Genomic DNA, 55,428 nt, shown 5'->3' with positions numbered 1-55,428 from the left:
GCGCTTCAGCTCGATGTAGGAGTTGATGAAGTCGTCGGAGAACACGCCACCGATGGTCAGGAACTCACGGTCAGCGTCCAGAGCGTTCAGGGCCTCGGTCAGGCTGGCTGCTACGGTCGGGATCTCAGCCGCTTCTTCTGCCGGCAGGTCGTACAGGTCCTTGTCCATGGCATCGCCAGGGTGGATCTTGTTCTGGATGCCGTCCAGGCCCGCCATCAGCATGGCAGCGAAGGCCAGGTAGGGGTTGGCGGTCGGATCCGGGAAGCGCACCTCGATACGACGACCTTTCGGGCTCGGTACTACCGGGATACGGATGGAAGCAGAGCGGTTACGGGCGGAGTAGGCCAGCATCACCGGGGCTTCGAAGCCAGGGACCAGACGCTTGTAGGAGTTGGTAGAGGCGTTGGCGAAGGCGTTGATGGCACGGGCGTGCTTGATGATACCGCCGATGTAGTACAGCGCGGTCTCGGACAGGCCGCCGTACTTGTCGCCAGCAAACAGGTTCACACCGTCTTTGCTCAGGGACTGGTGGCAGTGCATGCCGGAACCGTTGTCACCCACAACCGGCTTGGGCATGAAGGTGGCGGACTTGTCGTAGGCGTGGGCCACATTGTGGATTACGTACTTCAGTACCTGCAGCTCATCGGCCTTTTCAACGATGCTGTTAAAGCGGGTGGCGATCTCGTTCTGACCGGAGGTGGCTACCTCGTGGTGGTGGGCTTCAACAACCTGACCCATCTCTTCCAGCACCAGACACATGGCGCTACGGATGTCCTGAGCGGAATCTACCGGGGATACCGGGAAGTAGCCGCCTTTCACACCAGGACGGTGGCCTTTGTTACCGCCTTCGTACTCTTTGTCAGAGTTCCAGGCAGACTCTTCGGAATCGATGGCGTACATGGAGCCGGACATGTCGGTCTTGTAGCGTACGTCGTCGAACAGGAAGAACTCCGGCTCAGGACCGAAGTAGGCGTCGTCGGCGATGCCGGTGGACTGCATGTAGGCCTTGGCGCGCTTGGCGATGGAGCGCGGGTCACGATCGTAGCCTTCCATGGTGGCCGGCTCGATGATGTCACAGCGAACGTTCAGGGTTTCAACGTCGGTGAAGGGGCACAGTACCGCGGTGGACGGGTCCGGCATCAGGATCATGTCGGACTCGTTGATGCCCTTCCAGCCTTGGATGGAGGAGCCATCGAACATCTTGCCCTCTTCGAAGAAGTCGGCGTCGATTTGGCTAACCGGGATGGAAACGTGCTGCTCTTTACCCTTGGTATCGGTAAAGCGCAGGTCGACGAATTTCACTTCGTTCTCTTCGATGGTTTTCAATACGTTTTCGATGGACATCCTAATGGCCTCCAATGGCATAAATAGAGTATGCGAACCAAGATGGCACCACCTAAGCGAAGGCTGTGCCACTTTTTCAAGTTGCTGAAAATAAAGGATTTGAAAATCTTGGGGGGAAGATGAGGTCGTGCGTCGCACTGTGTTGGTGCGCCCCGAAATGGCGCCTGCACCAATTTGGTGCGCTGGGCGTGGGCGCGACCCTGGCTTCCCTGAACTTGCCCGACGGCGCTCCCTTTTTTCGCCGTCACGCCACTGTAGCACCGCACATGGAGAATTAATAACCCATGGGCCATGCTTTGTTGTCGCGGTTTTAGACAGTTTCCAGTACACTTGCCGCCCAGAATTGACCCCGCGAAGGGGTGGGCCGGCCGAACTCGCCGGGACTGGCCTTGAGCCCGAACCGTATGACGGTCGGGTTTTTTTCTATTTCCCCTTTGCCTGGAGAGAAATACTTTGAGTATCGAGAACTTGCGTAACGTGGCGATCATCGCCCACGTTGACCACGGAAAGACCACCCTGGTGGATAAACTGCTGGGTCAATCCGGCACCTTTGACGATCGTGTGGATCTGGACGAGCGCGTCATGGATTCCAACGACATCGAAAAAGAGCGTGGTATCACCATCCTGGCGAAGAACACCGCCATCAAGTGGAACGACTACCGCATCAACATCGTGGACACCCCTGGGCACGCCGACTTCGGTGGTGAGGTAGAGCGTGTGATGTCCATGGTGGACTCCGTGCTGCTGCTGGTTGATGCGCAAGAAGGCCCGATGCCGCAGACCCGCTTCGTAACCCAAAAGGCGTTTGCCATGGGTCTGAAGCCGATCGTGGTGATCAACAAGATCGACAAGCCCGGTGCCCGTCCTGACTGGGTGATGGATCAGGTGTTTGACCTGTTCGACAACCTGGGTGCGACCGACGAGCAGCTGGACTTCAAGGTGGTGTACGCCTCTGCGCTGAACGGCTGGGCCTCCAACGAGGAAGGCGTCCAGAAGGACGACATGACCGATCTGTTCCAGACCATTGTTGATGAGGTTGCAGCGCCTGCAGCGGATCCAGAAGGCCCGTTCCAGATGCAGATCTCCCAGTTGGACTACAACTCCTACGTGGGCGTGATCGGTGTTGGCCGTATCTCCCGCGGTAAGGTGAAAGTGAACCAGCAGGTGACCATCGAGTGTTCCAACGGCAACGTTCGCAACGCCAAGGTGGGTAAAGTGATGGGCTACATGGGCCTGGAGCGTCACGAGGTGGAAGAGGCGCAAGCCGGTGACATCATCGCTATCTCCGGTCTGGGTGAGCTGAAGATCTCCGACACCGTGTGCTGCCCGCACGAGGTTGAAGCCCTGCCGGCCCTGTCCGTAGACGAGCCCACCGTAACCATGACCTTCCAGGTGAACACCTCGCCTTTCTGTGGTCAGGAAGGTAAGTACGTGACTTCACGTAACATCCTGGAGCGTCTGGAAAAGGAACTGGTTCACAACGTGGCTCTGCGCGTTGAGCAGACCGACAACCCGGATCAGTTCAAGGTCTCTGGTCGTGGTGAACTGCACCTGGGCATCCTGATCGAAAACATGCGTCGTGAAGGCTTCGAGCTGGCGGTATCCCGCCCTGAGGTGATCATGCGCACCGTCGACGGTGAGCTGCAAGAGCCCTACGAGACCGTGACCATCGATGTGGAAGAGGAGCATCAGGGCTCCATCATGGAGAAGATGGGTCTGCGCAAAGCGGAACTGACCGACATGGCGCCGGACGGCAAAGGCCGTATTCGTATGGACTTCATCATGCCCTCCCGTGGCCTGATCGGCTTCCAGACCGAGTTCATGACCCTGACCTCCGGCTCTGGCCTGATCTACCACACCTTCTACGAGTACGGTCCGCACAAAGGCGGCGAGATCGGCCAGCGTATCAACGGTGTACTGATCGCCAACGCCACCGGTAAGGCCCTGACCAACGCCCTGTTCAACCTGCAGGAGCGTGGTCGTCTGTTGGTTGGCCACGGCACCGAGGTGTACGAAGGCATGATCGTGGGTATCCACAGCCGCGACAACGACCTGACCGTGAACGCCCTGAAAGGCAAGCAGCTGACCAACGTCCGTGCCTCCGGTACCGATGACGCCCAGGTGCTGACCCCGCCGATCAAGATGACCCTGGAGCAAGCCCTGGAGTTCATCGATGACGACGAGCTGGTGGAAGTGACTCCGGAGAACATCCGTATCCGTAAGAAGTTCCTGACCGAGTCTGACCGTAAGCGTGCTTCTCGCGAGAAGAAAGGCTAAGCGCCGCGCTTAACCGACAAAAGCCCCCGGCACACCAGTGCCGGGGGCTTTTTTATTGCCTTAACGCGGCAGCGGCTGGTTGGCCCGGTGATGCAGCCAGGCGATCAACACCACGCTCAGATGCAAGCCCCAACTGGCGAGCCAACTGATGGTGGTGCCTTGGCGCAGCAGTGTGTGTTGCTCCGGCTCAAGAGCGGCAACTGGGGTGCACTGTTGGTGGCTCTCTGGAAGACATTCCAGCGTGGCGGGAAGCAGGAGCAGAGCGATGCCAACAGCCAGGCCGGCAACGGCAGCAAGGATGGCCCAGGGCAGCAGTATCTTGAGGGTGACAGGCCAATAGTTGGAGCACCAGTAGAGCAGGTAGTAGCCAAGCAGGCTGATGAAGGTGAATATTCCGTAGCTGCTGACAAAGCCATGGGTTATCGCCAGGACGCCGGACTGCAGCCAGAACCACAGCAGAGCATAGATAGGCAGCCAAGTGCCGAGAAACTCGTACCTGGATAGCTTAATGCGGCCAATGCTGGCGGGGATCGCCATCTTATAGCGGTTGAAGTTCATCAATGATCCTCTGTTGCAGCGCTCTCAGCGTATCGATAAAGCGCGAGCTTTCAAAGGGGCATGGTCAGGTTGGCAGCGCAGAGGGGGGAGCTTGGGGAATGGAGTGGGGGAGCCGTGTGGTGCCGGCTCGGTCGCATCGTCATGCTGATGCGACCGAGCAAACCGAGGCGGGGGCAATTAGCCTTTGCGCTTCAGCGTCAGGGTGTTGCCGCCGGTTTTCTTCTTCGCCGGCTTATCCTGGCCCTTGTTCTTAGAGCTGGGCGCATTGGGGTTCACATACACCGCCTTGGTCGGCTTGTCCGCCGGACGCTTGGCCTTGCCGCTGTTGCCTTGGGGCTTCTGGCCTTGCGGGTTTTTGCCCTGGGGACGATCCAGTACACCACGACCCTCACCCATGCCACCGGGGCGGCGCGGATTGCCGGAGCGGGGCTTGGCCTGGCCATCACGTTGCTCACTGCCCGGCTTAATCCGCTTGGCAGGACGCACATGGCCCTCCGCGGCGGTCTTGGAGGAACCGGCCACCGCGGCATTGAGCTCGGCCATCTCGGCGGCGGTGAGATCGCGCCACTGGCCCGGACGCAGGCCATCCACCGAGACGTTCATGATGCGGGTACGCTTGAGCGCAGTAACCTCATAGCCCAGGAACTCGCACATCCGACGGATCTGGCGATTCAGGCCCTGGGTCAGGATGATCTTAAACACGAACTTGCTCACCACCTTGACGGTGCAGGGCTTGGTGACCGTCCCCAGGATCGGCACGCCCCGGCTCATCCGCTCGATAAAGCGCTCGGACACCGGCTTGTCGACGGTGACCACGTACTCCTTATCGTGGGCGTTTTCTGCCCGCAGGATCTTGTTGACGATGTCGCCGTCGCTGGTAAGGAAGATCAGCCCCTCGGAGGGCTTATCGAGACGACCAATGGGGAAGATCCGTTTCTTGTGGCCGATGGCATCGATGATGTTGCCTTCCACATCACGCTCGGTGGTGCAGGTGATGCCGATGGGCTTGTTGTAAGCAATGTAGATGCGGTCGGTCTTGTCCGCTGCACTGGCCCGGATCCGCTTGCCATCCACCTCGACACTGTCACCGGGCTGTACCTTGGTGCCCAGCTCCGGGCGTTGACCATTGATGGTGACCCGGTTCTGCTCAATCAGCTTGTCCGCTTCGCGGCGCGAGCAGAAGCCGGATTCACTGATGAATTTGTTGAGGCGTTTTTCGGTCATGGCGTTCCCATCTTTCCCGTCGGATTGGCAAGTGCGGCGGCACTGTAAAGCATAAGGGGTGGGAAAGGAATTGCTCGCCGGTGATTTTGTCGCCCGGGCCGTTGCCGGCCCGGGCGAATGGGTTATTGCAGGGTTTGGATAAACTGGTCCGATTCGGCGATGGCCCGGTTCATCTCATCGATAACCGACTGGATCTCGACCTCCAACTGGCCAAACTCGTTGCCGACGGCGCCGATGGCCCGGGCATTGAGGTTGTGCTTGAGGTAGAGCTCGTTGTCCTTGAGTCGACGCAGTACCGGCTCCATCTTGCTCTCCGCCTGGCGCATCGCCCGCAGCATGCCATCGTAGCGTTGGCGGGTCTCCCGCAGCTGGGTCTGGCTCTCCCGGCGCAGGCTGGCGGACTGGTACTCCTCCAGCTCCCCCTGCCACTCCTCGAACATGGCATCGGCCACGTCAGCCACGCCATTGATGCGGCTGGAGACCTGCTCTGCCGCCGAGGCCGAGGCGTCGTACTGGCTCTTCACCTTGTCATAGGCGTCTTCCAGGTCGCCGCCATCAAAGTCCACCAAGGTCTTCATCTCCTCCAACGCGGAGCTGAACTGCTTCTGCGCGTCCTCCTGGCTTTCCTGGGCGTCTTCGACCCGGTCAACCAGGATCTCCCGCTTGTGGTAGCCCACCTGCTCCATGGCGGAGTAGTAAGCGGACTGACAGCCGGCGAGCAGGAGCAGGGCACTGAGCAAGATAGTTCGCATAAAACCTCCGGTTAGCCGCGATAGCGGGCGGCGTCGATTATGCACCAGATGTGCAGCGGCACGGCGATGATAAAGGGCAGGATCAGGGTACTGGCGAGGGCGTAGAAGCCGCTGGTGAACAGGAAGAACAGCAAGGCAGCCAGGATCCGTCCCTGCACCAATTGCCCCAAACCGGGAAGGAAGAAACTGCATATCGCCGCGATGACGTTTCCGGTGGATCCCTGTCCGCTCATAGATACTCCCTGATATTCCCAAAGCTTTTGTATTTTAGCTTCCTTTCTGAGAATGTTGCCCTAATGTAAGTGGGGATGCCAGTAAGTCGAAAACGGGGAGCAGGATGACCGCGAAGCAGTGGCTGGAACAGATCAGAGATTGGGATTGGCACCACGGCGTGGGATACCTGCCGTTTCTCTGGCGTCGGACCCAGGAGATTGGCCTGCAGATCACCGCAGGGCACCTGGCCTACGTGACCCTGCTGTCGCTGGTACCGATGATGGCGGTGGTGCTGTCGGTGTTCTCCGCCTTCCCGGGCTTTGCCGATACCCGCACCAAGCTGGAAAGTTTCGTCTACGAGAACTTCGTCCCGGCCGCCGGCGACACGGTGCAGCAGTACCTGACCCAGTTTGTCGGCAACGCCTCCAAGATGACTGCCGTCGGTGTCCTGGCCCTGGCCGTGGTAGCCCTGCTGCTGATCTCCAACATCGATAAAGCGCTCAACCGGATCTTCGCCATCCAGACCCACCGCCGTTGGGTCTACTCCTTCTCGCTCTACTGGATGATCCTGACCCTGGGGCCAATCCTGATGGGGGCCAGTATTGCGGTCACCTCCTACGTGGTGTCGTTGAAGCTGTTCTCCGAGGCGGGATTCTCCGGCCTTTACGCCTTTTTCATAGCTCGACTGCCGATGCTGCTGTCGATCTGCGCCTTCACCCTGCTTTACACCCTGGTGCCCAACACCCGGGTGCGTCTGAGCCATGCCCTGATCGGCGCTTTCGCCGCCTCGGTACTGTTTGAGGCCAGCAAGAAGGGGTTTGCCTGGTACGTCACCAATTTCCCCTCCTACGAGGCGATCTACGGGGCCCTGGCTACCATTCCTATCCTGTTTGTCTGGGTCTACCTGTCCTGGCTTATCGTGCTGGTAGGGGCGGCGATCACCGCCACCCTGCCGGACTACTTCCACCTGGAAAAGGAGTCATCATGAAGCTGTTGAAACTGGGGGCGCTGGTGCTATTGGCCAGCTTGACGGGATGTGCCTCGCTGTCCGGAGGCGGTGACCAATTGGATCTGGCGGGCAAGAGCGCGGCGGAAGCCACCGACATGATTGCAGAGGCACTCACTGCCAAGCAGTACAAGGTGCAGCGTGCCAGCGATGAAGCCCTGCTGGTGCACTACGATGGCAGCGACTTCATGCTCCACCCCAAACTGTCAAACAAGCTGGATCGCCTGGTGGTCTCAAAGTACTTCGTGCTTCATCCTGAACTGGCCCAGTCCCCGGAACTGCTGCTGATCGTCGGCCAGCTCAACCAGGGCATGGACTTCGCCAAGTTCGTGCTGCGTGAAGAGGGGCGGGCGTTGGAGATCCGTGGCGCCGCAACCTTCGTGGACACCCTCAGTATCGAAGAGCTGACCGCCTACATGGATTGGACCAATGAAGGGATCCGCGCTTTGCGGGCCCAGTTCCCCCAGGTGCAGCCAATGGCCGTTGAGGTGCCACTGACCCAGTAGCGCTGAGTCATGATGGCAACCCGGGGTTGCCTATCCCGACCGGGCCGGTGAAAATCGGCCCGGTCTTTTTGTTTGTTTATTTTTTTCGGGTTAGCTCCCATCAGGGAGAATTTCAGCACAGTGCTTTGTAGCTCTGTCGCGTTGGCTTGGTGCCATGCAGGATGCATCAATGCCGCGACTGCATGGATGCAGAGGAGCGGCCAACCAAAGGGGCTGCTCGCCCCCTTGGAACCCCCGATCGCCTCCTATCGGTGCTGAATCCTCGTCCCAACGATGTCGGCAGGCGGCACAGACCAGAGTCGACTTCCTTGTCTCCGCTGGTCTCTCGGGCCATCCTGGCCCTCGACCTTGCCGACATCGCTTTTACTCGGGCACCTCAAAGTCGGTATAAGCACCGGTGGGTCCCCACATTGGGGAGTGCTCATTGGGCTCTTTCGTTAGGTTTTGGTGTCGTGTGGATTCTCTTGATAGCGCTTTTAGCCGAAGAGCTGCGATGAACTTTTTTTGTGGGAGCAAGTGATGATTGCATTGATTCAGCGGGTCAGCGAGGCGGCCGTGGTGGTTGAGGGCGAGACCGTGGGTGAGATCCAGCGGGGCCTGCTGGTGCTGCTCGGGGTAGAGCGGGAGGATGACCAGGACAAGCTCCAGCGCCTGGCGGACAAGGTGATGAAGTATCGCGTCTTTGCCGATGAAGACGACAAGATGAACCTGAACGTGTCCCAGGCCGGTGGCAGCCTGCTGGTGGTCAGCCAGTTCACCCTGGCGGCGGATACCCGCAAGGGGCTGCGCCCCAGCTTCTCCAGTGCTGCCCAGCCCAGCGAGGCGGAGCGTCAATACGAGGCCTTTGTGGCGTACTGCCGCAGCCAGGGAATGACGGTAGAGACCGGCCGATTCGGTGCCGACATGAAGGTCTCCCTGGTTAACGATGGGCCGGTGACCTTCTCACTTCAGGTCTGAGGAATCCCCGATGCGTGAAACCCTGCAGCGCCTGACCCGGCTGTGGCATGACACCATTCCCCTGTCCCGATTCATGGGCATCGAGGCGGTGTCCTTTGTTGATGGAGTGTTCACCACCCGTGCTGACCAGGCCGCCAACAAGAACCTGCACAACACCATGTTCGCCGGCAGCATCTACAGTCATGCGGCCCTGACTGGTTGGGGTCGGGTCTGGCTGGCGCTGGAGGCGGCGGGGCTGGAGGGGGATATCGTCCTGGCCGAGGGCAACATCCGCTATCGCAGGCCGGTGCACGACCTGCCGGAGTGCCACGCTTTGCCGCTCAACCCGGATCTGACGCCCCTGGCTGAGGGGCGCAACGCCCGAGTCACGGTGACGGTGTCGCTGGCGGGACGGGCCGAGTTCGTCGGCCAGTTTGTGGTGATGGCAAAGCGCTCGGCACGCTGAGGAGAGATCAAAAAAGGCCAGCCCGGTGGGCTGGCCTTTTTGTTGTGTAGCGTTACTCGTTCAAGGCGGCCTTGAAGCGGCGCAGCAGGGATTTCACCTTGCGGGCGTTGTCCGGCCCCATGCGGATCATCATCTTCTGCGCATCAGAGCGATTCTCCACATCGGGATCGGCAAACTGGTAGTTCACCGAGTGGCTCTCCAGCGCCAGCGGCTGTTCGTACTCCGGCGCACGCAGCAGCACTTCGATGGCGTCCAGCAGGGTGCCGCGGAAGCGACCCGGGCCGTAGCCCAGCTCCTGGTAGGCCTCGTCCAGCAGCGGCTCGGTGCGCAGGTAGGCATCCCGCAGCACCTCTTCTTCCAGCCGGTAGAGGAATTCGGCGTACTGGTCGTAGCGGCGGTAGCCTTCCGGGTCCAGGTAGAGGCTGTTGTTCACCTCCAGTGCCTTGAAGTCCTCCGTCATGCTGGTGAAGGGGCCTTGCTGACGCAGTACTTCACCGCCGGCCAGGTTATCCACGAACACCGTGATTCGGCGCAGCAGGCTGTCTTCGTTGATGGCGTTGCCAATCTGCATGCCGTCGGCAACGGTGGTGACCTGCTCCATGGCAAAGACGTCGCTGTTGTCCAGGGCGGGCAGCGGATCCGGCTGAGGGATCGGCTCCGGCTCAGGCTCGGCGGGCAGTTCCGGCACCGGTTCGGGTTCCGGCTCGGGCTCCGGTACCGGTTCGGTGGGCAGCGGTTTCTCCGGCAGGGTGGGTTCCTGCACCACCACCGGTGGCAGCGGTTCGGGTTCGGCGGTGGGGGCCTGGCGGACAAAGAAGTACCAGCCCGCAACACAGGCGAGCATCACCAGCACCACCAGGATCAGGGCGAACTGGTTTATATTGGAGCGGCTTTGTTGTTCATCGTCTTGATACATCTTTGGCTACCATCTTCCTGATATAAATAAACAAAAGGCCTATACACCTTGGGGCTCAGTGTAGCAGCCAGGGCCACAAAGGACAGGGCTTTAGGCTTGGCTGTAGATCTCCCGCCCCTGCAGCCAGCGATCGATGATCGGCTGCACCCTATCCGGGTGCTGGGCCATCAGATGGCTGGCCAGGCGCTGGACCTGGGGCACCAGCGCCGCGTCCCGCACCAGATCGGCGATCTTCAGATCCGCCAGGCCGGTCTGCTTGGTCCCCAGCACCTCGCCGGGCCCCCGGATCTCCAGGTCACGCTGGGCGATAAGGAAGCCATCGTTGCTCTCCCGCAACACCCCCAATCGGGCCTGGGCGGTCTTGGACAGTGGCGGGTGATAGAGCAGCACACAGTGGCTGGCGACCGCCCCCCGGCCAACGCGGCCGCGCAGCTGGTGCAGCTGGGCCAGGCCCAGTCGCTCCGGGTTCTCGATGATCATCAAGCTGGCGTTGGGCACATCCACCCCTACTTCAATGACCGTGGTGGCCACCAGTAAGTTCAATTGACCCGACTTGAAGGCCTCCATGACCTGCTGTTTTTCATCCGCTTTCATCCGGCCGTGCACCAGACCGACCTTGAGCTCGGCCAGCTGTTGGGCCAGCTCGGTGGCGGTGTCCTCGGCGGCCTGGCACTGCAGTACCTCGGACTCTTCGATCAGGGTGCAGACCCAGTAGGCCTGGCGACCAGCACCGCAGGCCTGGCGTACCCGCTCGATTACCTCATCGCGGCGGGTATCACCGATGGCCACCGTGGTGACCGGGGTCCGACCCGGCGGCAGCTCGTCGATGATGGAGACATCCAGATCGGCGTAGGCGGTCATCGCCAGGGTGCGGGGAATGGGGGTGGCGGTCATGATCAGCTGGTGGGGATAGCGACCATCCTTGTGGCCCTTCTCCCGCAGCTCCAGCCTTTGGTGCACACCGAAGCGGTGCTGTTCATCGACGATGGCCAGGGCCAGGTGGTCAAACTCCACCGCGGACTGGAAGATGGCGTGGGTGCCCACCACCATCTTGGCCTGGCCACTGCCGATCGCCTCCAGGGCGGCTTCCCGCGCCTTGCCCTTGAGCTTGCCACCCAGCCAGGCCACCGAGATCCCCAGCGGCTCAAACCAGTTGGCAAAGGCCAGGGCGTGCTGTTCGGCCAGCAACTCGGTGGGGGCCATCAGTGCCACCTGGTAGCCCTGACCGATGGCGGTGAGGGCCGCCAGGGCCGCCACCAGGGTCTTGCCCGAGCCGACGTCGCCCTGTACCAGGCGCATCATCGGTTCTTCCCGGGCCATATCGGCACGCAGCTCCGCCACCACCCGTTGCTGGGCGTTGGTAGGGGAAAAGGGCAGGTTGGCCAGGAAGGGGGCCAGCAACGGGTTGTCCGGCGGCAGCGGCAGCGCCAGGTGGCCGCCCAGACTGGCACGCATCTGCAACATCGACAGGTTCTGGGCCAGCAACTCCTCCATCACCAGCCGTTGTTGGGCCGGATGCTCGCCCGCCTCCAGTTGCGCCAGGCTGGCGTCCGGGGTGGGGCGGTGAACAAAGTGGATGGCGTCGGACAGGGCGGTCTGCTCCGGGTAGAGCCCCTCTGGCAGCAGCTCGGGCAGTGGCCGCCGACGCAGCAGGGTGAGTGCCTCTTCACTGAGCTTGCGCAGCCCGGCCTGCTTCAGACCTTCGGTGGCCGGATAGATGGGGGTGAGGCTGTCTTCCAGCAGCGGATGGCTGTTCTCCCCCAGCACATGGTACTCGGGATGGATGATCTCGAAGCCCTTCATGCCGGCGCGGATCTCGCCAAAGGCGCGGACCTGGGCACCGGTGCGGAAGCTCTCCTTCTGCGCCATGGCGAAGTTGAAGAAGCGCAGGGTGATCGGGCCGCTGTCATCCACCAGCTTGACCGTCAGCATCCGTTTGCGGCCGTAGCTGACGTGGGCGCTGAGCACCTCGCCCTCGACGGTGGCATGGACCCCGGGGGTAAGACCGGCAATAGGCCAGATGCGGGTACGGTCTTCGTAGCGCAGCGGCAGATGGAACAGCATGTCCTGCACCGTGCAGATACCAAGACGCGCCAGCTTCTCTGCCAGTTTGTCACCAACCCCCTTGAGGGTGGTGATGGGCAGTTCGGCCAGCGCGTCGAGGGCGGTGGGTGCAGTAGCAGTCACGGGCGGCATCCAGATTACTGTATGTTTGTCCAGATAATAGCAGCCCGCGGCTTTAGGATCAGCTCTTTATGCGCTGGCCTCCCAGAGGATGGCGTTGTCTCGCATGGTGCTGATCTTGTCGCTGTAGCGCTGCTCCAGCACGTGGCGCTTGATCTTCAGGGTCGGGGTGAGCACGTCGTTCTCCACCGTCCAGGGATCGTCCACGATCAGGGCACCGCCGAGCACATGGTGGCTCTCCAGACCGGCGTTCACCTGCTTGATGGTACCCAGCAGGGAGGACTTCACCTCCTCCTGGGGCATCAAAGAGGCACCTTCAGACAGCTGCACCAGTGCCACCGGGTAGGGGGCACCGGAGCCGATCACGCAGACCAGCTCGATGTGGCTGTCCTGGGCCAGTTTGCGCTCGATCGGCACCGGGGCAACGTACTTGCCCTTGGCGGACTTAAAGTTGTCCTTCACCCGGCCAATGATGGTGGCGTAGCCGTCGGCGTCTATCTCCGCCTGGTCACCGGTACGGAAGAAGCCGTCCTCGGTGAAGGCCTCGGCGGTGGCGTCGTCGTTCTGGTAGTAACCGCTGAACAGGCCCGGGCTCTTAAACAGCAGCTCCTGGTTGTCGCCGATCTTGATCTCGCAGTCGGTGCCAGCGGCGCCCACGGTGCCGATCTTGTCGGCACGGAACGGCAGGTTGAGCAGGGCATAGGCCCCGTTCTCGGTCATGCCCCAGGCTTCGGTAATGTTCATGCCGATGCCCTGGTACCACTCCAGCAGGCTGGGGGAGACCGGGGCGGAGCCACAGCCCAGCACCTTGGCGCTGTTGAGGCCCAGCTGGGTACGGATCTTCTTGGCAATCAGCTTATTGATGATCGGCAGCTTGAGCAGCAGCTCCAATTTGCTGCGGCCCACCTTGTCGATGATGTTCTTCTGGAACAGGGTCCAGAGGCGGGGGACCGACAGGAAGAAGGTCGGCTGGGCCACCTTCACATCCTCAACGAAGGTGTCGAGGGACTCGGCAAAGTAGACGGTCATGCCGGTGTAGAAGCTGGAGCCCATTATGTAGACCCGCTCGGTGATGTGGGCCAGGGGCAGGTAGCTGATCACCCGGTCTTCCGGCTTGGCACCCAGGTGGGCGGCAACCGCACCGCCGGCCCAGCTGTAGGCGCGGTAGGTCTCGATGGCACCCTTGGGGTTACCGGTGCTGCCGGAGGTGTAGATGATGGTCATCACCTCGTCGATGCCGGCACGTTCGTCGTCCAGCGGCGGCGCCATCTCCAGCAGCTGATGCCAGGCGTACTGGGTCGGCAGGCTGGGGTAGGACATGTCGAAGCGCAGCAGCTCGTTGCTGATGCCGTCGGCCTGGGAAGCGGGATCGTCCAGCTTACCGATGAAGATCGCCTTGGCGCCGGAGTGGTTCAGCACGTAGCGGATGGTGTCGGCGTTGGCGGTGGGGTAGATCGGGATGCTGATAAAGCCACCGGCCTGCAGTGCCAGATCGGTGATGAACCATTCGGCGCAGTTCTTCGACAGGATGGCGATCTTGTCACCGCGCTGCAGGCCCAGTTGGCGCAGGGCGCCGGCCAGGCGGTACACCAGCTCTCGGGTTTGCGACCAGCTGTAGTCGTGCAGCTGGCGCTCCTTGGGCTGGCGCAGGTAGGTCTGGTCGGGTTGATGCTGGCACCAGTGGTCCAGCATCTCGAGCGGGGTCTTCAGCTCGGCAGTCATGATTCTCTCCAGTCTTGTTATCGCTTGGGGCATTCCCACCCCTGTCGGCGGCCCTCTTTATGGGGCGCTCTGTGACGCCTAGTATGGCGTCGATGGCGACGGCCGGTTAGTAAAAACCGGTCATACCAGTCACTAAAGTAACTGCTATTTAACAAAAACTGTAGAAATTTGCGGCGAACGTGCAGACAGGCTGTGAAAATCCCGCGTCGGATAACAACTGCGGTTCAGTCGTCGAGGTGTTCCCAGGCGTGTTTGCTCATCTGCACCCGCTGCCACCAATCGTCCGGCGCCTGGATCTGGCCCTGTTCGTCGATACGCGGGTAGGGCAGACCTTTCTGACGGCAGATCCGGGCAAAAATGGGGTGCCCACCCTCAAACAGATGGCGCTGGCAGATCGCCTCATCCAGGGTGCGCACGCCGTATAGGCCAGCGGCCTGACGCTGTCGCTGGGCTTCATACAGGATCAGCGCAGCGGCGACAGAGACATTGAGAGACTGCACCATACCCACCATGGGGACGATGATGTCCTGGTCCGCCAGAGCCAGGGCCTGATCGCTGATGCCGTCTTTTTCGTTGCCCATCATCAAGGCGGTGGGGCGGGTGTAATCGATCTCGCGGTAGTCCACTGCGGTGTCGGACAGGTTGGTGACCAGCACCTGCATCCCCTGGCCGCGGAAATGGTTGATGGCGTCGGCGGTGCTGTCGTGGCTGCGCACATCCACCCACTGCCCCGAGCCGGAGGCCTTGTGGTTAGAGACCCGAGTACTCTCGGCCAGCCAGATGGCGTGCACCTCGGGCACCCCTACCGCGTCGGCGGTGCGGATCACCGCGGACAGGTTGTGGGGCTTGTGGATGTGCTCCAGGCAGATGGTCAGATCCGACTGGCGGTTATCCAGCATGGCGTTGATTCGGGCTAGGCGTTCCGGGCTCATAGGGTTTCACTCTAAAACAACAAGGGGCCCCGAAGGGCCCCAAACAAAATACGATACAGGGCGCGCTTACAGCACCATGACGCCGTCCATCTCCACCAGTACCCCTTTGGGCAGCTCCTTGACGCCGATGGCGGCACGGGCCGGATAGGGCTGTTGGAAGTACTGGCCCATCACCTCGTTGACCTTGGCGAAGTTGGCCAGGTCGAGCATGAAGATGTTGAGCTTAACGATGTCCTGCAGGCTGCCACCGGCGGCTTCGCACACGGCCTTGAGGTTCTCAAAGACCTGCACCACCTGGCTGTCGAAATCTTCGCCTGCCTTCTCCATAGTAGCGGGATCCAGCGGGATCTGGCCGGACAGGTAGACGGTGTTGTCCACCTTGACTGCTTGAGAGTAGGTACCGATGGCGGCCGGGGCCTTGTCGGTGGCGATGATGGTTTTCTCAGCCATGGGGTCTCCTTGCTTGCGTTAGTTGCGCGCGCGCGACGCTTTCATCACTTCTGGCAGCACCCGGATCTTGCGGATCACATTGGCCAGGTGCACCCGGTTCTTCACGGTCAGGGTCATGTTGATGCTGTAGACCCGACCATCCTTGTCATCGGTATGCAGGTTCTGGATGTTGGCGTCGGCCCCGGCGATCAGCGAGGTCAGCTTGGCCAGGGCACCCTGGTGGTTGACGATCTCCACCCGCAAGCCGGTGAGGTATTCGGAATCGACGTCGTCGGTCCACTCGACGTGCATGAATTTTTCCGGCTCGGTTTCCATCGCCCGGCTGATGTTGCGGCAGCTGTCGATGTGCACCACCAGGCCCTTGCCGGGGCTGATGTGGGCCACCACGTCGTCACCCTGGATCGGGCGGCAGCACTTGGCGAAGGAGACCAGCATCCCCTCGGCGCCCTTGATCGGCAGCTTCTTCTTGCCTTCCTCGGCCAGCTCATCGTCGGTGTCGCCGCGCATCCGCTGGGCCACCACCAGGCTCATCACGTCACCCAGGCCAATGGCGGCCAGCAGGCCGTCGAGGTTGTCGTAATTGGATTCTTCCACCACGCTGGCGACGACTGACGGGTCGATGTCGTCCAGCCGCAGCTCGCCCAAGGCGTGGTTGAGCAGGCGACGCCCCAGGCTGATGGACTCGGCCTGTTCGACGTTCTTCAGCACCTGGCGGATCTTGGCCCGGGCCTTGCCGGTCACCACGAAGTTGAGCCAGGCGGCATTGGGGCGAGCGCCGGGGGCGGTGATGATCTCCACCGTCTGACCGGATTTGAGCGGCATGCTCAGCGGGTAGGCCTGACGGTTGACCCGGGCACCGACGCACTGGTTACCCACGTCGGTGTGGACTGCATAGGCGAAGTCCACCGCGGTGGCGTCCACCGGCAGTTCGATGATGCGGCCCTTGGGCGAGAACACGTAGATCTCGTCGGGGAACATGTCGTTCTTGACCGACTCAATGAACTCAAACGAGTTACCGGCGCTTTGCTGCAGCTCCAGCAGCGACTGCATCCACTTGCGGGCCCGGATCTGGGTGGTGGTGGCGTTGTCGTCGTCGCTCTTGTAGAGCCAGTGCGCCGCCACCCCTTTGTCCGCCATCTGATCCATGTCGTGGGTCCGGATCTGGATCTCCACCGGCAGGGCATGGGGGCCCAGCAGCGAGGTGTGCAGACTCTGGTAACCGTTGGCCTTGGGGATGGCGATGTAGTCTTTGAATCGGCCGGGACGGGGCTTGTACAGGGTGTGCATGGCGCCCAGCACCCGGTAGCAGGTATCGATGGTATCGACGGTGATGCGGAAGGCGTAGATGTCCATGACATCTTCAAACTGGAGCTCTTTGTTCACCATCTTGTTGTAGATGGAGTAGAGGTTCTTCTCCCGGCTCAGCAGTTGAGCCTGGATCCCCAGTTCATCGAGTCGGCCGACAATCGCCTTCTCGATGTTGTTCATCATGTCCTTGCGGTTGCCACGGGCGGCGGAAACCACCTCTTTGAGCACCCGGTAACGCATCGGGTAGAACGCCTGGAAGCCCAGCTCTTCCAGTTCATTCTTGATGTTGTGGATGCCCAGCCGGTTGGCCAGCGGGGCATAGATCTCGAGGGTTTCCCGGGCGATGCGGCGGCGCTTGTCCGGTCGCAGCGAACCCAGGGTGCGCATGTTGTGGGTGCGGTCGGCCAGCTTGATGAGGATCACGCGAATGTCCTGCACCATGGCCATCACCATCTTGCGGAAGTTCTCCGCCTGCGCTTCCTCGCGATCGCGGAATTTCAGCTTGTCGAGCTTAGACACCCCCTCCACCAGCTCTGCCACTGCATGACCAAACTGCTGAGCCAGATCCTCAAAGGTCAGCTCAGTGTCTTCAATCACATCGTGCAGCAGGGCTGCCATCAGCGTCTCGTGATCGAGGCGCATCTCGCCCAGGATACGGGCGACGGCAATGGGATGGGTGATATAGGGGTCGCCGCTGGAGCGCATCTGCCCTTCATGGGCATCCCGGGCAGTAATGTACGCCTGGGTGAGTAGCTCTACCTGCTCGGGTTCGAGATAACTGGATGCCAGTTCCTTCAGGCTTTCAAACAGGTACAACGGCGACCTCCGAGGGGAATACCTAGTGCATTAGAGATTGCGATTAAACAAGGTTCCAATGCAACGGGTATTACAGGGTGCGACCTTCGGCGATGGCCGCAACGGCAGCCAGTTCGGCCGCTTCCTTTTCGCGCTCTGCCTGGCGCTCCTGCTCATCCAGGGTGTTGGAGTTGATCAGGCCTTGCTCGATCTCGCGCAGGGCGATCACGGTGGACTTATCGTTCTCCTCTTCCACCAGAGCTTCTTTGCCCTGTACGGACAGCTGGCGTGCGCGGCGAGCTGCAACCAGGATCAGATCGAAACGGTTGCCGATTTTATCTACGGCGTCTTCTACAGTAACTCGTGCCATTTACGAGAAACTCCTGTGTCGTGAACGATTGGAAAAAATGACGCAAAAGTGTACATGAAGTCAGCTATTGTGCCAACAGATCTTCTAGCATATCACTGTAAGCTTCTGCCTGCCTAGCCAGTGTGTTGCGCTGGCTCTTCACAATCCCTTCCAGATCCGCCAGGGCGGCGTCGAAATCCTCGTTAACGATGACGTAGTCAAACTCGTTGTAATGAGACATCTCGCTGATCGCTTCCGCCATGCGGCCGGCGATCACTTCGTCGCTGTCCTGACCGCGGCCACGCAGGCGGCGTTCCAGCTCTGCCTTGGAGGGCGGCAGGATGTAAACCCCAACGGCGTCGGGGATCAGCGCCTTGACCTGACGGGCGCCCTGCCAGTCGATGTCGAGGAACACGTCGATGCCCTTATCCAGGGTCTGTTCGATGGTGATGCGGGAGGTGCCGTAGTAGTTGCCGAACACCTCGGCGTACTCGAAGAAGGCATCTTCGGCGATCAGGGCTTCGAACTGGGCTTTATCTACGAAGTGGTAGTGCACGCCGTTTTCCTCACCGGGGCGCATTGCCCGGGTGGTGTGGGAGACCGAGACCTGCATGTTGGCGGGTTGGTCTTTCAGCAGTGCGCTGATCAGCGATGACTTACCGGCGCCGCTGGGGGCCGCAAGGATAAACAGATTGCCACGACGAGCCATGGATGGGATCCCTGAAAACAGTTAGTTGCCAGCACAGTGTAGGCGGCGAGAGTTAAGGGTCGGCGCCAATGCAGTAGGCAGGCGCAAATTCGAGGCGCGATATGTTAGCACCTCTGCCGGATGGGACAAAATAAACGGCCTAGGGGCAAGTGACGGCCAGGGTGAGATACTATGGGGTTGGTAAGGGGGGAGCTAGCGGAAGCAGCTGGCGCAGGGTCTGCGCCAGCTTACTCCCAGTGTTAGGAATTTAGGTCGACCCAGAAGTGTTGGCCGTTACCGATCCTCCTCGCTCAACCGCCGGGCAGGGCCAGCTGCACCTGTTCACCCTGGCAACGCACGGGATAGACGGTCAATTGCACCGCGTCGTCCTGCAGGCATTGGCCGGTGGTGAGGCAGAAGTGGTGCTTGTACAGCGGCGAGGCCACAGTGAGCTGCTCACCGATCTGGGCCAGCAACCCACGGCTGAGCACATTGGCACCGCCGATGGGGTCACGGTTGTCGATGGCGAACAGCTGGTCATCCAGGGTTCGGAACAGGGCGACCTGACGCTGGGCTAGCAGGGCGCAGACGCCGCTGTTGGGCGGGATATCGGTCAGCGGGCAGACATCTTGCCATTGGGCATTCATGAGTTCACCTCCATCACCGGGATCGCCAGCTCATCCGGTCGGGCAGGGCGGATCTGGCCCCGCTCCGGCACGAATCGGACGCCATCATCGGCCTGTTCGCTGTTGATGAAATGGCTAAAGCGCTTGAGCTTCTCCGGATCTTCCAGGGTTGCCTTCCATTCGCATTGGTAGCTGTCCACCAGATGGGCCATCTGTGCCTCCAGTTCATCGCATATTCCCAGTTTGTCCTCGATCACCACCGCCTTGAGGTAATCCAGCCCCCCCTCCAGACTCTCCATCCACACCGAGGTGCGCTGCAGCCGGTCGGCGGTACGGACGTAGAACATCATGATCCGGTCGATGTACTGCAGCAGGGTGCGGTCGTCCAGATCGGTGGCAAAGAGATCGGCGTGGCGGGGGCGCATGCCGCCGTTGCCGCAGACATAAAGGTTCCAGCCGTTCTCGGTGGCGATCACGCCAAAGTCCTTGCTCTGGGCCTCGGCACACTCCCGGGTGCAGCCGGACACCGCCATCTTGATCTTGTGGGGTGAGCGGATCCCGCGGTAGCGCTCCTCCACGGTGATCGCCATGGTCATGCTGTCCTGCACGCCGTAGCGACACCAGGTGCTGCCGACGCAGGATTTCACCGTACGCAGGGCCTTGCCGTAGGCGTGGCCGGTCTCAAAGCCGGCGTCCACCAACTGGCGCCAGATCAGCGGCAGCTGGTGCAGCTGGGCACCAAACAGGTCGATACGCTGACCGCCGGTGATCTTGGTGTAGAGGTTGTACTGCTTGGCGATCTGGCCCAGCACGATCAGCTTGTCCGGGGTGATCTCGCCACCGGGCACCCGCGGCACCACCGAGTAGGTGCCGTCCTTCTGCATGTTGGCCAGGAAGGTGTCGTTGGTGTCCTGCAGGCCGACATGGGGCGTGGCCAGCACGTGCTCGTTCCACAGCGACGCCAGCATCGAGCCGATGGCCGGCTTGCAGATATCACAGCCATGCTGGCCCTGGCCGCAATCTGCCAGTACCTGGTCAAACTGCTTGAGCTGTTTGATGCGGACGATGTCGAACAGCTCCGCCCGGGAGTAGGCGAAGTGTTCACACAGGTGGTTGTTGACCTCCATCCCCAGGCTTTCCAGGGTGCTGTTAAACACCTGGCCCACCAGCTGGCTGCAGCCGCCGCAGCCGGTGCCAGCCTTGGTGCAGGCCTTGAGCTCGCCCAGGTCGTGACATCCGTCCTGGATGGCACTGCACAGATCGCCCTTGCTAACGTCATGGCAGGAGCAGATCTGAGCGCTGTCCGGCAGCAGATCACTGCCTAGTGCTGCCGGGGCGGCACCCTCGGCCAGTGGGATCAGCAGCTGCTCCGGGGCGCAGGGCAGCGGCAGATTGTTCAGGCACAGCTGCAGCCAGCTGCCGTAATCGCTGCTGTCGCCCACCAGCACCGCGCCAAGCAGGCGATCGCCGGCCTCGTTGACCACCAGCTTCTTGTACACGCCGGTGGCCTCGTCATTGAAGCTGTAGCTGAGGCTGCCCTCGCTCTGGCCGTGGGCATCGCCGATGCTGGCTACCTCCACCCCCAATAGCTTGAGCTTGGTGCTCATGTCAGCACCGACAAACGACGCTGGCTCACCCTGCAGATGCTGCGCCGCTACCTTGGCCATCTGGTAGCCGGGGGCCACCAGGCCGAAGATCCGGCCCTGCCAAAGGGCACACTCACCGATGGCGTAGATATCCGGGTCTGAGGTCTGGCAGTGGTCATTGATGACGATGCCGCCGCGCTCGCCGATGGTCAGGCCGGCATCCCGGGCCAGGGCATCCTGCGGGCGGATCCCGGCGGAGAACACCAGCATGTCGGATTCAAGCGTCGTGCCATCGGCAAACTGCAGGCAGTAGCGCTGCTGCTCGCCGCGGGCAATGGTCTGGGTGTTCTTGCCGGTATGGACCGACACCCCCAGCGCCTCGATCTTGTGGCGCAGCAGGGCGCCGCCGCCGTCATCCAACTGTACTGCCATCAGCCGGGGCGCGAACTCCACCACATGGGTATCCAGCCCCAGGGTCTTGAGGGCATTGGCCGCTTCCAGCCCCAGCAGACCGCCGCCGATCACCACCCCGCTGCGGCTGCTGCGAGCGGAGGCCTGGATCGCTTCCAGGTCTTCAATGGTGCGGTAGGGGTGGATATGGGGCTGCTCCCGGCCGGGGATGGGCGGGATAAAGGGGTAGGAGCCGGTGGCCAGCACCAGCTTGTCGTAGCTGAGGATGTCACCCTGTTCGGTGATCACCGTCTTGCCGGTGGGGTCGATGCCGCTGATCCGGGCGTTGAGGTGGTAGTGCACCCCGGCCTGCTGATACTGGTCTTCGCTGGTCAGGGCCAGGCTGTTGGCGTCGCCTGTGGCAAAGAACTGGGTCAGTTGAACCCGGTCGTAGGCCAGGCGAGGCTCCTCGCTGAAGGTGATCAGCTCCAGCCCCGGCTGATCGGTTAACTGCTCCAGCAGGTGATGCCCCACCATGCCGTTGCCGACCACCACTATCCGTGTTTTGTTCATTGTTCTCTCCTAAGCCGTCAGGGCTGCGGGCAGGGTTTGTGAGGGGGCGCCGAACCAGGCCAGGGCTGCTGACAGCGACACTACCTCACCGATCACGATCAGGGTTGGGCTGGCCAGCCCGTGTTGTTTGGCCTGCAGCGGCAGCTCCGCCAGGGTGGCCGTCACCAGTCGCTGCTCCGGCCGGCAGCCCTGTTCAATCAAGGCCGCGGGAGTGCTGGCGGCCATGCCATAGCGCTGCAGTGTGGCGCTGATGCGCTCAAGCTGGCTCAGGCCCATGTAGAACACCAGGGTCTGGTTGCCCCGGGCCAATCCGGCCCAGTCCAGATCCAGCTCCGATTCGCCGTGGCCGGTCACCAGGGTGCAAGCCTGAGCCAAACCGCGGTGGGTCAGGGGGATCCCGGCGTAGCTGGTGCAACCGCTGGCGGCGGTGATCCCCGGTACCACCTCGGTGGCGATCCCTGCCTGGTGCAGGGCCAGCATCTCCTCGCTGCCGCGGCCAAAGACAAAGGGATCGCCCCCTTTCAGGCGACACACCTGCAGGCCCTGCTGGGCCAGTTGGACGATGAGATCATTAAGACGGTGCTGGCCAATGCCGTGACGATGCTTGGATTTGCCCACGAACAGCGCGGTGCTGTCTTTGGGAAACAGGTCACGGATCGCTTCACTGACCAGGTTGTCATAGAGGATCACGTCCGCCTGTTGGATGCAGCGCAGGGCTTTGACGGTGAGCAGATCCGGATCGCCAGGTCCGGCACCCACCAGGCTGACTCGGGCTTCCTCGCTGGGTTTGGGCGTGTGGGCCATGGCTCCCTCTTGTCGGTTCCTTGTGACAGGTAGGGCTCGGCAAAGCAAAAGCGGTGCCAGCCCCAGTCGCCAGTGGATGGGGTGGCCGAAAAATCCCGTTTGGCGGGCCTTCCGGGCCCGTCGGATAAAGCACATAGCGGCGTTGTCACCAGGCAGAGGGGCTGGGGAATGCACCGTTGCATCGCATCCGGGTGTCGCTTTGGTGCACTGCACCATCGGAGGGAGCAACGACAGCAGTGGCGCCATTAATAAAGCATTGAAAGCATTGGTTTTTAAATCTTGTTGATGCTTGGCCCTCTCCTTGCAAACCCTTGGGTCTAGCCCTTGCCCAACCAGAGAGCAACGCAGCATGGCCCCACGCTCAGTACATACCACCTGCCCCTACTGCGGCGTTGGCTGTGGCGTTATCGCCACCGCCGGCGATGCCCCCACCGTAGTGGGGGATCCCCATCACCGGGCCAACTTCGGCAAGTTGTGCAGCAAGGGGCTGAACCTGGCTGATACCCTGGGGCCGCAAGGCCGGCTGACCCACCCCATGGTGCGGGGAGAGCGGGAGAGCTGGCCCCGGACGATCGGTTACGTGGCACAACAGCTGCAGCAAACCATTGATCGCTTTGGCCCGGACTCAGTGGCGTTCTATGTCTCCGGCCAGCTGCTGACCGAGGACTACTACGTTGCCAACAAGCTGATGAAAGGCTTTATCGGCAGCGGCAACATCGATACCAACTCCCGCCTGTGCATGTCGTCGGCGGTGGCGGCCCATAAGCGCGCCTTTGGCAGCGATACCGTGGCGGGCTGTTACCAGGATCTGGAGCTGGCGGACCTGGTGATCCTGACCGGCTCCAACCTGGCCTGGTGCCACCCGGTACTGTACCAGCGGATCCTAGCGGCCAAGGCCAAACGGCCGCAGATGAAACTGGTAGTGATAGACCCCCGTCGTACCGCCAGCTGTCACGGTGCCGATCTGCATCTGCCGATCAAGGCCGGCGGCGATACCCGACTGTTCAATGGCTTGCTCCATTTCCTCCGTCGTCAGGGCAAGCTGACGGGGCTGGCGCAGTTGGATTCGGTGGCCCCCACCCTGGAGCAAGCGGCCCGAGCCGGCAGTGTGGCGGAGATCGCCAAGGCACTGGATCTGGAGTACGCCGATCTGCTGACCCTGTTCCAGTGGTTCGCCCAGACCGACAAGGTGGTGACGGTGTTCTCCCAGGGGATCAACCAGTCGGACCGGGGGGTGGATCAGGGCAATGCCATCCTCAACTGTCACCTGGCCTCGGGCAAGATGGGTTTTCCCGGTGCCGCGGCGTTTTCCATCACGGGTCAGCCCAATGCCATGGGCGGACGCGAGGTGGGGGGGCTGGCGAATACCCTGGCGGCGCACATGGAGTTTGGTGACGAGGCTGCGCACCAACGGATCAGCCAGTTTTGGCAAACCCAGACCCTGGCCCGGCAGCCCGGCCTGACCGCGGTAGAGCTGTTTGATGCGGTGCGCATCGGCCGGATCCAGGCGGTGTGGGTGATGGGCACCAATCCGGCGGTCAGCCTGCCGGATGCGGCCAAGGTACGTCAGGCGCTTAAGGCCTGTCCCCTGGTAGTGGTGTCTGATTGCGTGGCCGAGACCGACACCGTGGCGCTAGCGGACGTGGTGCTGCCTGCCCAGGGCTGGGGAGAGAAGGATGGCACCGTCACCAACTCGGAGCGGCGGATCAGCCGACAGCGGGGCTTTATGACCCCGGTGGGGGAGGCCAAGCCGGACTGGTGGATTGTGTGTCAGGTGGCCAAGGCGATGGGCTTCGGCCACGCCTTTGATTTTGACGGCCCGGCGGCGATCTTTCGCGAACATGCAGCCCTGTCTGGGCTGGATAACCAGGGCCAGCGGGATTTCGACATCTCCGCCCTGGCCCGGCTCACCCCGGCCCAGTACAACGCGCTGGTGCCACTGCAGTGGCCTCAGCCGGCGGGTCGGCCGTTGCAGCTGGGTGATCGCCGGCTGTTCGAGGATGGCCAGTTCTTTACTGCCAGTGGCCGGGCACGGCTGGTGCCGGTGCAGTCAGCGCCGTCAGCGCCTAGGCTGCTGGGCCGGTTGCGGCTTAACTCCGGGCGTTGGCGGGATCAATGGCACACCATGACGCGCACGGCACGGGCCACCAGTCTGAATCGACATGCGGGAGAGCCCGCGGTGCAATGCCACCCGACGGACGCCCAGGCCCGTGGCTTGCAACAGGGCCAGCTGGTGGCGCTGCACAATGAGCTGGGGGAGGCCCGGGTTCGACTGATCATTACCGACGAGGTGCGTCGGGGCGAGCTGTTTCTGCCGCTGCACTGGAGCGGAGCCTTTGCCTCCCAGGCCTGGGTCAATGACCTGGTGACCCCCACCCTCGACCCCATCTCCCGTCAGCCGGCATTTAAACAGTCCCAGGTTTCACTCAAGGCGGTGACGGTGGGCTGCTACGCCAGTGTGTTGTGTGCTGAGCCTGTAGCTCTGGAGCTGGAAGGGCTTAGCTACTGGGCGCGTCAACCGGTGGCCGGAGGCCAGTTGTACCATCTTGCGGATGAGCGCGCTCCGGAGGCGATGCAGCAGTGGTTGCACCAGCAGCTGGGCGCGCCCAGCTGGCAGGGGCGTCAAGGAGCTCGCCGGTTGGGGTTGGCCAGCGGCCAGAATGCCCTGCAGTGGGCCTTTGAGCTCGCAGCTGCGCCACAGGCACTGCTGGGCAGCGCGTTGGCGTCCTTGCTGGCGGAGCCACCGGGTCTGGCGACCCAGCAGCGGTTAATGACCAGCCCACCGCGGGGGCCTGGCCAGCTTATCTGCAGCTGCCGTAATGTCACTGAGCAGGCCGTACAACAGGGTCTGGCAGCCGGGGAAGACAGCGTCGGCGCGCTGATGGAGCGCACTGGGGCGGGCTTGGGCTGTGGCTCCTGCCAAGGGGATCTGGACCGCATGCTGCGCTGTCACCATCGCGGGATCCCCCGGGACCAGGCCAGTTAGAGGTTTTCGATTATCGCGATAGTTTTTGTCCATTTTAATTGTGCGGGTTTCCCTCGTACTCTGTGCTCATCGGTTAGCGCAGTACTTAGGTGAGCATCATGAGCACAAATTTGATTGGATTGGACAAGCAGGGCGCCGGCGCCCTGGCAGAGCAACTCAACGGCCTGTTGGCCAATTACCAGGTGCTCTATATGAACGTACGGGGTTTTCACTGGAACGTTCAGGGTGCCAACTTCTTTGAACTGCACGCCAAGTTCGAGGAGATCTACGACCAGTTGCTGATCAAGGTGGACGAACTGGCGGAGCGGATCCTGACCCTGGGTCAGCAGCCGCTGCACGGTTTCTCCGATTACCTCAGCCGCGCCCAACTGGATGAAGCCAAGAACGTGCACGATGGCCACGTCGCGGTGGAGAACATCCTCGGGGCCTACCAGCTGCTGCTGGGCCAGCAACGCAAGATCCTGGCCGCCGCGGCGGAGCTGGGCGACGAAGGCACCGTCTCCCTGCTAAGCGACTACATCAGCCAACAGGAGAAAGAGTCCTGGATGCTGGCCGCTTACCAAGGTCGTCGCGCCTGAGACAATAGCGACATCCCTCCCTGCAGTGACAACGCCCGGCCAATTGGCCGGGCGTTGTTGCGTTTGAGCGTTGCGGTTTATATACGGCATGGATTGGCTCAGGGCATCTCGCTGATCGCCTCCACGTCCAGGGCAGCGGCGTAATCCAGCAGGTCCTGCCGGTCGACATTGCTGCCGCTGATCTGTACCAGCACCCGGTTGTCGATCACCATGTTGAGTTCGCCACCGCGACGCTGTTCGTCGTAGGTCACCATCGCCTTCTGTCGGCCGATGCGCTCCATCTTCGAGCCCTGGGCCGAGGCGAAGGAGGGGTTGGACAGCATCATCAGTACCCCTTGCAGCATCGGGGAGTCGGTCATCAGGCTGATCTCCACCCGGGCATCGCCCTTCTCGTAATCCCGCGCCACCATGATCCCCCCCATCATCCCTGTATTGGTGGTGGTCTCATCGTCCATGTTGATCTTCCAGCCGGACAGCGGCGGTGGCAGCAGCTCCGCCAGGGCCCCGCCCTTTTTCTGCTGGATCAGCTGGGTGGCGTACTGCAGGCTGGCCGCGGCCTCGCCGTAGTTGCCCTCTTTGTAGAACTCCAGCGCCTCGCTGATGTGCATCTCCACCTCGTCCGCCGCAAGCAGCGGCAGACTCAACAGACTCATCCCTATCAGAAGCCAAGCTTTCATGGTCGTTCTCCGTGTCGACAGGCTTAACCTGCAAGCCTAGTCCACCGCTGGGCGCCAGGGTGGGTTACTCCACCAGCCAAACAAACAGCAGGGTGCTGAGCAGCAGATTGAGTGGCAGCAACAGCGATTTCATTGACGCCCAAAGCGACGGACGACTGTGGATCTGTCGGTATTCTGCGGGCGGCAGTTCGTTCATGGGTACCTCCTTGAATGACCCGTTATGAGAGTGAGCCGTTGCACCTTATTGACCGGCCCCGACGACCTGAACGGTGTCCTGAGGGTGGATCGGGCCTGCGGGAGATTCACTGTCTGGCTCTGAGTTCTTTGTCACCGGTGAACCCTCGGTCTCCAGCAGTCTGCCCTGGCTAAGGGTGACACAGCGCTGGGCGGTGCTGAGGGTTTCCTGTCGGTGTGCCACCATCACCCGGGTGATGTTAAGCGCGGCGATCTGTTCGCTGATCTTGGCCTCGTTGTCATGATCCAGGTGGCTGGTGGCTTCATCGAGGAACAGCACAGCCGGCTGCTGGTACAGGGCCCGTGCCAGCAGCAGTCGCTGCTTCTGGCCACCGGAGAACTGGCTGCCCATATCACCTACCAGGCTGAGGAACCCCATTGGCAGCTGCTGGATCTCGTCACTAATGGCAGCCTGGCTGGCACAGCGCTCCAGCCTGCGGCGGTCGGGGTTGGGGTCGAAGCCGGTGATGTTGTCGGCCACGGTGCCGCTGAGCAGCTGGTCCTCCTGCATGATGGCGCCGATCTGCTGGCGGTAGGCAAGCAAGCCGATCTGGGTTATCTCCTTACCATCCAGGGTGATCCTGCCCTGGGTCGGGGTCAGCAGCCCCAGCATAATCTTCATCAGGGTGGTTTTGCCGCAACCGGAGGGGCCGGTGATCGCCACCGATTCGCCGGCGCGGATGGTCAGGTCCACCCCTTGCAGGATCTCCGGCTGGTCCGGGCCGTAGCGAAAGTGCACCCCCTCCAGGCGCAACTCCCCCTTCACCTGATCCAACGGAACGCAGCCCTCTCGATGGGCCTCCTGGGGATGGAGCGCGATATCGGCGATGCGGTCCAAGTAGAGCCTGAGCATGCGAAACTGGATCATCTGCTCGATCAGCTTGGCGATGTGGTCGCTGAGCTGGCCCTTGTAAGCCATGAACGCCAGCACCATACCGACGGTCAGTTGCCCGGCCATCACCGCCCCGGCGGCGAGAAACACCACCAGCACGTTCTCCAGGCCAAACAGGGTCTGGTTGAGGGTGTCGAAGCCGATGCGTAGCTTGCCCAGGCGGATATCGGCGTTGATCACCTCGGCGTAGCGATTGAGCCAGATCCCGTGGCGCTGGGCCTCACGGGTTTGCAGCTTGATGGTCTGGATCGCCCTCAGGCTCTCGATAAAGTGAGTCTGCTCCTTGGCTGAGGCCTGGATCGACTCCTCGGTGGCCCGCTGCAGTTGGCGTATCAGCACCAGTCGGAGCAGGGTGTAGAGGCCGATAAAGGCCAGGACCACCAAGGTGAGCTTGATGCTGTAGAGCGCCATCATCACCAGCACCGCCAGGGACATCAGGCCATCCACCATCGCCTCGACAATACCGGTGGTCAGCCGCTCCCGCACCTGGTTAAGGGCACCGAAGCGAGACACCAGATCGCCCACATGGCGGGTTTCGAAGTAGGTCATCGGCAGACGCAGCAGGTGACGCAGCAAATTGGCCCCTAGCTGCAGGTTGAACAGGCTGGATAGCCTCAGTACCAGCCAGCCCCGTAGGGCGCCAGTGGCGGCCTTGAACAGCACCAATAGGGCGAAACCTATAGCCAGCACACTGAGTAGCGCCCGGTCCTGACTTAGCAGCACCTCATCCACCACCCACTGCATGTAATAGGGCGCCGCCAGGGCCGCCAACTGCAGCAGCAGGGAGAGGATAAGCAGGGAGCCCAAAGCTGGCAGCAGGCCGGTGAGCTGGCCCCACAATTGGCGAAGCTGCAGCGGTTGCCGCTTGTCCTGTTTGACGAAGCCCTCACCGGGGCGCAGCTCCAGGGCAACCCCGGTGAAATGCTGGGCGAACTCCGGCAGCTTGAGGATCCGCTTGCCGCAGGCGGGATCATTGATGTAGACCCGGTCACGGCGGACACCGGTGAGTACCACGAAGTGGTTCATATCCCAATGCAGCACGCAGGGCAGTTGCAGCTTGCCGATCTCCGGCAGCGGGCACTTCAGTGCACGGCAGTTGAGGCCCAGCCCGTCTGCCAGCTGGATCATCTGGTGCAGGTTCATCCCCTTGAGCAGGGTGGGAAAGCGCTGGCGCAGGGCGGCCAGGTCAAGCTTGTGGCCGTGGTAGCTGGCGACCATCGCCAGGCTGGCCAGGCCACACTCTGCCATCTCCGCCTGCAGGATCAGCGGCACCTGCCGTGTGCCGGAAAAGGTAAGCAGCTGAGTGGGGCAGGGGGTCATATCGGTCTGCATTGTCATTAACCGATCCTCCCCTGCAGGCTGTAGATGGGATCCAGCAGCCATTGCAGCAGGCTGCGGCGATCAAGCTGGATGTCCGCCTCCAGCTGCATCCCAGCTTTGAGCGGGAAATGCTTGCCATAGGCCAGGATGCTTTGTTGGGTGAGCTTGGCCTTTAAGCGATAGACCGGCTCCTGCGGTGCGATGGGCAGGGTTTGATCGCCGTTGACCAACAGGGATTTGTCGACCCGGATGATCTGCGCCTCGACAAAGCCAAAGCGCTGGTAGGGGAAGGCGTCGAAGCGCAGCTTGGCGGTATCACCCAGCTGGACGAAGCCGGCAGAGCGGGAGGGCAGCAGCAACTCCGCCACCAGGATGGCGTCTTGCGGGATCAGGCTCATCAGCGAGCGGCCGCCATTGAGCTGCTCCCCTTCGATAGCATGCAAAGCCGAGATGGTGCCAGCGGTGGTGGCCCGCACCACGAAACGGTGGTTGCTGCGCGCCTCGTCCAGTCGCTGCTGCATCGCTGCCCGTTGCACCTGGTCATCGCTGCGCTGCAGCTGGTGCTGAACCGGTAGGCGCTGCAGCTGCAGCCCCAGGGCACGCAGGTCCGACTCCAGCTGGACCTGCTGAGCACTGATCTGCTCCAGCTCCTGGCGTGCTGCCAACAGACGCTCCTGCTGGGTCTGCAGATCCAGCTCGGACAGGTAGCCCTGCCGATGCAGCTGTTCAAAACGTCCCTCTTGCTGCTGGATCAAACTGACCTTATCCAACAGCAGCTGGTACTGCCGCTGCAGGTTGGTTTCCGCCGCCAACAGCCGGGTGCGCTGATCCTCCAGCTTGCGGGTGTCCTGCTGCAGTAAAGTGGCCCTTTGGCTCATCTGCTCATCGAGCCAGTGCAGTTGCTGCTCCAGCTGGGCGATGGTCTTCTCATTGAGTTCACCACCGGAGGCCAGGTTGCGCTTGAGCACCAGTACCGCCAGGGCCTGATCCTTCTCCACCTGCTGGCCCGCTTTCACCAGCAGGGTCTCCACCACGCCGGCGCGAGTGGCGGTGACCTTGATCAGGCCCTTGTCCGGGTTGAGAAAGCCGGACACCGTCTCCTTGCGGGCATAGTGGGCGTTGGCCAGAAAGGTCAGGCTGAGCAGCAGCAGGGCCAACAGCAGATAGCTGAGGCCCTGCAGCGAGCGAGGTTGTGACAGTACGACGGTGCCGAGCAGTTTTTGTTGTTGTGCCTCAACGGCTTGTTGACGGAATAGTCCCATAGGCCCTCCCTGGCATTGGCGAGGCCGACCCTCCTTGGTGCGGCCCTAAACCAAATCTAGCCAAGCCTGCCGCTGGGCAAATCGCGGATGTGCTCTGGGGTTAGCGATACCCTGACATCCTCCCATCCATGCTTATGGCGCATAAACCAATGATAATCAGCGGAAATTAGAGCTCTAAGGTGGCGTGAAGGGGAGGGTGAGGGCAAAGGATCTCTGCGCTGGATAAGCGAAATCGCCACCGGCATGCGGTGGCGATCTCTTACACTGGCCTCACGGCAGTAATAGCCATGAAAATTATGGGGTTAAGCCCGTTTTCGCCCATCCAGCAGGGCCTGTCCGACCCCGACCAACAGGCCGCCCAGGTGGGCATAGTTGGCCATGTTCATAAAGCCCATAAAGCCCAGGACCAGCCACAGCAGCAGGAAGCCGACGTAGGCTGGCGGCAGTGCCAGTGGCGAGCTGGGGTTGAGCCGGCCGTGGATCCAGCAGTAGCCCACCAGCGCGTAGACCACGCCGGACAGGCCGCCGAAGTTGGGTCCGACCAGGGCGAACTGCAGCAGGTTGGGCAGGGTGCCGGCCACCAACAGCAGGATCAGTAAGGTACCAACGCCCCGGTCCCGCTCGATGCGGCCACCGAGGTACCACCACCACAGCAGGTTGAACACCACGTGCATGGCAGAGAAGTGGATCAGCGACGGGGTGAAGAAGCGCCATACCTCGCCGCTGCTCATCGCCTCCCAACTGGTGGGGAAGCGCAGCAGGTTAAACAGGTTCTCGGCAAAACCCATGTTCCAGAACAGCCAGATGGCGCTGCACAGCGCCAGGATGAACAGGGTCAGCGGGCCAGATTGGGTAATGATCGATTGGAAAAACTGCAGGCCCGGGGCGCCGTAGTCGAGCCGGGCGTCGCCCTTGCGGGGAACCTCGCCGGACTCCCAGGAGGCAGCCAGGTAGCGTCGATTGTAGGGGTCCTGCAGGAAGCGCTCGTACTCTTCCCGGCCACGGTGGTAGTGCTCCGACGACACCAGGATGGCGACGCCATCCTCGGCACTTTGCAGTTGCGCCTCGATGCCTTGGGCGATCAGGTAATCGGCCAGGGCACGCCCGGCCCTGGGGTCGCCCAGTACGCCGATCTCCATCATTGCGCCGGCCCCGGCGGCCACAGGCCCTTGGCCTTGGCCCAACCCTCATAGCCGCCATCCAGGCTGTAGACTTGCTCAAAGCCCTGCTCCGCCAGGTAGCCGGCGGCGCCCTGACTGGAGATGCCGTGGTAGCACACCACCACCAGCGGGTCTTCAAACTCGGCGTTGAGGATGTAGTCAGCGAGGTTGCCGTTGTGCAGATGGACGGCGCCGGGGATGTGGCCGGCGGCAAAGGCATTGGGATCGCGGATGTCGACGATCTGGACACCCGGCTGCTGCGCCAGGGCATCGAACTGCGCCAACGGCAGGCATTGGTATTGGCTCATGGAGGTTCCCTTCTTCTGTCTCGCTCCAGTTTACTGACTCACTACGGGCGAAACAAAAAGGGGGAACAAAAAGCGCCTCACAAAGGAGGCGCCGTTCAGCTTACAGCAGCTCCACCAGCCACTGTTCGACGGTTTTGGGCTCCACCGGCTGGCGATTGCCCTCGCTGTCGACCACCACCATGCCTGGCGCCTGCATGAAGGCTTGCCACTGTTTGGCCTGCTCCGGTGCGTCCAGCTCCAGCTGATAGCTCTGGCCCGGCTCCAGTGACAGCTTCACCAGCCAGGTGGGGGTGCTGTACAGGTTGGGGGTGAACAGCGGGCGGAAGCTCTGCTCATAGCGCAGGCTCAGTACCTGCTTGCCCTCGGCAAACGTCAGGGTTTGCTCCGCGTCTTTTATCGGCAGGCCGTTGATGGCCAGCGGGGTGGCACCCTCAGGCAGGGTCAGGGTAGCGGCACTCAGAGGTGAGGTGAGGGCCAGCAGGGTGGCGGCGAGTAGGGCTTTTTGCATCGTAGACTCCGTGTTGCACGATGTTAGGGGGCAAGGCGTTGTGATCTGCCAGTGCGACGGGATCCTATCGACGCTGAAGTAAAAAAGAGCGACCTGGCTAACACTTTGACGATACAGGCTTTGATCGTTTTTTATCCGTAGTGAGTCGAGCGGGGAAAGGGCACCAGCAGCGCCGCTCAGAAACAAAAACGCCTTCCCGGAGGAAGGCGTTGTCAGAGGCAAAGCCGCGGGCTTAATCCCAGTTGAGGATCACCTTGCCGGACTGGCCGGAGCCCATCACATCGAAGCCCTGTTGGAACTCGTCGATGGAGAACTGATGGGTGATGATCGGGCTGATATCCAGGCCGGATTGCAGCAGGCTGGCCATCTTGTACCAGGTCTCAAACATCTCGCGACCGTAGATCCCTTTGATGATTAGGCCTTTGAAGATCACTTGGTTCCAGTCGATGCCCATGTCTCCCGGCGGGATCCCCAGCAGCGCAATCTTGCCGCCGTGGTTCATCGCCTCCAGCATGCCGTTGAAGGCGGAGGGGACACCGGACATCTCCAGGCCCACGTCGAAGCCTTCGGTCATGCCCAGCTCGTTCATCACGTCGCTGAGGTTCTCGTTGGCCACGTTGACCGCACGGGTGGCGCCCATCTTTCGGGCCAGGTCCAGGCGGTACTCGTTAACGTCGGTGATCACCACGTGGCGGGCACCGACGTGCTTGGCGACCGCTGCCGCCATGATGCCGATGGGGCCCGCGCCGGTGATCAGCACGTCCTCACCCACCAGATCGAAGCTCAATGCGGTGTGCACGGCGTTGCCGAAGGGGTCGAACACCGCGGCCAGTTCGTCGGAGATGTCGTCCGGGATCTTGAAGGCGTTGAAGGCCGGCAGCACCAGGTACTCGGCGAAGGAGCCGGGACGGTTGACGCCGATCCCCACGGTATTGCGACACAGGTGGGTGCGGCCGCCACGGCAGTTGCGGCAGTGACCGCAGACCAGGTGACCTTCACCGGAGACCCGGTCTCCGATGGCAAAGCCTTTTACCTCGGCGCCCACTTGCACCACCTCACCGACGTATTCGTGGCCTACTACCATGGGCACCGGAATGGTCTTCTGTGACCATTCGTCCCAGTGGTAGATGTGCATGTCGGTGCCGCAGATGGCGGTTTTACGGATCTTGATCAGGATGTCGTTATGGCCAATCTCAGGCGTGGGCGCATCCACCATCCAGATCCCCTTCTCAGGGTGGAGTTTGGAGAGTGCTTTCATGTCAGCTCCTCAGATAATGCCCAGCTCTTTGCCGATGCGGGTGAAGGCATCGATCGCCTTATCCAGTTGCGCGCGGCTGTGGGCAGCGGACATCTGGGTGCGGATCCGGGCCTGGCCCTTGGGCACCACGGGGAAGGAGAAGCCCACCACGTAGATCCCTTCGGCCAGCAGACGGTCGGCAAACTCGGCCGCCAGGGCAGCGTCGCCGATCATCACCGGGATGATGGCATGATCGGCACCGGCCAGGTCAAAGCCCGCAGCGCCCATCTTCTCGCGGAAGTAGTTGGCGTTATCCCACAGCTTGGCACGCAGCGCATCGCCGCCTTTCATCATCTCCAGCACGCGGATGGAGGCGGAGACGATGGCCGGGGCCAGCGAGTTGGAGAACAGGTAAGGACGGGAGCGCTGTCGCAGCCAGTCGATCACTTCCTTCTTGCCGGAGGTGAAGCCACCGGAAGCGCCACCCAGAGCCTTGCCCAGGGTACCGGTGATGATGTCGACCCGGTCCATCACCTTGCAGTGCTCGTGGGTACCGCGACCGCCTTCGCCGACAAAGCCAACGGCGTGGGAGTCATCCACCATCACCAGGGCACCGTACTTGTCCGCCAGGTCGCAGACCGCTTCCAGGTTGGCGATCACGCCATCCATGGAGAACACGCCGTCGGTGGCGATCAGGATGTGGCGGGCACCGGCCTCTTTGGCCTGCTTGAGGCAGTTTTCCAGCTCGGCCATGTCGTTGTTGGCGTAACGGAATCGCTTGGCCTTACACAGACGCACACCGTCGATGATGGAGGCGTGGTTAAGGGCGTCGGAGATGATGGCGTCTTCGGCGGTCAGCAGGGTCTCAAACAGGCCGGCGTTGGCGTCGAAACAGGAGGAGTAGAGGATGGTGTCTTCCATCCCCAGGAAATCAGACAGCTTCTGCTCCAGCTCCTTGTGGATGTCCTGGGTACCGCAGATAAAGCGCACGGAGGCCATACCGAAGCCGTGATCGTCCAGGCCATCCTTGGCAGCTTCGATCAGCTGCGGGTGGTTGGCCAGGCCCAGGTAGTTGTTGGCGCAAAAGTTCACCACCTGGTCGCCGGAGGCGACCTGGATGGCGGCCTGCTGAGCGGAGGTGATGATCCGCTCGTTCTTGTAGAGGCCGTCCGCTTTGACCTGGTCAATCTGGTCGCGGATCTGCTGGTAAAACGCGGAAGTGGACATGCTGTCTCCTGAAAAATCCGGGTCGTCGATAGGATATTGGCGCACATTCTAGCGGGGCTTTGAGCAAGTTTCAGCCGTTGCAGGAAAATGTCGCCAGCGCCCCCGTGCCGGGAGCGCCAGGGTGAGGCTCAGGCGGCCCGTTGGGCCAGTTGGCGGTAGTGAGCAGCCAGGGCGTCGAAACGGGGCCGCCCCTGGGGAGTGATGTAGCCATGGAACAGCGCCATCACTTGCTCAACGCCTTGATAAACCATGGATTCGTTGATGGGCTCATCCAGGTTTTGGGTGTAGAGGTGGCTGATCCAGTGGGTCACTACCAGCTTGATGCCCTCGGCGAAGGACTCGAGGTAGGCATCGGCGATGGTCATGGTGCCCTGGGCGCACAGCGCACGCAGGGTCTGGATGGCCGAGGTGAGCACCTTTTGATGGGCTGCCAGGTAGCGCTTGTGCAGCTCCGGGTCACGGGCCAGGATGTCTGACAGGCTGGCGTAGAGGAAGCGAAAGCGCCACATCCCCTCGAACATGTTGTCCAGGTAGTAGCGCATCAGGTCTTCCGGCTCGCCCTGCTCGCGCAGGTTGTAGGCCTCTTCCAGGTAGGCTTCATACTGGGCAAAGATGGCCCTAATGATCTGCTCTTTATTGCGGAAGTGGTAGTAGAGGTTGCCGGGGCTGATCCCCAGGTGGGCGGCGATGTGATTGGTGGTGATGGCCCGCTCACCGTGCTCATTGAACAGCTCGCAGCTGGCTTGGATGATGCGCTCTTTGGTCTTCATTCGCCACACAGGGGTCGCAACTAAGGTGTGCGCTAGGTTAGCACCCATCCGCTTTTATTTGAAAGCCCCCGGGGGCTTCCCTATCATCAGCCGAAACTCGCCAATTTCCTGCCCATGAACCGATACCTTTACACCTTGCTGGTGACGCTGTTGCTGCCGCTGTTTTTGCTGTACCTGTTGTGGCGAAGCCGCAAGGAGCCGGCCTATCGGCAGCGCTGGGGCGAGCGGCTGGCCTGGACCAAGCCGCAACGCAGCGGCGGGATCCTGGTGCATTGCGCCTCCATGGGGGAAACACTGGCAGCCCTGCCGCTGATCCGCGCGCTGCAGCAGCGCTATCCGGATAGGCTGATCACCGTGACCACCACCACCCCCTCCGGCTCGGAGCAGGTGCGTCAGCACCTGGGGGACTCGGTGCAGCACTGCTACCTGCCATTGGATCTCAGTGGCTTCAGCCGCCGCTTTCTCAAGGCGCTGAATCCGGAGCTGGTGATCCTGATGGAAACCGAGCTGTGGCCCAACCTGGTACACCATGCTCAGCGCCAGGGGGTCAAGCTGATGCTGGCTAATGCCCGCATGTCCGCCCGCTCCGCCCGGGGCTATCTGCGCTTCCCTGGCCTGGTCAAGCCGCTGCTCAATGGCCTGGACGCGGTGGCGATGCAAAACGAGGTGGATGGCGAGCGGATGATGATGCTGGGGCTGGAGCCGGCCAAGATCACCGTCTGCGGCAGCCTGAAATTCGATATCGCGGTCTCCGCCGAGGCGATGGGCGAGACCGAACGACAGCGGCGTGAGCTGCTGGGCGAGCGCAGCGTCTGGTGTGCCGGCTCGACCCATCCCGGAGAATTCGAGGTGATGCTGGCGGCTCATCGGCGATTGCTGGCGCTGCATCCGGACCTGTTGCTGCTGCTGGTCCCGCGCCATCCGCAGCAGTTTGAGGCGGCGTTCGCGCTGTCCCGGGCGGCGGGCTTTGTCACCGCACGGCGTAGCGAGGGCGCGCTGTCCGAGGGGACCCAGGTGGTGATCGGCGACACCATGGGCGAGCTGATCCAGCTTTACGGTATGGCGGACGTGGCCTTTGTCGGGGGCAGCCTGATCCCGCGGGGGGGCCACAATCCACTGGAGCCTGCCGCCCTGGCCAAGCCAATCCTGATGGGGCCGCACGATTTCAATTTCGCCGAGATCGGCGAGACCCTGGTGCGCGCCGGGGCGCTGAAGCGGGTGGCCAACGAGGAGGAGCTGGCGGCCCAGGTGGAGCACCTGTTGTCCTTGCCAAGCCAGGCCAAGGCGACGGGTAAGTTGGGTCAGCGGGTGGTGGAGATCAATCGCGGTTCCACTCAGCGCCAATGCCACCTGGCAGAGCAGCTATTGGAGGCCCACACGGCGGAGCAGGCGCTCAACCCCTGAGCACCCACATCGTGGAGCAGGCACTCAACTCTTGAGCGCCTAGGCGACGTAGCCTTCGACCAGGGCGGGCCAGTCGCGCTCTGGCTTGAAATTCAGCCCTTCAACCCGGCCCAGTTCCTTATCCAGAGAGCGCTTCAGTCGCTCCAAATTGGACTGCATCCAACCCTTGTGGGGGCGGCGGCGCTCGCCTCGGTCAAAGTCGATCAGGTAGTAGTCGCCGTCGCTGAGCAGGATATTGCGGGCGTTGAGATCGGCGTGGTAGACCCCGGCGTCGTGGAAGCGGGCGATCATCTTGCCGATCTTCTGCCACTCCCGCTTACCCAGGTTGCCCTGCTGCAATGCACCCACCAGGTCCTGGCTGTTAGGCAGCTTGATGGTGATGAGATCCGCCCGGTAGCGCAGGCCTGAACGGCTCAGTCGTGCCGCCACCGGCTGGGCCACCGGCAGCCCCTGCTGGAACATCCAATCCATCAATGCCAGCTCGCGGTAGGGCCGGCTGCGCTCCACGCCGGTGAACAGAAAGCTGTCCTTCAGCACCTTACCCGGCAGGCCCCCGCGCCAATAATGACGCAACACGCATTCGCCATCCTGCAGGGCGAAGAACCAGGCGGGGTTGCGGCCCGAATCGTCTGAGCTGCCGGTCAGCCAGCCTTGCTGCTTCAGCCACTGGGGGTCAAAGCACTCGACAGAGAAGTGGCTGGAGGGGATCTGGGTGGCCAGGAACACGGTATGGGGCGGCGCCGAGAGGGTTTTCATGGTCGAACGGGTCCTTGGTTGAGCGGGCTATCTTATACCAGTTGTCACCAATAGTTGAGCTGCGCAGCCTGGGCACGGATTGGGGCCGCCATAGACAACTACTTAAAGCCGCGGGGATTGTTTACAATCCGCTCTCTGAACAACTCTATGGTTCCCGCTTCTATGTCGCAAAAACAGACCCTGCTGGCCGCGCCCCAATCCCTCTGTGTGCTGAGACTGTCCGCCATCGGCGACGTCTGCCACGCGGTGGCCATGGTGCAGGCGATCCAGCGTCGCCATCCCGATCTCCCTATCACCTGGGTGGTGGGCAAGGTGGAAGCGCAGCTACTGGCTGGATTGCCCGGGGTGGAGCTGGTGGTATTCGACAAGAGCCTGGGCCGTAAGGCCTATGGTGACCTCTGGCGTCGCCTCAAGGACCGACGTTTCGATGTGCTGCTGCATATGCAGGTGGCGCTGCGGGCCTCGGTAGCCAGCCTGGGGATCCGTGCCAGGGTCAAGGTGGGCTTCGATGCCGACCGGGCCAAGGAGGGGCAATGGCTGTTCACCAATCACAAGATCCAGCCCCAGGCCGAGCCTCATGTGCTCGATGGGTTTATGGCCTTTGCCGCTACCCTGGGGGTGAGCGAAACCGCTCCGCAATGGCATATCCCCATCAGCGAAGCCGATCGCAGCTACGCCGAAGCGGCCATTCCAGCTGAGCAGCCCACCCTGGTGATCTGCCCGGCCGCCAGCAAGGCGGAGCGCAATTGGTTACCGGAGCGCTACGGGGCGATGGCGGACTTTGCCCACGGCCTTGGCTTGTCGGTGATGCTCTGTGGTGGTCCGACAGAGCGGGAGCAAAAGCTGGCAGCGGCGATCCAGAAGCACACTGAGGTGGCGCTGGATAACCGGGTCGGTCAGACCAGCCTGAAGCAGCTGCTGGCACTGTTGGGCCGAGCCCAGGTGGTGCTGGCACCGGATACCGGACCGGCCCACATGGCGGTCACCCAGGGCACCCCGGTGGTGGGTCTCTATGCCCATTCCAATCCGGGCCGCACCGGCCCCTACCTGAGCCAGGACTACGTGGTGTCCTGCTATGACCAACATGTCGAGGCCCAGCAGGGTAAATCGCTGGCTCAGATCCCCTGGGGCACCCGCGCCAAAGGCAAGACCCTGATGGCGGATATCGCCATTGAGCCGGTGCAGCGCGCCCTGCTGCAGGCCCTGGCAGACAACAAAGTATCCGCTATGGGTTAATTCCTCTAACCCACCCTACGACCTCCAGAAATCCTTCTATGCTCAATAAGGTGTGCAGCATTATCTGATGCTTGCGCGGCTGCAATCGTTTCGTCATCCGGCTGTCGTGTTGATGGCATGGGAACCTGCCAACGTGGGACGAAAGGAATTCACGGTCAAAATGATTTGAGGGTGTAGGGATGAAGGTCACCGTTTTTGGGGTCGGTTATGTCGGCTTAGTGCAGGCTGCTGTGATGGCAGAAGTGGGACACGATGTGTGTTGTGTGGATGTGGACAGTGCCAAGGTTGAGGATCTGAACCGGGGCCTGGTACCCATCTATGAACCGGGGCTGGAGCCCATGGTGAAGCAGAATCACGCCGAGGGGCGGCTGCAGTTCACCACGGATGCAGCCCAGGGTGTGGCCCACGGCGAGGTGCAGTTCATCGCGGTGGGGACACCACCGGATGAGGATGGCAGCGCCGATCTGAAATACGTATTGGCGGTGGCCAGGACCGTGGCTCAGCATATGGACAAGCCCCGGGTTATCGTCAATAAGTCCACCGTACCTGTGGGCACCGCGGATAAGGTCACCCAGGCGGTGGCAACCACCCTGGTCGAGCGTGGCGCCGATATCCCCTTCCAGGTGGTGTCCAACCCGGAGTTTCTAAAAGAGGGTGCAGCGATCAGCGATTGCATGCGGCCGGATCGCATCGTCATCGGCAGCAGTGACGCCGACGCCATCGCCACCATGCGCGAGCTTTACGAGCCCTTCAACCGTCAGCAGGACCGTACCGTAGTGATGGACGTGCGCAGCGCCGAGCTCACCAAGTACGCCGCCAACTGCATGTTGGCCACCAAGATCTCCTTTATGAACGAGATGGCCAACCTGGCGGAGAAGCTGGGGGCGGACATCGAGGCGGTGCGTAAGGGGATAGGCTCCGATCCCCGCATCGGCTACCACTTTATCTACCCCGGCTGCGGCTACGGCGGCTCCTGTTTCCCTAAGGATGTGCAGGCGCTGATCCGCACCGCCGATGGGATTGAGCATGACGCCCAGATCCTCAAGGCGGTGGAGCGGGTGAACGACAACCAGAAATCGGTGTTGATGCGTAACATCCAGCGCCACTTTGGCGACCGGCTCAAGGGTAAGACCCTGGCCCTGTGGGGCCTGGCGTTCAAGCCCAACACCGATGACATGCGCGAGGCGCCAAGCCGGGTATTGCTTGAGGCGCTATGGCAGGCGGGAGCCCGGGTTCAGGCGTTTGATCCTGAAGCCATGGAGGAGACCCAGCGGATCTTCGGTCAGCGCGACGATCTGGTCTTGATGGGCACCAAGGAAGCCGCACTGCACGGCGCCGATGCGCTGGTGATTTGCACCGAGTGGCAGGCGTTTCGGGCACCGGATTTCGAGTTGATCAAGAGCGAGCTGGCGGAGCCGGTGATCTTTGATGGTCGTAACCTGTACGATCCGGACAGGGTGGCAGGCCGCGGCTTTGATTACTATGCCATTGGCCGGGGCCTGAGCGTACAAAGGGGGTAAGGATGCAGGTTTTGGTGACCGGTGCTGCCGGCTTTATCGGCTACTACGTGAGTCAACGTCTACTGGCCCTGGGTCACCAGGTGGTGGGCGTGGACAACCTCAATGATTACTACGAGGTATCGCTGAAACAAGCTCGGTTGGCGCAGCTGGAACCGAACAGCAACTTCACCTTTCATGGCCTGGATTTGGCGGATCGCCCGGCGGTTGCCCAGCTGTTTGCCTCGCACCGGTTCGAACGGGTGATCCACCTGGCCGCCCAGGCCGGGGTGCGTTACTCCATCGACAACCCTATGGTGTACGCCGATAGCAACCTGGTGGGTACCATGACGGTGCTGGAGGGCTGCCGCCACAGCCAGGTACCCCATCTTGTCTACGCCAGCTCCTCGTCTGTGTATGGCTTAAACGAGAAGGTACCCTTTGCCGAGGCCGATGCGGTGGATCATCCGGTCAGCCTCTATGCCGCCACCAAGAAGGCTAACGAGTTGATGGCTCACACCTACAGCCATCTGTACGGGCTGCCCACCACCGGCCTGCGTTTCTTCACCGTTTACGGGCCCATGGGGCGGCCGGATATGGCCTACTTTAAGTTTGCCCGCAAGATGCTGGCGGGGGAGACCATCGAGGTGTTCAACCACGGTGATCTGAGCCGGGACTTCACCTACATCGACGACATCGTTGAAGGGGTGGTGCGGGTGATGGACGCGATCCCCGCCGCCGATCCCCAGCGGCGCTGCGACCAGCCCAATCACTCCAGCGCGCCCTACGCCCTGTTCAACATCGGCAACCATCAGCCGGTGGGCTTGATGACCTTTATTGAGACCCTGGAGCAGGCGCTGGGGGTGAAGGCCAAGCTGGAGTTGTTGCCGATGCAGCCAGGGGATGTGTACACCACCTACGCCGATACCGAGCAGCTGCAGCAGGCGGTGGGCTTCAGTCCGGATACCAGCCTGGCGGAGGGGCTGGGGCGCTTTGCCCAGTGGTATCGAAGCTACTACCTGTAGCTGGCGAGTAAGGTCAAAGCACGAGTTTCTTTTCTGAGCAATGCGTCGCTGGTAGACTGGCGCGTTTTCACCATGTCGGTGGGTTTACCTCAATCTTATGTATGGATCTCGTTGCTCATGAGAAGATTCTGTTTGGCCGCAGCTTTGGCGGCTACGAGCCTTGGCGCCAAAGCTGCCTCCCCATATATCTCGCTTCAAGATAGTTACCTCACTGGGCGGATTGATCAGCTTGTGGTCGTGGCCGAAATCCCCACTATGCGTAAGCCCTACAACGTTAAGCAGGTTCGACACCATCTAGAGCTTGTCAAAGACGATTACCCCCAGCTTTACAACGAGATTGATCGGCGACTCTCCCGCTATGAGCAAACGGTTTCTGTTACCTACGCAGAGGTGGGGCTGGCGGCTGCTGATAACCCGGAGAACGGTAAGGTGCTGCCGAATGCCCGAGGAGAACGACTCGATTCGCAATACCGAGTCACCGGGCATGCTCAGTATCGTCCACATGAGCACGTAGTACTTGCCGTTGGTGGCTTGGCCCTGGACTCCGCCGGTGGTCAGAATCAGTCAGAGGCAGAGAGCGACGTCATCCCTATCGGTTCCTACGCGGCATTTGGTACCGACTCGTTTCAGGTGGATATCGGCTACCGGGAGCACTGGTTGTCGCCGTTTAATGAGTCGGCGATGCTCAGCTCCACCAATGCTCGCCCCTCATTTTCAGTTGGCATCAGTAACCCCATGCCATTCGAGAACCTTTGGAATCTGCAGTATGAGGTTTACGTCAGTCGGCTGGAGTGGGTGGAGGAGAGCATCTATTACAATGGCGAACGGGAATCCGGCCGGCCAGCCTTGATGGGGACTCAATTGAGCTTCGAGCCGGTGCAGGGCTGGACCATTGCTCTGAATCGTACCTTTCAGTTTGGTGGTGGCTCCCGGAGCGTGACCTTTAAGGACATTTGGGATGCGTTTTGGGACCCAGTGGCTAACGATAACAAAGATAAGATCGAGGGCTGCGAGGGTGATATCAAGGACTGCGAGTTTGGTAATCAGCAGGCGTCCATCAGCAGCAGGATTAACTTTGGTGGCGAAGTACCTTTTGCCATCTATATGGAGTACGCCGGTGAGGACAGCGCCGGTCATCACAACTACCGGTTAGGGAATCTCGCGGTATCCGCTGGTCTGCATATCCCTTTCTTGCCTGATTGGTTGGGGGGAGAGAACTGGTCGTTGAACTACGAGTTTAATGAGTGGCAGAACCTTTGGTACAACCATCAAATCTATGGCGATGGTTACACCAACGATGGCATCGTGATGGGTCACTGGGGTGGCGACAACCGGGTATTCAACGATGCCATCGGGGCCCAGGCTCATACGCTGAAGCTAGGTTGGCAACGCGGTGTGGGGCGACGTTATGAGCTGACTTATCGCACGCTGGAGAATCAGGACTACAGTCGCAATGAGTACAGCACCGCGCATGAGCTGGACCTGCGATATTATGGGAATCTGTTTGGCCAAAATTGGGGCTACCGCCTGTACGGCGGCACAACGGTGTTTGATGAGAGTTTTCTTCGAGGTGAATTGATATGGCAATGGTAAAGCAGGCGCTGCTGGGCGTAATGGCGCTGGGGATTACCTTGCCGACAGCAGCCAGCGAGGCGTGGAACTTTTACGTCGGCCTTGGCGGCAGTGTGCAGTACTATGAAAACAGTGGTCGAGAATTCAACCCGCCCATAGAAGAGTACAATGTGCTGCCGAACCTGCAGGCAGGTATTACTCGTCCAATCAATGAGCGCTGGAGTCTGAGCACCGGCCTCGAACTGCTGGCGCATGATTTAACCAGTTGGGGAAATTCAGGCAATGTGCTGAACTGGCGCGTTGGCGAGTTGACGTATCAGATAAACGATAAATGGGCCACCAGCTTCTATGGCGGTATTGGCCGATTTTATCGAAATAATCCTGCTTATGGGTATGACTTTGGTGTTGGGGTTATTTATCAGCTATCGCCAAGCTGGGTCGTATCGACAGAGCTAAGTTACCTTGGTACCGATACAAGCATCAATAATGATGTTCCATTTAAACGAGATAAGTTCGCCTGGGGAACAGTTTCGTTTAAGTACCGATTCTAATCTTTCGCCAGCTTTTCAGCTGGCGATTTTATAGGACTGGTACCTTAGCTGATGGGTATGATCTTCATCTCGCCCTTTCTATAAAAGACAATGTCCCCAGTCTGGTACTTACCATCAATAGCTTCCATGATTGGGGCAATGCCTTCTTCGACAGTCATGACATTGGGATTATTAATGCTCAATCCGTCACGAAGTTTGGTGTCGATAGCACCGGGGCACATGATAGTAACGTTGTAACCATCCAGTGCCAGCCCAAGAGAAAGCTTATTGACCCCGGCTTTGGATGAGCAGTAGGAAGTCCAGTCAGGGTAGTGATTAAAGCTGGCAGTAGAGGATACATTGACTAACCTGGCTTTTGAGTTTTTACGCAGGGTGTTTCGACAAACGAGATAGGTGCCAATGAGATTGACATTAATGTCTCTTATCCATTTGTCTTCTTCCGACTCCAGTACTCTGGCGGAGTAAAGGCAGCCGGCTAGGTTTACAACTACGTCAAATTCTTTATCTGAAAAATATTCGGATACCGACTCTGGAGAGGATACGTCTAACTCTTCCCGAGATGGTTTATAGACTTCGAATCTATCTTTTAGCTGAGATGCTAAGGCGACTGCCAGATCACCTTGACCCCCAGTTATGAGAATGGATTCCTTTTTATTCATTTCCTTTCCCTTCTGGATCGGGGATCGGATGCTCATCTGATTGCTTAATCAAAGCACGGTACTGCTCATAGATTTTCTTCTTCAGATTTGTTGAGCTGGTGCCTACTCCATAGGGAAAGTAAAAGACTTTTACACCCTCTTCTTTCAGATAGTCGTATTTTCCTTCCCAGTCGTCACCAATAACGAAACTGTCAATATTCAGTTTGTTTACGGTACCGCGGTGTTCGAGAGTGTGTTGAGGAATGACAACGTCTGGAGCCGCAAGGCCTTCAACAATGGCAATGCGTTCTTCAAACGGCACTGCTGGAGGGTTCTTATAGCTGCAGACCAGCTCATCCGTACTCACTCCGACGATGAGGATATCGCCAAGGCCCTTTGCGTAGTTAATCATTTTCAAATGGTTGCTATGGAACAGATCAAATGTTCCAGACACATACACAATTTGACTCATGTGATACTCCTTAACTGATGGCCCTTGCACTTTAACCGATAAAAGTGGTTAACAGTAAGCCAGATTATTTTCCAGAGAGCGGGTTGCGAATAAGGTAGTCGACGATACGCTCACTGGCCTTGCCGTCGATCACCCCGGCCAGTTGGGCGATGTGGCGCTGGCGGATGCTCTGGAACTGGTTGGGCTGGGCGATCTGTTGATCGACCACCGCTTTAAGTTCGCTGTAGTGCTTGGCGTGGGCGGCAATGTCGGCGTAGCGATAGAAATCCGGATCCATCCGCTTCTTCCAGCGGTAATGGAAGATCCCACGGTAGCTCCAGCGCAGCTTGAGGAAATCGCACCAGACGATGGGCTTATCCAGGGCGGCAAACTCGAACAGTGAGGAGGACGCCTCGCTGATCAGCAGATCGGCGGTGTGCATGAAGGGCAGCAGGTTGCTCTCCTCCATGCTGGCCAGGTAAACGTTGTCCTGCTTGGCCCAGTGCAGCAGGCGGTCGCGCTGGGCCTGGTACTTGGGCTTCTCCAACGAGAAGTAGTGGGGCTTGAGCAGCAGGTTGTACTCCTGGAACTGCTGCGGCCAATCCCAGCTCATCATCTCGATACTGGAGGGGTAGAAGGTCGGTGCGTAGAGCAGTGTCGGCTTGTTGGGGTCCAGCCCCAAGCTGGCCAGATCGAGGCCAGGCTCTCGGCCTTGCATCAGGGGATCCAGCTTGGCGTAGCCGGTGTCCACAAAGGTCTTGTGGGGGTACATCTGCTGCAGACGTTCCAGTCGATATTGGCCCTCGACAAAACGGACATCAAAGTCGCTTTCCGACGCGGTGTAGTAAACCGATTTGGGGCCGATGCCGTGCTCCATCAGGGCGGTCTTGCTGACCCCCTTAAGCTGGGTCACTGCGTCGTAGCGATTGCCGAAGACCACCCACTCAGGGCGGGATTGCTTGTAGTAGGCTAGGGCTCCGCTCTGGCCGTTGACCCGGTGCAGGGTCAGGCCGGACTCGATGGCCGCTTCCAGGTCGCGATCCCCGCGGGGCAGGTCGCCATGGAGGCACAGCTCCGCCTGGTGCCCTGCCGTCATCCACTCCCGAGCCACCGGCAGGTATTGAGGCAGGTAGTAGGGGTGCATTACATCAAAAACCAGTTTCACCAGCGTTGGCCTCTCGAATGGGATCGCCCCGACAGGGCAAGGTGGGGAGAGGATACTCAAGCCCTTACGTCGATACAAATTCAGGGCTTTTTTGCCGCTGTGGGATCACATCCACCCCTCGTCGCTCGGCGGCTGGCTAAACTAAAAGAAAACTAAGTTGTGGGATAGTGAAGGCTTTGCAAACGACAAGGGATCTGCTGCTGTTGCCCCCGGGGCCACAGCCACACCATAGCCAGGCTCAGGCGGTCTTCCGTGCCCTGGGCTCGATGGTGGGGGGTACCGTGGGCGCCCTCGGTTGGTTGGCTTACTCCGGTGCCAGCCCACTATCTGTGGAGGCGACACCGGTGGCGATAGAGCAGGTCGCAGCGTGGTTGGACGAGCATCCAGACTGCCGGGTGCTGTGCCACCCCAGCAGCCGCTGGGCGCTGCCATCGCAGTTGCCGGGCGTTATCCTGGCCGCCTCTCTAGTTGAGCTGGAATCTCTGCCCTCACAGCTGCAGGCCGATGAGCTGTGGCTGTTGGATGCCCCGGCCAGCGCGCTGTCCCTGCGCCAGAAGCTGTTGTGTCGCTGGCGCCTTACCCCCACCCCTTGGCAGTTCTCCAGTATCGCCCCCAGCCCGGATCCGGTCCGACGCCTGGCCAGCTTGTCCCAGTGTGGCCTGAGCCAGTGCCCTGAACTGGTGCTCTGCCTGGATGGTGGCCTGACAGCCCCTCAGCAGGAGCTGTTGACCGAGGTGGCCCAAGTGGTGGCTGCACGGCGACAGCGCCAGGTCTGCCTGCTGTCGAACCGACCATTGGCGTTGCCCCGACTGGATGGGGTTTGTGTGGTCTCGGTGCCGACACCGGAGCAGCAAAGTGACTTGGTCAGCGCCGCCGCCCTGGTGGTGACCAGCGGATGGCATGAAACACTGTTGGCCCAGTGCTTGGGGCGCCCCAGCCTGGTGGTGACGGAGTCAGACAGCTGGATGCAGGGGCAGACTCGGCAGTTAGGGCTGCAGTTGCATGCCTTTGAGCGGTACGGCCTGACAGCAGCGATTCTGGCGGCCCTGGAGGGGGAAACCCTGCCTAGGGCCAGCCTGGCGCTGCAGGACGAGGATTGGCTGGAACGACTGCACCCCTGGGCATCGGCAGAGGTAGGCTGAGCACCGGGTTCTGGTTACACTGTTCCCCACTATCTGTCTGAGTCGAAAACACAATGAGCCAACGCGCAATCTATCCCGGAACCTTTGACCCGCTCACCAATGGCCACCTAGACCTGATCATCCGAGCCGCCCGCATGTTTGATACCGTGGTGGTGGGGGTGGCGGCCAGCTCCAGCAAAAAGCCGCTGTTTACCCTGGAGGAGCGGGTGGCGCTGATCCAGCAGGTGACCGCTGAGGTGGGCAACGTCGAGGTGGTGGGCTTCTCCGGATTGTTGGTGGATTTTGCCAAGCAGCAACAGGCCCGGGTGCTGGTGCGCGGTCTGCGCGCGGTGTCCGACTTTGAGTACGAGTTTCAGTTGGCCAACATGAACCGCCGCCTCTATCCGGAGCTGGAGAGCGTGTTTCTGACCCCGGCGGAGGAAAACGCCTTTATCTCCTCCTCCCTGGTGAAGGAGGTGGCCCTGCACGGCGGTGAGGTGACCGGCTTCCTGCCTGCGCCGGTGGTGCCAGCGCTGATGGCCAAGCTGGCGAAACGCTAAGCATCCCTCTCTCAATGTGAATGCCAGGCCTCAGGCCTGGTTTTTTGTTTCAGGTTTGGCAGTGGCCGCAGTAGACCGTGGCACGCTGGCCCAGCTTGATCTCCTTAAGCTCCGCACCGCATTGCACGCAGGCCTGGCCACCCCGACCATAAACGTTGAGCCGTTGCACGAAGTAGCCCGGTTTGCCGTCGGCCTGGGTGAAGTCCTTCAAGGTGGTGCCGCCCTGGCGGATCGCCTCGGCCAGCACCCGTTTGACCTCCTCCACCAGCTTCTCCAGTCGAGCGGCACTGATGTTGCCCGCCGCCCGTTTAGGGTGGATCCCCGCCGCAAACAGGGCCTCGTTGGCGTAGATGTTGCCCACGCCGACCACCACCTTGTTGTCCATCAATGCGGTCTTGATGGCGCTGGTTTTGCCACGCAGGGCCTTGGCCAGGTGCTCAGTGTTGAAGGCCAGGGTCAGTGGCTCCGGGCCCAGGTGCTGCAGCAGCGGCTGCGCCTCCAGTGGCAGTTGCCACCAGATGGCGGCACCGAAGCGGCGGGGGTCGTTGAGTCGTAGCACTGCGTCGTTGCTGAGCACCAGGTCCAGGTGATCGTGCTTGCCTGGCTCGGGGGCCGGGCTGAGTACCCGCAGGCTGCCGGACATCCCCAGGTGCAGGATCAGCACCCCCGCCTCGGTTTCCAGCAGCAGGTACTTAGCCCGTCGTTGTACCGAGCGGATCTTCTGACCGGCCAGCTGCTGGATCTGGGGATCCACCGGCCAGCGCAGGCGTGGGTTGCGAACGATCACCTCGCGAACCGTCTGACCCTGCAGGTGGGGCTGGATCCCCTGACGGGTCACTTCAACTTCAGGTAACTCGGGCATCTTAGTGTTCCTGTAACGTGCTGGGCGGCAGCAGCGGGTCGATGGCCTGATTGACCAGTCGCCACCACTGGGGGTCCTCCAGCAGTTTAATGGCATTGAGCTGAGGGTACAGCAGCAGGGTGATGGGGGCGTCCTGCTCTGCCAGGTAAAGATCTACCTGGATGGGCTGGCGTGGCAGCGGCTGTGGCGGTGCAATCGCCACCATCTGCGCCTGCTGCCAGGTGTCCAGCAGGGCCTGGGTCTGCGCTGGCGTCAGCGCTGGCTGGCTTTGCCATGCCCCATCCTGCTGCTGCAGGGCCAAATCGGCAAACACCAGTCCCTGCAACCGGGACTCCGGCGGCAGCAACGGCAGACTGTGTTCCCGAGGCCCGGTGAGCTGACCCAGGCTAAGCAGCAGCAGGCCGGCACCGGCCACCAGCAGGATCAGCATGTTGTTGTAGCGTCGACGATTTTTGGCCATGGTCTGGGCAGTCAGAAAGCGAGAGCTTCAGTCTACGGGGCGGAAAGCGGAACGCAAGAGGGGGCAGGCCTGACCAACCAAGTGGGAAGAGCCATTGGTCTCTGAACTGAGCGATGGCGAGCGCCGAACCAGCAGGAACGACAGGCACAAAAAAGCCCGGCCAAGAGGCCGGGCTTTCTCAAAAGCAAAGGTCAATTACTTGATCTTGGCTCGATGTACATCACGTGCTTGCGAACAACCGGATCAAACTTTTGCTCTCGGACTTTCGGGCAGTTCGCGCTCAGCTCTTGTATTAGCGGAAGTGGTGTCCGCCGAGTGAGCAAGAACGACAGGCACAAAAAAGCCCGACCAGATGGCCGGGCTTTCTCAAGAGCAAAGGTCAATTACTTGATCTTGGCTTCTTTGTACATCACGTGCTTGCGAACAACCGGATCAAACTTTTTGATCTCGAATTTTTCAGGCATTTCACGCTTGTTCTTGTCGGTGGTGTAGAAGTGACCAGTGCCAGCAGAGGACACCAGGCGGATCTTCTCACGGATACCTTTCTTAGCCATCGTTTATCTCCTTAAACCTTTTCGCCACGGGCACGCAGTTCCGCCAGAACGGTCTCGATGCCTTTTTTGTCGATGATGCGCATACCTTTGCTGGAAACGCGCAGTTTAACGAAACGCTTTTCGCCTTCTACCCAGAAACGGTGGGTGTGCAGGTTAGGCAGAAAACGACGCTTGGTGTGGTTTTTTGCGTGGGAAACGTTGTTCCCGGTTACCGGACGCTTGCCGGTAACTTGACATACTTTAGACATTTCAGTCTCCAAATCTTAGCTCGAGCATCATTGTGCCTCGTATGGCCGTCGCCCGAGGACACACGAAGGGCGCATTTTATACAAGATCCCCCGGCAAAGATCAAGCCGAGGCGCATACGAATGCGCGCAGGACTAGATCCACCCCCGCTCCGCAAAGGAGCAGCTGTGACCCTGTCCTACGACCAAATGATCCAGTACCGGCACATCCACCAGGGCAAGGGCCTGCTGGATCCGGCTGGTAATGTGGCGATCCGTCTGGCTGGGCTCCGCCACCCCTGAAGGGTGGTTGTGGGCCAGGATCACCGCTGCCGCATTGGCAGCGAGTGTGCGTTTCACCACGTCCCTGGGGTATACCGAGGCGGCGTCGATGGTGCCCTGACTGAGGGGCTCCAATCGGATGACCCGGTGTTGGCTGTCCAGCAGCAAGAGCAAAAAGTGCTCTTCACCAAGGCCTTGCAAGTGGTAACACAGATAGTCGCGTACCGCCTGGGGGGAACTCATCACCGAATCGCGGCGCAGCTCGCTGGCCAGAAAGCGGCGAGCCAGCTCCAGGGAAGCCTGCAATTGTACGAATTTTGCTTCGCCAAGGCCACGGATTGTGCAGATTTCCTCCTTGGAAGCGGCCATTAATCCCGCCAACCCCTCAAAGGTGTGAAGCAGCTCTCGCGCCAGGTCAACCGCGCTGCGCCCGGCCACGCCGGTGCGCAGGAAGATCGCCAGCAGTTCGGCGTCGCTCAGGGCACCCGCCCCTTGGTTCAATAATCGCTCCCGGGGCCGCTCCTGATCCGGCCATTGGCTGATGGGCATAAGGCATCCTTGTCTTGTCTAGGGTCATCAGGGCCAGGCCCCTGTGTTATCTTAGGCCGCATTATGGATAAGCAGGCTAAACAACCGGTCTAAGTCATGAAAAAAGCCAACGTTCTTTTGGGCGTCAGCGGTGGTATCGCCGCCTACAAAACGCCGAACCTGGTCCGCCGTTTGAAAGAGCAGGGCGCCGATGTCCGCGTGGTGCTGACCAAGGGGGCCCAGGCCTTCGTTACCGAGATGGCGCTACAGGCTGTATCGGGCAACCCGGTGGTACATGACGTGCTGGATCCGGCCACCGAGTCCGCCATGGGCCACATCGACCTGGCCCGTTGGGCTGACACGGTGATCATCGCCCCGGGCAGCGCCAATCTGATCGCCCGTTTGGCGGCAGGGATGGCGGACGACCTGCTAACCACGGCTGTGCTGGCCACTGAAGCCCCTGTGGTGCTCTGTCCGGCCATGAACAAGGTGATGTGGCAGCACCCGGCGACCCAGGCCAACTTGGCGTTGCTGGCTCAGCGAGGGGTGGCGATGTTTGGTCCGGATGCCGGCGACCAGGCCTGCGGTGAGGTGGGCCTGGGCCGGATGCCGGAGCCGGAAGCGATCGCCGAGCACTGGCGCGATCACTATCGCGACGGCGGCCATCAGCCACTCAAGGGCAAGCGACTGCTGCTGACCGCTGGCCCCACTCGCGAAGCGCTGGATCCGGTGCGCTACCTGTCCAACCACAGCTCCGGCAAGATGGGTTTTGCCCTGGCGGACCAGGCCCAACGCATGGGCGCCGAGGTGACCCTGATATCCGGCCCGGTGTCACTGCCAACCCCACAGGGGGTAAATCGCATCGATGTGGAATCTGCCGAGCAGATGCTGGCGGCGGTGATGGACAACCTGGCCGGTCAGGATGTGTTTGTCGGCTGCGCCGCGGTGGCGGATTACCGTCCGGTGGCGGTGGCCGAGGGCAAGATCAAGAAGTCCGAGGCGGCGATGACCGTCGAGCTGGTGCGTAACCCGGACATCCTTGCCACCGTGGCCCAGCAGGCGAAGCGACCATTCACTGTTGGGTTTGCCGCTGAAACCCACAATGTGGAACAATACGCCCGCGACAAGCTGGCCCGGAAGGGGCTGGACCTGATCGCCGCCAACGACGTTTCCCAGCCGGGGCAGGGCTTCAATGCCAACGCCAATGCGCTGACCCTGTACTGGAACGAGGGTGCCAAGGATCTGGGCCACAGCGATAAGGCCGATCAGGCCCGCCAATTGTTAGAAACCATTGCACAACGACTGCCTGCCGATGAAAACGCCAATTGAACTGAAGATTTTGGACCCCCGCCTGGGGACCGAGTGGCCTCTGCCGGATTACGCCACACCGGGCTCCGCGGGGATGGATCTGCGCGCCATGCTGGATGCGCCGCTGACCCTGGAGCCGGGCCAAACCGAGCTGGTGCCCACCGGCATGGCCATCCACATTGGTGATGCGGGCCTGGCGGCCACCATCCTGCCGCGCTCCGGCCTGGGCCACAAAAAGGGCATCGTACTGGGCAACCTGGTGGGGTTGATTGACTCCGACTACCAGGGCCAGCTGTTTGTCTCGGTGTGGAACCGGGGCAACGAAACCTTCACCATGGCCCCTGGCGAGCGCATCGCTCAGCTGATGTTTGTGCCTGTGGTGCAGGCGGCGTTTAAGCTGGTGGAGGAGTTTGACGCTTCTGATCGCGGTGAGGGTGGCTTCGGTCACTCTGGAACCCAATAGGACGGAGCGCACTCGCTTTATGGCTGCCAACAATAAGAAAAACCGTCGCCAGCATATCCTGGAAAGCCTGGCTCGCATGCTGGAAACCGCCCCGGGTCAGCGCATCACCACTGCCGCCCTGGCCAAAGAGGTGGGGGTGTCCGAAGCGGCACTGTACCGCCACTTTCCCTCCAAGGCGCGGATGTTTGAGGGGCTGATCGAGTTTATCGAAGACTCACTGCTGTCTCGCATCAACCTGGTGATCATGGATGAGAAAGACACCATGAACCGCTGCCAGCTGATCTTGCAGCTGCTGTTGACCTTTGCCGAGCGCAACCCGGGGATCACCCGACTGCTGACCGGCGACGCCCTTACCGGCGAGCAGGAGCGGCTGCGAGAGCGTATCAACCTGCTGTTCAACAAGATCGAGACCCAGCTCAAGCAGGTACTGCGGGAGAAGAGTCTGCGGGAAGGCCAGGGCTTCTACCTGGAGGAGGGGATGTTGGCCAACCTGCTGCTGGCCTGGGCCGAGGGTCGTATCGCCCAGTTCGTGCGCAGCGACTTCAAGCAGCTGCCCACCGCCGGCTTCTCCGAGCAATGGGCCTTTATCCGCAAGCAACTGCTGCAGAGCTAAGCACCAGGCTTTAGTTACTCGAGCGAAACAACAAAAAACGCCAGTTCTAAGGAACTGGCGTTTTTCATGACGTAGCGTGCTGCCTAGCACCTAGCACCTAGCACCTAGCACCTAGCACTCAGCACTCAGCACTTGCCCTTAAGCGATGCCGTACTGTTCGCGGTAGGCACGCACAGAGGCCAGCTCGGCGTCGCGGCCCGGTTGCTGCTCCAGGTAGCTGATCAGGTCCTTGAGGGTGACGATGGACACCACAGCGCAGCCAAAGTCGCGCTCCACCTCCTGGATGGCGGACAGCTCGCCCTTGCCCTTCTCCTGACGGTCCAGGGCGATCAGCACACCGGCCAGCTCGGCCTGGTTGGCCTTGATGATCTCCATCGACTCGCGGATGGCGGTACCGGCGGTGATCACGTCATCCACCAGCATCACCCGACCGGTCAGCTCGGAGCCCACCAGGTTGCCGCCCTCGCCATGGTCCTTGGCTTCCTTGCGGTTAAAGCAGTAGGGCAGGTCGCGATCGTGGTGATCCGCCAGGGCCACCGCGGTGGTGGTGGCGATGGGAATGCCCTTGTAGGCGGGGCCAAACAGCAGATCGAAGTCGATGCCGGCATCCATCAGCGCGGCGGCGTAGAAGCGTCCCAGTTTGGCCAGATCGCTGCCTCGGTTAAACAGACCCGCGTTGAAGAAGTAGGGGCTGGTGCGGCCGGATTTGAGGGTAAACTCGCCAAAGCGCAGCACGTTGCGGTCGAGGGCAAACTCGATGAACTCTTTCTGGTAGGCTTTCACAGTGTCTCCTGTTGTCTTGCTAAAAAAAGAAGCGGCCAGGCCGCTTCTTTGGATCATGCTTGATTGTAGGCGGCCTTCTGGGCCTGGATCAGGCTGGCGATGCCGTCTTTGGCCAGGGCCATCATGGCGTTCATCTCGTCGAAGCTGAAGGGTTCGCCTTCGGCAGTGCCCTGCACCTCGATGATGCGGCCATCCTCGGCCATTACCACGTTCATATCGGTCTCGGCGGTGGAGTCCTCACCGTAGTCGAGATCGCACACCGGCTGACCGGCCACGATCCCCACCGACAGTGCCGCAATCGGCTGCTTCAGCGGGCTGACCTTGACCCAGCCCTGGCTCTTCATGTAATCAATGGCGTCCATCAGCGCCACGCAGGCGCCGGTGATGGAGGCGGTGCGAGTGCCACCGTCGGCCTGGATCACGTCGCAGTCGATGGTGATGGTGTGCTCGCCCAGCGCTTCCAGGTCAACGGCGGCGCGCAGGCTGCGGCCGATCAGACGCTGGATCTCCTGGGTACGACCGCTCTGCTTACCCCGGGCCGCTTCCCGGTTGTTGCGGCTGTGGGTGGAGCGGGGCAGCATGCCGTATTCGGCGGTGATCCAGCCCTTGCCCTGACCCCGCAGGAAGCGCGGTACGCCCTCTTCCACACTGGCGGTGCAGATCACCTTGGTGTTGCCGATGGCGATCAGCACGGAGCCTTCCGCATGGGCGGTGAAGTTGCGGGTGATGGATACCGGGCGCGGCTGAGCCGCAGTTCTGCCGTTTGAACGCATGTTGCTGGACCTGTTTGAAGGGAAGTGGGCGCCATTATAGCGGCTGAACTGCCCATCCGTTAACCTCGTTACCGCCCTTTCTGTTCCCCGATTGCTACTCAGCGAGAGGGGGAGCCGTTATACTGAACCGGTTATTTTCTAAGAGCTTGAATGACGATGATCCACTCCATGACCGCCTACGGCCGCGGTGACCTCAAAGCCGACTGGGGCACCGCCTCCTGGGAGATCCGCTCCGTTAACCAGCGTTACCTGGAAACCTACCTGCGCCTGCCGGAGCAGCTGCGCGGCCTGGAGCCGGTACTGCGCGAACGGCTGCGCAAGCGCCTGGCCCGAGGCAAAGTGGAGGTTAACCTGCGCTTTGACCTGGCGCAGAAGACCGACACCCTGACCATGAACGAGGACCTGGCGCAGCAACTGGTGGCCAAGGCACAACAACTGCACACCATGGCGGGGATCGGCTCCATCCAACTGATCGATTTGCTGAAGTGGCCCGGCGTGCTGGAAAGCTCAGAGCAGGACATGGACAACGTCAGTCAGGCCCTGCTGACCAAGTTTGACGCCGTGGTGGATGACTTTATCGCCGCTCGTGCCTCCGAAGGTCAGGCGATGGAAGCGCTGATCGAGCAGCGCCTCGAAGCCATCACCGAGCAGGCGGCCTTTGTCCGCGCGCGCATGCCCGAGGTGCTGGAGTGGCAACGCCAGAAGCTGACCGACCGCCTGGCGGAGGTGAAGGAAGATCTGGACCCGGCCCGGGTAGAGCAGGAGATGATCCTGCAGGCGCAGAAGCTGGACGTGGCCGAGGAGCTGGATCGCCTCGACGCTCATGTCGCGGAGACCCG

The 55,428-nt window shown here is 61.1% G+C and carries 56 protein-coding genes (2 of these 56 only partly in view); 19 read left to right on the top strand and 37 right to left on the bottom strand.

What is annotated here, in order from left to right; all coding sequences use genetic code 11:
• A protein-coding gene (glnA, locus tag BUC04_RS21005) for a glutamate--ammonia ligase (RefSeq protein ID WP_067661366.1) crosses the window boundary here: on the bottom strand, positions 1-1,344 show its 5' portion. It extends 66 nt beyond the left edge of the window; the window shows 1,344 of its 1,410 coding nt (coding positions 1-1,344); it begins with the start codon at positions 1,342-1,344; its stop codon lies off the left edge, out of view.
• Positions 1,345-1,797: 453 nt separating this feature from the next.
• Between glnA and typA the strand changes: the two genes are divergently transcribed.
• Positions 1,798-3,621, top strand: a complete 1,824-nt coding sequence (gene typA, locus BUC04_RS21000) for a translational GTPase TypA (protein ID WP_067661368.1) — start codon at positions 1,798-1,800, stop codon at positions 3,619-3,621.
• A 60-nt stretch (positions 3,622-3,681) separates the two neighbouring features.
• Here typA and BUC04_RS20995 read toward each other — a convergent pair whose 3' ends face one another.
• The 4 genes from BUC04_RS20995 to BUC04_RS20980 all read right to left on the bottom strand — a co-directional run bounded on the left by BUC04_RS20995 (position 3,682) and on the right by BUC04_RS20980 (position 6,388).
• Complete coding sequence (locus tag BUC04_RS20995) at positions 3,682-4,179, bottom strand: hypothetical protein (protein ID WP_067661369.1); 498 nt, start codon at positions 4,177-4,179, stop codon at positions 3,682-3,684.
• A 177-nt stretch (positions 4,180-4,356) separates the two neighbouring features.
• Positions 4,357-5,403, bottom strand: coding sequence for a 23S rRNA pseudouridine(2604) synthase RluF (rluF, locus tag BUC04_RS20990; RefSeq protein ID WP_082766710.1), 1,047 nt, complete (start codon positions 5,401-5,403; stop codon positions 4,357-4,359).
• Positions 5,404-5,525: 122 nt separating this feature from the next.
• Positions 5,526-6,155 (bottom strand): DUF2959 domain-containing protein, encoded by a 630-nt coding sequence (locus BUC04_RS20985; protein WP_067661370.1) that lies wholly within the window; start codon positions 6,153-6,155, stop codon positions 5,526-5,528.
• An 11-nt stretch (positions 6,156-6,166) separates the two neighbouring features.
• Entirely contained in the window at positions 6,167-6,388 is a 222-nt protein-coding gene (locus BUC04_RS20980) for a hypothetical protein (protein WP_067661371.1), read from the bottom strand.
• 104 nt (positions 6,389-6,492) lie between these two features.
• On the opposite strand from BUC04_RS20980, the gene BUC04_RS20975 reads away from it, so the two are divergent.
• The 4 genes from BUC04_RS20975 (at position 6,493) to BUC04_RS20960 (ending at position 9,282) form a co-directional block, all read left to right on the top strand.
• Positions 6,493-7,356: a virulence factor BrkB family protein gene (locus tag BUC04_RS20975; protein WP_067661373.1), complete on the top strand. Its 864-nt coding sequence runs from the start codon at positions 6,493-6,495 to the stop codon at positions 7,354-7,356.
• Positions 7,353-7,880: a YbjN domain-containing protein gene (locus BUC04_RS20970; RefSeq protein ID WP_067661375.1), complete on the top strand. Its 528-nt coding sequence runs from the start codon at positions 7,353-7,355 to the stop codon at positions 7,878-7,880. Before BUC04_RS20975 ends, BUC04_RS20970 begins: the two co-directional genes overlap by 4 nt.
• 519 nt (positions 7,881-8,399) lie before the next feature.
• Complete coding sequence (dtd, locus tag BUC04_RS20965) at positions 8,400-8,837, top strand: D-aminoacyl-tRNA deacylase (RefSeq protein WP_067661377.1); 438 nt, start codon at positions 8,400-8,402, stop codon at positions 8,835-8,837.
• 10 nt (positions 8,838-8,847) lie between these two features.
• Positions 8,848-9,282 carry a YiiD C-terminal domain-containing protein gene (locus BUC04_RS20960; protein WP_067661379.1) on the top strand — a complete coding sequence of 145 codons (435 nt, stop codon included), beginning with the start codon at positions 8,848-8,850 and terminating at the stop codon, positions 9,280-9,282.
• A gap of 52 nt (positions 9,283-9,334) precedes the next feature.
• On the opposite strand, the gene BUC04_RS24050 is transcribed toward BUC04_RS20960, so the two are convergent.
• From BUC04_RS24050 to cobA, 11 genes are all read right to left on the bottom strand, one after another.
• Positions 9,335-10,198: a DUF3014 domain-containing protein gene (locus BUC04_RS24050; protein ID WP_067661381.1), complete on the bottom strand. Its 864-nt coding sequence runs from the start codon at positions 10,196-10,198 to the stop codon at positions 9,335-9,337.
• A gap of 90 nt (positions 10,199-10,288) precedes the next feature.
• Entirely contained in the window at positions 10,289-12,385 is a 2,097-nt protein-coding gene (gene recG / locus BUC04_RS20950) for an ATP-dependent DNA helicase RecG (protein ID WP_244885933.1), read from the bottom strand.
• Positions 12,386-12,451: 66 nt separating this feature from the next.
• The gene (locus BUC04_RS20945) at positions 12,452-14,104 is read right to left on the bottom strand and encodes an AMP-binding protein (protein ID WP_067661386.1); all 1,653 of its coding nucleotides are present in this window, start codon (positions 14,102-14,104) and stop codon (positions 12,452-12,454) included.
• 224 nt (positions 14,105-14,328) lie between these two features.
• Positions 14,329-15,036 (bottom strand): tRNA (guanosine(18)-2'-O)-methyltransferase TrmH, encoded by a 708-nt coding sequence (trmH, locus tag BUC04_RS20940; RefSeq protein WP_067661388.1) that lies wholly within the window; start codon positions 15,034-15,036, stop codon positions 14,329-14,331.
• A gap of 66 nt (positions 15,037-15,102) precedes the next feature.
• Positions 15,103-15,486, bottom strand: a complete 384-nt coding sequence (locus BUC04_RS20935) for a RidA family protein (protein WP_067661390.1) — start codon at positions 15,484-15,486, stop codon at positions 15,103-15,105.
• An 18-nt stretch (positions 15,487-15,504) separates the two neighbouring features.
• A complete protein-coding gene (spoT, locus tag BUC04_RS20930) occupies positions 15,505-17,610 on the bottom strand; it encodes a bifunctional GTP diphosphokinase/guanosine-3',5'-bis pyrophosphate 3'-pyrophosphohydrolase (RefSeq protein ID WP_067661392.1) in 2,106 nt (701 codons plus the stop codon).
• 70 nt (positions 17,611-17,680) lie between these two features.
• On the bottom strand, positions 17,681-17,959 hold the full coding sequence (rpoZ, locus tag BUC04_RS20925; RefSeq protein ID WP_067661394.1) for a DNA-directed RNA polymerase subunit omega: 279 nt from the start codon (positions 17,957-17,959) through the stop codon (positions 17,681-17,683).
• A 64-nt stretch (positions 17,960-18,023) separates the two neighbouring features.
• Positions 18,024-18,647 (bottom strand): guanylate kinase, encoded by a 624-nt coding sequence (gene gmk, locus BUC04_RS20920; RefSeq protein WP_067661396.1) that lies wholly within the window; start codon positions 18,645-18,647, stop codon positions 18,024-18,026.
• A gap of 290 nt (positions 18,648-18,937) precedes the next feature.
• On the bottom strand, positions 18,938-19,273 hold the full coding sequence (nirD, locus tag BUC04_RS20915) for a nitrite reductase small subunit NirD (RefSeq protein ID WP_067661398.1): 336 nt from the start codon (positions 19,271-19,273) through the stop codon (positions 18,938-18,940).
• Positions 19,270-21,801: a nitrite reductase large subunit NirB gene (gene nirB, locus BUC04_RS20910; RefSeq protein WP_067661400.1), complete on the bottom strand. Its 2,532-nt coding sequence runs from the start codon at positions 21,799-21,801 to the stop codon at positions 19,270-19,272. The genes nirD and nirB overlap by 4 nt, the downstream gene beginning before the upstream one ends.
• Before the next feature lie 9 nt (positions 21,802-21,810).
• A complete protein-coding gene (gene cobA / locus BUC04_RS20905) occupies positions 21,811-22,605 on the bottom strand; it encodes a uroporphyrinogen-III C-methyltransferase (RefSeq protein ID WP_067661402.1) in 795 nt (264 codons plus the stop codon).
• A gap of 349 nt (positions 22,606-22,954) precedes the next feature.
• On the opposite strand from cobA, the gene BUC04_RS20900 reads away from it, so the two are divergent.
• Entirely contained in the window at positions 22,955-25,591 is a 2,637-nt protein-coding gene (locus BUC04_RS20900) for a nitrate reductase (protein ID WP_067661403.1), read from the top strand.
• A 95-nt stretch (positions 25,592-25,686) separates the two neighbouring features.
• Positions 25,687-26,169, top strand: coding sequence for a Dps family protein (locus BUC04_RS20895; protein WP_234977468.1), 483 nt, complete (start codon positions 25,687-25,689; stop codon positions 26,167-26,169).
• A 98-nt stretch (positions 26,170-26,267) separates the two neighbouring features.
• On the opposite strand, the gene BUC04_RS20890 is transcribed toward BUC04_RS20895, so the two are convergent.
• The 10 genes from BUC04_RS20890 to BUC04_RS20850 form a co-directional block, all read right to left on the bottom strand.
• Complete coding sequence (locus tag BUC04_RS20890) at positions 26,268-26,846, bottom strand: hypothetical protein (RefSeq protein WP_073326137.1); 579 nt, start codon at positions 26,844-26,846, stop codon at positions 26,268-26,270.
• A gap of 64 nt (positions 26,847-26,910) precedes the next feature.
• Positions 26,911-27,042: a hypothetical protein gene (locus tag BUC04_RS24225; RefSeq protein ID WP_268762551.1), complete on the bottom strand. Its 132-nt coding sequence runs from the start codon at positions 27,040-27,042 to the stop codon at positions 26,911-26,913.
• 45 nt (positions 27,043-27,087) lie between these two features.
• On the bottom strand, positions 27,088-29,310 hold the full coding sequence (locus BUC04_RS20885) for a peptidase domain-containing ABC transporter (protein WP_073326135.1): 2,223 nt from the start codon (positions 29,308-29,310) through the stop codon (positions 27,088-27,090).
• Positions 29,310-30,554, bottom strand: coding sequence for an HlyD family secretion protein (locus BUC04_RS20880; RefSeq protein WP_067661409.1), 1,245 nt, complete (start codon positions 30,552-30,554; stop codon positions 29,310-29,312). Before BUC04_RS20880 ends, BUC04_RS20885 begins: the two co-directional genes overlap by 1 nt.
• A gap of 302 nt (positions 30,555-30,856) precedes the next feature.
• A complete protein-coding gene (gene glpG / locus BUC04_RS20875) occupies positions 30,857-31,696 on the bottom strand; it encodes a rhomboid family intramembrane serine protease GlpG (RefSeq protein ID WP_067661564.1) in 840 nt (279 codons plus the stop codon).
• Positions 31,693-32,022 carry a thiosulfate sulfurtransferase GlpE gene (glpE, locus tag BUC04_RS20870; RefSeq protein ID WP_067661411.1) on the bottom strand — a complete coding sequence of 110 codons (330 nt, stop codon included), beginning with the start codon at positions 32,020-32,022 and terminating at the stop codon, positions 31,693-31,695. The genes glpG and glpE overlap by 4 nt, the downstream gene beginning before the upstream one ends.
• 100 nt (positions 32,023-32,122) lie before the next feature.
• Positions 32,123-32,530: a DUF2057 family protein gene (locus BUC04_RS20865; protein ID WP_067661413.1), complete on the bottom strand. Its 408-nt coding sequence runs from the start codon at positions 32,528-32,530 to the stop codon at positions 32,123-32,125.
• A 232-nt stretch (positions 32,531-32,762) separates the two neighbouring features.
• Positions 32,763-33,788 (bottom strand): L-threonine 3-dehydrogenase, encoded by a 1,026-nt coding sequence (gene tdh / locus BUC04_RS20860; RefSeq protein WP_067661414.1) that lies wholly within the window; start codon positions 33,786-33,788, stop codon positions 32,763-32,765.
• A gap of 9 nt (positions 33,789-33,797) precedes the next feature.
• On the bottom strand, positions 33,798-34,994 hold the full coding sequence (locus tag BUC04_RS20855; protein WP_067661415.1) for a glycine C-acetyltransferase: 1,197 nt from the start codon (positions 34,992-34,994) through the stop codon (positions 33,798-33,800).
• Between the two features lie 128 nt (positions 34,995-35,122).
• Positions 35,123-35,764, bottom strand: coding sequence for a TetR/AcrR family transcriptional regulator (locus BUC04_RS20850; RefSeq protein ID WP_067661416.1), 642 nt, complete (start codon positions 35,762-35,764; stop codon positions 35,123-35,125).
• 114 nt (positions 35,765-35,878) lie between these two features.
• On the opposite strand from BUC04_RS20850, the gene waaA reads away from it, so the two are divergent.
• The gene (gene waaA / locus BUC04_RS20845; protein WP_067661418.1) at positions 35,879-37,168 is read left to right on the top strand and encodes a lipid IV(A) 3-deoxy-D-manno-octulosonic acid transferase; all 1,290 of its coding nucleotides are present in this window, start codon (positions 35,879-35,881) and stop codon (positions 37,166-37,168) included.
• Positions 37,169-37,207: 39 nt separating this feature from the next.
• Here the strand turns inward: waaA and BUC04_RS20840 are convergent, their stop codons facing one another.
• The gene (locus tag BUC04_RS20840; protein ID WP_067661420.1) at positions 37,208-37,924 is read right to left on the bottom strand and encodes a 3-deoxy-D-manno-octulosonic acid kinase; all 717 of its coding nucleotides are present in this window, start codon (positions 37,922-37,924) and stop codon (positions 37,208-37,210) included.
• 162 nt (positions 37,925-38,086) lie between these two features.
• On the opposite strand from BUC04_RS20840, the gene BUC04_RS20835 reads away from it, so the two are divergent.
• The 5 genes from BUC04_RS20835 (at position 38,087) to BUC04_RS20815 (ending at position 43,804) form a co-directional block, all read left to right on the top strand.
• Complete coding sequence (locus BUC04_RS20835) at positions 38,087-39,160, top strand: glycosyltransferase family 9 protein (protein WP_067661422.1); 1,074 nt, start codon at positions 38,087-38,089, stop codon at positions 39,158-39,160.
• A gap of 179 nt (positions 39,161-39,339) precedes the next feature.
• Positions 39,340-40,680: a UDP-glucose dehydrogenase family protein gene (locus BUC04_RS20830; protein ID WP_067661424.1), complete on the top strand. Its 1,341-nt coding sequence runs from the start codon at positions 39,340-39,342 to the stop codon at positions 40,678-40,680.
• Between the two features lie 2 nt (positions 40,681-40,682).
• Complete coding sequence (locus BUC04_RS20825) at positions 40,683-41,681, top strand: NAD-dependent epimerase (protein ID WP_067661426.1); 999 nt, start codon at positions 40,683-40,685, stop codon at positions 41,679-41,681.
• A 132-nt stretch (positions 41,682-41,813) separates the two neighbouring features.
• Positions 41,814-43,274: a capsule assembly Wzi family protein gene (locus BUC04_RS20820; protein ID WP_159437715.1), complete on the top strand. Its 1,461-nt coding sequence runs from the start codon at positions 41,814-41,816 to the stop codon at positions 43,272-43,274.
• Positions 43,262-43,804 (top strand): outer membrane beta-barrel protein, encoded by a 543-nt coding sequence (locus BUC04_RS20815; protein ID WP_082766713.1) that lies wholly within the window; start codon positions 43,262-43,264, stop codon positions 43,802-43,804. The genes BUC04_RS20820 and BUC04_RS20815 overlap by 13 nt, the downstream gene beginning before the upstream one ends.
• A gap of 44 nt (positions 43,805-43,848) precedes the next feature.
• Here the strand turns inward: BUC04_RS20815 and BUC04_RS20810 are convergent, their stop codons facing one another.
• The 3 genes from BUC04_RS20810 to BUC04_RS20800 all read right to left on the bottom strand — a co-directional run bounded on the left by BUC04_RS20810 (position 43,849) and on the right by BUC04_RS20800 (position 46,058).
• A complete protein-coding gene (locus BUC04_RS20810; protein WP_067661432.1) occupies positions 43,849-44,463 on the bottom strand; it encodes an SDR family oxidoreductase in 615 nt (204 codons plus the stop codon).
• Positions 44,456-44,914, bottom strand: coding sequence for an FAD synthase family protein (locus tag BUC04_RS20805; RefSeq protein ID WP_067661434.1), 459 nt, complete (start codon positions 44,912-44,914; stop codon positions 44,456-44,458). The genes BUC04_RS20810 and BUC04_RS20805 overlap by 8 nt, the downstream gene beginning before the upstream one ends.
• A 64-nt stretch (positions 44,915-44,978) precedes the next feature.
• Positions 44,979-46,058 (bottom strand): CDP-glycerol glycerophosphotransferase family protein, encoded by a 1,080-nt coding sequence (locus BUC04_RS20800; RefSeq protein WP_073326133.1) that lies wholly within the window; start codon positions 46,056-46,058, stop codon positions 44,979-44,981.
• Between the two features lie 176 nt (positions 46,059-46,234).
• Between BUC04_RS20800 and BUC04_RS20795 the strand changes: the two genes are divergently transcribed.
• Positions 46,235-47,200 (top strand): hypothetical protein, encoded by a 966-nt coding sequence (locus BUC04_RS20795; protein ID WP_143165827.1) that lies wholly within the window; start codon positions 46,235-46,237, stop codon positions 47,198-47,200.
• 53 nt (positions 47,201-47,253) lie between these two features.
• Positions 47,254-47,739: a pantetheine-phosphate adenylyltransferase gene (gene coaD / locus BUC04_RS20790; protein ID WP_067661440.1), complete on the top strand. Its 486-nt coding sequence runs from the start codon at positions 47,254-47,256 to the stop codon at positions 47,737-47,739.
• Positions 47,740-47,788: 49 nt separating this feature from the next.
• On the opposite strand, the gene mutM is transcribed toward coaD, so the two are convergent.
• From mutM to radC, 5 genes are all read right to left on the bottom strand, one after another.
• Positions 47,789-48,601, bottom strand: a complete 813-nt coding sequence (gene mutM, locus BUC04_RS20785) for a bifunctional DNA-formamidopyrimidine glycosylase/DNA-(apurinic or apyrimidinic site) lyase (protein WP_067661442.1) — start codon at positions 48,599-48,601, stop codon at positions 47,789-47,791.
• Between the two features lies 1 nt (position 48,602).
• Positions 48,603-49,061 carry a hypothetical protein gene (locus tag BUC04_RS20780; protein WP_067661444.1) on the bottom strand — a complete coding sequence of 153 codons (459 nt, stop codon included), beginning with the start codon at positions 49,059-49,061 and terminating at the stop codon, positions 48,603-48,605.
• Between the two features lie 383 nt (positions 49,062-49,444).
• Positions 49,445-49,615: a 50S ribosomal protein L33 gene (rpmG, locus tag BUC04_RS20775; RefSeq protein ID WP_067661446.1), complete on the bottom strand. Its 171-nt coding sequence runs from the start codon at positions 49,613-49,615 to the stop codon at positions 49,445-49,447.
• A gap of 11 nt (positions 49,616-49,626) precedes the next feature.
• Positions 49,627-49,863 (bottom strand): 50S ribosomal protein L28, encoded by a 237-nt coding sequence (gene rpmB / locus BUC04_RS20770; RefSeq protein ID WP_067661448.1) that lies wholly within the window; start codon positions 49,861-49,863, stop codon positions 49,627-49,629.
• Positions 49,864-49,995: 132 nt separating this feature from the next.
• Positions 49,996-50,670 carry a RadC family protein gene (gene radC / locus BUC04_RS20765; protein ID WP_067661450.1) on the bottom strand — a complete coding sequence of 225 codons (675 nt, stop codon included), beginning with the start codon at positions 50,668-50,670 and terminating at the stop codon, positions 49,996-49,998.
• Positions 50,671-50,766: 96 nt separating this feature from the next.
• Between radC and coaBC the strand changes: the two genes are divergently transcribed.
• Genes coaBC through slmA form a run of 3 tightly spaced genes read left to right on the top strand, consistent with a single transcriptional unit; the run spans position 50,767 to position 53,033 of the window.
• Positions 50,767-51,978 (top strand): bifunctional phosphopantothenoylcysteine decarboxylase/phosphopantothenate--cysteine ligase CoaBC, encoded by a 1,212-nt coding sequence (gene coaBC, locus BUC04_RS20760; protein WP_067661452.1) that lies wholly within the window; start codon positions 50,767-50,769, stop codon positions 51,976-51,978.
• The gene (gene dut, locus BUC04_RS20755) at positions 51,962-52,420 is read left to right on the top strand and encodes a dUTP diphosphatase (protein ID WP_067661454.1); all 459 of its coding nucleotides are present in this window, start codon (positions 51,962-51,964) and stop codon (positions 52,418-52,420) included. The genes coaBC and dut overlap by 17 nt, the downstream gene beginning before the upstream one ends.
• Before the next feature lie 19 nt (positions 52,421-52,439).
• Positions 52,440-53,033 (top strand): nucleoid occlusion factor SlmA, encoded by a 594-nt coding sequence (gene slmA, locus BUC04_RS20750; RefSeq protein WP_067661456.1) that lies wholly within the window; start codon positions 52,440-52,442, stop codon positions 53,031-53,033.
• Positions 53,034-53,171: 138 nt separating this feature from the next.
• Here the strand turns inward: slmA and pyrE are convergent, their stop codons facing one another.
• Entirely contained in the window at positions 53,172-53,816 is a 645-nt protein-coding gene (gene pyrE, locus BUC04_RS20745) for an orotate phosphoribosyltransferase (RefSeq protein ID WP_067661458.1), read from the bottom strand.
• A gap of 53 nt (positions 53,817-53,869) precedes the next feature.
• On the bottom strand, positions 53,870-54,589 hold the full coding sequence (gene rph, locus BUC04_RS20740; RefSeq protein ID WP_067661459.1) for a ribonuclease PH: 720 nt from the start codon (positions 54,587-54,589) through the stop codon (positions 53,870-53,872).
• A 156-nt stretch (positions 54,590-54,745) separates the two neighbouring features.
• Between rph and BUC04_RS20735 the strand changes: the two genes are divergently transcribed.
• A protein-coding gene (locus BUC04_RS20735) for a YicC/YloC family endoribonuclease (protein WP_067661460.1) crosses the window boundary here: on the top strand, positions 54,746-55,428 show its 5' portion. The gene runs 178 nt beyond the window's last position; the window shows 683 of its 861 coding nt (coding positions 1-683); it begins with the start codon at positions 54,746-54,748; the stop codon falls past the right edge of the window.

The sequence above is a fragment of the Ferrimonas marina genome (genome assembly GCF_900129905.1).
Taxonomy (GTDB): Bacteria; Pseudomonadota; Gammaproteobacteria; order Enterobacterales; family Shewanellaceae; genus Ferrimonas; species Ferrimonas marina.
The sequence above is the reverse complement of the archived record's forward strand: the minus strand, read 5'-3'. Positions and strand labels throughout refer to the sequence as shown.

Excerpts from the sequence above, each read along its gene's own strand:
- BUC04_RS20995 (WP_067661369.1), bottom strand. The coding sequence starts at position 4,179 with ATGAACTTCAACCGCTATAAGATGGCGATCCCCGCCAGCATTGGCCGC.
- rluF (WP_082766710.1), bottom strand. The coding sequence starts at position 5,403 with ATGACCGAAAAACGCCTCAACAAATTCATCAGTGAATCCGGCTTCTGC.
- BUC04_RS20985 (WP_067661370.1), bottom strand. The coding sequence starts at position 6,155 with ATGCGAACTATCTTGCTCAGTGCCCTGCTCCTGCTCGCCGGCTGTCAG.
- BUC04_RS20980 (WP_067661371.1), bottom strand. The coding sequence starts at position 6,388 with ATGAGCGGACAGGGATCCACCGGAAACGTCATCGCGGCGATATGCAGT.
- BUC04_RS20975 (WP_067661373.1), top strand. The coding sequence starts at position 6,493 with ATGACCGCGAAGCAGTGGCTGGAACAGATCAGAGATTGGGATTGGCAC.
- BUC04_RS20970 (WP_067661375.1), top strand. The coding sequence starts at position 7,353 with ATGAAGCTGTTGAAACTGGGGGCGCTGGTGCTATTGGCCAGCTTGACG.
- dtd (WP_067661377.1), top strand. The coding sequence starts at position 8,400 with ATGATTGCATTGATTCAGCGGGTCAGCGAGGCGGCCGTGGTGGTTGAG.
- BUC04_RS20960 (WP_067661379.1), top strand. The coding sequence starts at position 8,848 with ATGCGTGAAACCCTGCAGCGCCTGACCCGGCTGTGGCATGACACCATT.
- BUC04_RS24050 (WP_067661381.1), bottom strand. The coding sequence starts at position 10,198 with ATGTATCAAGACGATGAACAACAAAGCCGCTCCAATATAAACCAGTTC.
- BUC04_RS20945 (WP_067661386.1), bottom strand. The coding sequence starts at position 14,104 with ATGACTGCCGAGCTGAAGACCCCGCTCGAGATGCTGGACCACTGGTGC.
- trmH (WP_067661388.1), bottom strand. The coding sequence starts at position 15,036 with ATGAGCCCGGAACGCCTAGCCCGAATCAACGCCATGCTGGATAACCGC.
- BUC04_RS20935 (WP_067661390.1), bottom strand. The coding sequence starts at position 15,486 with ATGGCTGAGAAAACCATCATCGCCACCGACAAGGCCCCGGCCGCCATC.
- rpoZ (WP_067661394.1), bottom strand. The coding sequence starts at position 17,959 with ATGGCACGAGTTACTGTAGAAGACGCCGTAGATAAAATCGGCAACCGT.
- gmk (WP_067661396.1), bottom strand. The coding sequence starts at position 18,647 with ATGGCTCGTCGTGGCAATCTGTTTATCCTTGCGGCCCCCAGCGGCGCC.
- nirD (WP_067661398.1), bottom strand. The coding sequence starts at position 19,273 with ATGAATGCCCAATGGCAAGATGTCTGCCCGCTGACCGATATCCCGCCC.
- nirB (WP_067661400.1), bottom strand. The coding sequence starts at position 21,801 with ATGAACAAAACACGGATAGTGGTGGTCGGCAACGGCATGGTGGGGCAT.
- cobA (WP_067661402.1), bottom strand. The coding sequence starts at position 22,605 with ATGGCCCACACGCCCAAACCCAGCGAGGAAGCCCGAGTCAGCCTGGTG.
- BUC04_RS20900 (WP_067661403.1), top strand. The coding sequence starts at position 22,955 with ATGGCCCCACGCTCAGTACATACCACCTGCCCCTACTGCGGCGTTGGC.
- BUC04_RS20890 (WP_073326137.1), bottom strand. The coding sequence starts at position 26,846 with ATGAAAGCTTGGCTTCTGATAGGGATGAGTCTGTTGAGTCTGCCGCTG.
- BUC04_RS24225 (WP_268762551.1), bottom strand. The coding sequence starts at position 27,042 with ATGAACGAACTGCCGCCCGCAGAATACCGACAGATCCACAGTCGTCCG.
- BUC04_RS20885 (WP_073326135.1), bottom strand. The coding sequence starts at position 29,310 with ATGACAATGCAGACCGATATGACCCCCTGCCCCACTCAGCTGCTTACC.
- BUC04_RS20880 (WP_067661409.1), bottom strand. The coding sequence starts at position 30,554 with ATGGGACTATTCCGTCAACAAGCCGTTGAGGCACAACAACAAAAACTG.
- glpG (WP_067661564.1), bottom strand. The coding sequence starts at position 31,696 with ATGATGGAGATCGGCGTACTGGGCGACCCCAGGGCCGGGCGTGCCCTG.
- glpE (WP_067661411.1), bottom strand. The coding sequence starts at position 32,022 with ATGAGCCAATACCAATGCCTGCCGTTGGCGCAGTTCGATGCCCTGGCG.
- BUC04_RS20865 (WP_067661413.1), bottom strand. The coding sequence starts at position 32,530 with ATGCAAAAAGCCCTACTCGCCGCCACCCTGCTGGCCCTCACCTCACCT.
- tdh (WP_067661414.1), bottom strand. The coding sequence starts at position 33,788 with ATGAAAGCACTCTCCAAACTCCACCCTGAGAAGGGGATCTGGATGGTG.
- BUC04_RS20855 (WP_067661415.1), bottom strand. The coding sequence starts at position 34,994 with ATGTCCACTTCCGCGTTTTACCAGCAGATCCGCGACCAGATTGACCAG.
- BUC04_RS20850 (WP_067661416.1), bottom strand. The coding sequence starts at position 35,764 with ATGAAGACCAAAGAGCGCATCATCCAAGCCAGCTGCGAGCTGTTCAAT.
- waaA (WP_067661418.1), top strand. The coding sequence starts at position 35,879 with ATGAACCGATACCTTTACACCTTGCTGGTGACGCTGTTGCTGCCGCTG.
- BUC04_RS20840 (WP_067661420.1), bottom strand. The coding sequence starts at position 37,924 with ATGAAAACCCTCTCGGCGCCGCCCCATACCGTGTTCCTGGCCACCCAG.
- BUC04_RS20835 (WP_067661422.1), top strand. The coding sequence starts at position 38,087 with ATGTCGCAAAAACAGACCCTGCTGGCCGCGCCCCAATCCCTCTGTGTG.
- BUC04_RS20830 (WP_067661424.1), top strand. The coding sequence starts at position 39,340 with ATGAAGGTCACCGTTTTTGGGGTCGGTTATGTCGGCTTAGTGCAGGCT.
- BUC04_RS20825 (WP_067661426.1), top strand. The coding sequence starts at position 40,683 with ATGCAGGTTTTGGTGACCGGTGCTGCCGGCTTTATCGGCTACTACGTG.
- BUC04_RS20815 (WP_082766713.1), top strand. The coding sequence starts at position 43,262 with ATGGCAATGGTAAAGCAGGCGCTGCTGGGCGTAATGGCGCTGGGGATT.
- BUC04_RS20810 (WP_067661432.1), bottom strand. The coding sequence starts at position 44,463 with ATGAATAAAAAGGAATCCATTCTCATAACTGGGGGTCAAGGTGATCTG.
- BUC04_RS20805 (WP_067661434.1), bottom strand. The coding sequence starts at position 44,914 with ATGAGTCAAATTGTGTATGTGTCTGGAACATTTGATCTGTTCCATAGC.
- coaD (WP_067661440.1), top strand. The coding sequence starts at position 47,254 with ATGAGCCAACGCGCAATCTATCCCGGAACCTTTGACCCGCTCACCAAT.
- mutM (WP_067661442.1), bottom strand. The coding sequence starts at position 48,601 with ATGCCCGAGTTACCTGAAGTTGAAGTGACCCGTCAGGGGATCCAGCCC.
- BUC04_RS20780 (WP_067661444.1), bottom strand. The coding sequence starts at position 49,061 with ATGGCCAAAAATCGTCGACGCTACAACAACATGCTGATCCTGCTGGTG.
- rpmG (WP_067661446.1), bottom strand. The coding sequence starts at position 49,615 with ATGGCTAAGAAAGGTATCCGTGAGAAGATCCGCCTGGTGTCCTCTGCT.
- rpmB (WP_067661448.1), bottom strand. The coding sequence starts at position 49,863 with ATGTCTAAAGTATGTCAAGTTACCGGCAAGCGTCCGGTAACCGGGAAC.
- radC (WP_067661450.1), bottom strand. The coding sequence starts at position 50,670 with ATGCCCATCAGCCAATGGCCGGATCAGGAGCGGCCCCGGGAGCGATTA.
- coaBC (WP_067661452.1), top strand. The coding sequence starts at position 50,767 with ATGAAAAAAGCCAACGTTCTTTTGGGCGTCAGCGGTGGTATCGCCGCC.
- dut (WP_067661454.1), top strand. The coding sequence starts at position 51,962 with ATGAAAACGCCAATTGAACTGAAGATTTTGGACCCCCGCCTGGGGACC.
- slmA (WP_067661456.1), top strand. The coding sequence starts at position 52,440 with ATGGCTGCCAACAATAAGAAAAACCGTCGCCAGCATATCCTGGAAAGC.
- rph (WP_067661459.1), bottom strand. The coding sequence starts at position 54,589 with ATGCGTTCAAACGGCAGAACTGCGGCTCAGCCGCGCCCGGTATCCATC.